General features: G+C 36.1%; 45 protein-coding genes and 1 tRNA gene. 16 read left to right on the top strand and 30 right to left on the bottom strand.

Features of this window, described 5'->3' with window-relative positions; all coding sequences use genetic code 11:
- Positions 1–83: 83 nt before the first annotated feature.
- Positions 84–2,540, bottom strand: coding sequence for a replication restart helicase PriA (priA, locus tag HMPREF2660_RS00760; protein WP_070485220.1), 2,457 nt, complete (start codon positions 2,538–2,540; stop codon positions 84–86).
- A 360-nt stretch (positions 2,541–2,900) separates the two neighbouring features.
- Here priA and HMPREF2660_RS00755 point away from each other — a divergent pair, with 360 nt between their 5' ends.
- The gene (locus HMPREF2660_RS00755; RefSeq protein WP_070485217.1) at positions 2,901–3,209 is read left to right on the top strand and encodes a hypothetical protein; all 309 of its coding nucleotides are present in this window, start codon (positions 2,901–2,903) and stop codon (positions 3,207–3,209) included.
- Between the two features lie 50 nt (positions 3,210–3,259).
- On the opposite strand, the gene HMPREF2660_RS00750 is transcribed toward HMPREF2660_RS00755, so the two are convergent.
- The gene (locus HMPREF2660_RS00750) at positions 3,260–4,435 is read right to left on the bottom strand and encodes a proline dehydrogenase family protein (protein ID WP_070485215.1); all 1,176 of its coding nucleotides are present in this window, start codon (positions 4,433–4,435) and stop codon (positions 3,260–3,262) included.
- 137 nt (positions 4,436–4,572) lie between these two features.
- Positions 4,573–4,830, bottom strand: coding sequence for a type B 50S ribosomal protein L31 (locus HMPREF2660_RS00745; protein WP_013597505.1), 258 nt, complete (start codon positions 4,828–4,830; stop codon positions 4,573–4,575).
- 119 nt (positions 4,831–4,949) lie between these two features.
- On the opposite strand from HMPREF2660_RS00745, the gene HMPREF2660_RS00740 reads away from it, so the two are divergent.
- Positions 4,950–6,323: a hypothetical protein gene (locus tag HMPREF2660_RS00740; protein WP_070485213.1), complete on the top strand. Its 1,374-nt coding sequence runs from the start codon at positions 4,950–4,952 to the stop codon at positions 6,321–6,323.
- Between the two features lie 120 nt (positions 6,324–6,443).
- Here the strand turns inward: HMPREF2660_RS00740 and HMPREF2660_RS00735 are convergent, their stop codons facing one another.
- The 6 genes from HMPREF2660_RS00735 to HMPREF2660_RS00710 all read right to left on the bottom strand — a co-directional run bounded on the left by HMPREF2660_RS00735 (position 6,444) and on the right by HMPREF2660_RS00710 (position 14,458).
- The gene (locus tag HMPREF2660_RS00735) at positions 6,444–7,580 is read right to left on the bottom strand and encodes a M20/M25/M40 family metallo-hydrolase (RefSeq protein ID WP_070485212.1); all 1,137 of its coding nucleotides are present in this window, start codon (positions 7,578–7,580) and stop codon (positions 6,444–6,446) included.
- Positions 7,581–7,595: 15 nt separating this feature from the next.
- A complete protein-coding gene (locus HMPREF2660_RS00730; protein ID WP_013597508.1) occupies positions 7,596–8,264 on the bottom strand; it encodes an SIR2 family NAD-dependent protein deacylase in 669 nt (222 codons plus the stop codon).
- Positions 8,265–8,507: 243 nt separating this feature from the next.
- Entirely contained in the window at positions 8,508–10,310 is a 1,803-nt protein-coding gene (locus HMPREF2660_RS00725; RefSeq protein ID WP_013597509.1) for an acyl-CoA dehydrogenase family protein, read from the bottom strand.
- A gap of 76 nt (positions 10,311–10,386) precedes the next feature.
- Positions 10,387–11,568, bottom strand: a complete 1,182-nt coding sequence (locus tag HMPREF2660_RS00720; RefSeq protein ID WP_070485210.1) for an acetyl-CoA C-acyltransferase — start codon at positions 11,566–11,568, stop codon at positions 10,387–10,389.
- 24 nt (positions 11,569–11,592) lie between these two features.
- On the bottom strand, positions 11,593–13,992 hold the full coding sequence (locus HMPREF2660_RS00715) for a 3-hydroxyacyl-CoA dehydrogenase/enoyl-CoA hydratase family protein (RefSeq protein ID WP_070485208.1): 2,400 nt from the start codon (positions 13,990–13,992) through the stop codon (positions 11,593–11,595).
- Complete coding sequence (locus HMPREF2660_RS00710) at positions 13,976–14,458, bottom strand: MarR family winged helix-turn-helix transcriptional regulator (RefSeq protein ID WP_070485206.1); 483 nt, start codon at positions 14,456–14,458, stop codon at positions 13,976–13,978. The genes HMPREF2660_RS00715 and HMPREF2660_RS00710 overlap by 17 nt, the downstream gene beginning before the upstream one ends.
- Before the next feature lie 423 nt (positions 14,459–14,881).
- Here HMPREF2660_RS00710 and HMPREF2660_RS00705 point away from each other — a divergent pair, with 423 nt between their 5' ends.
- The gene (locus HMPREF2660_RS00705; protein WP_013597513.1) at positions 14,882–15,211 is read left to right on the top strand and encodes a YegP family protein; all 330 of its coding nucleotides are present in this window, start codon (positions 14,882–14,884) and stop codon (positions 15,209–15,211) included.
- Positions 15,212–15,285: 74 nt separating this feature from the next.
- On the opposite strand, the gene HMPREF2660_RS00700 is transcribed toward HMPREF2660_RS00705, so the two are convergent.
- The 3 genes from HMPREF2660_RS00700 to HMPREF2660_RS00690 all read right to left on the bottom strand — a co-directional run bounded on the left by HMPREF2660_RS00700 (position 15,286) and on the right by HMPREF2660_RS00690 (position 20,350).
- On the bottom strand, positions 15,286–15,741 hold the full coding sequence (locus HMPREF2660_RS00700; RefSeq protein WP_013597514.1) for a Dps family protein: 456 nt from the start codon (positions 15,739–15,741) through the stop codon (positions 15,286–15,288).
- Positions 15,742–16,287: 546 nt separating this feature from the next.
- Complete coding sequence (gene uvrA / locus HMPREF2660_RS00695; RefSeq protein ID WP_070485204.1) at positions 16,288–19,110, bottom strand: excinuclease ABC subunit UvrA; 2,823 nt, start codon at positions 19,108–19,110, stop codon at positions 16,288–16,290.
- 193 nt (positions 19,111–19,303) lie between these two features.
- Positions 19,304–20,350, bottom strand: coding sequence for a GyrI-like domain-containing protein (locus HMPREF2660_RS00690; protein ID WP_070485202.1), 1,047 nt, complete (start codon positions 20,348–20,350; stop codon positions 19,304–19,306).
- Positions 20,351–20,440: 90 nt separating this feature from the next.
- On the opposite strand from HMPREF2660_RS00690, the gene HMPREF2660_RS00685 reads away from it, so the two are divergent.
- Entirely contained in the window at positions 20,441–21,031 is a 591-nt protein-coding gene (locus HMPREF2660_RS00685) for a DUF937 domain-containing protein (protein ID WP_013597517.1), read from the top strand.
- 125 nt (positions 21,032–21,156) lie between these two features.
- Here the strand turns inward: HMPREF2660_RS00685 and HMPREF2660_RS00680 are convergent, their stop codons facing one another.
- Genes HMPREF2660_RS00680 through HMPREF2660_RS00665 form a run of 4 tightly spaced genes read right to left on the bottom strand, consistent with a single transcriptional unit; the run spans position 21,157 to position 25,719 of the window.
- A complete protein-coding gene (locus HMPREF2660_RS00680; protein ID WP_070485200.1) occupies positions 21,157–21,915 on the bottom strand; it encodes an SDR family NAD(P)-dependent oxidoreductase in 759 nt (252 codons plus the stop codon).
- Between the two features lie 10 nt (positions 21,916–21,925).
- Positions 21,926–24,772 carry a hypothetical protein gene (locus HMPREF2660_RS00675; RefSeq protein WP_070485198.1) on the bottom strand — a complete coding sequence of 949 codons (2,847 nt, stop codon included), beginning with the start codon at positions 24,770–24,772 and terminating at the stop codon, positions 21,926–21,928.
- 28 nt (positions 24,773–24,800) lie between these two features.
- Positions 24,801–25,433 carry a carbonic anhydrase gene (locus tag HMPREF2660_RS00670; RefSeq protein WP_070485196.1) on the bottom strand — a complete coding sequence of 211 codons (633 nt, stop codon included), beginning with the start codon at positions 25,431–25,433 and terminating at the stop codon, positions 24,801–24,803.
- A gap of 4 nt (positions 25,434–25,437) precedes the next feature.
- Positions 25,438–25,719: a GNAT family N-acetyltransferase gene (locus HMPREF2660_RS00665; protein ID WP_013597521.1), complete on the bottom strand. Its 282-nt coding sequence runs from the start codon at positions 25,717–25,719 to the stop codon at positions 25,438–25,440.
- 235 nt (positions 25,720–25,954) lie between these two features.
- On the opposite strand from HMPREF2660_RS00665, the gene dnaN reads away from it, so the two are divergent.
- Genes dnaN through HMPREF2660_RS00650 form a run of 3 tightly spaced genes read left to right on the top strand, consistent with a single transcriptional unit; the run spans position 25,955 to position 29,963 of the window.
- Positions 25,955–27,073 carry a DNA polymerase III subunit beta gene (gene dnaN, locus HMPREF2660_RS00660; protein ID WP_013597522.1) on the top strand — a complete coding sequence of 373 codons (1,119 nt, stop codon included), beginning with the start codon at positions 25,955–25,957 and terminating at the stop codon, positions 27,071–27,073.
- 22 nt (positions 27,074–27,095) lie between these two features.
- Positions 27,096–29,522 carry a phenylalanine--tRNA ligase subunit beta gene (gene pheT / locus HMPREF2660_RS00655; RefSeq protein ID WP_070485194.1) on the top strand — a complete coding sequence of 809 codons (2,427 nt, stop codon included), beginning with the start codon at positions 27,096–27,098 and terminating at the stop codon, positions 29,520–29,522.
- 12 nt (positions 29,523–29,534) lie between these two features.
- Positions 29,535–29,963: an META domain-containing protein gene (locus HMPREF2660_RS00650; protein WP_013597524.1), complete on the top strand. Its 429-nt coding sequence runs from the start codon at positions 29,535–29,537 to the stop codon at positions 29,961–29,963.
- Positions 29,964–30,072: 109 nt separating this feature from the next.
- On the opposite strand, the gene HMPREF2660_RS00645 is transcribed toward HMPREF2660_RS00650, so the two are convergent.
- The 7 genes from HMPREF2660_RS00645 to HMPREF2660_RS00615 all read right to left on the bottom strand — a co-directional run bounded on the left by HMPREF2660_RS00645 (position 30,073) and on the right by HMPREF2660_RS00615 (position 37,860).
- Positions 30,073–30,714: a YggS family pyridoxal phosphate-dependent enzyme gene (locus tag HMPREF2660_RS00645; RefSeq protein ID WP_013597525.1), complete on the bottom strand. Its 642-nt coding sequence runs from the start codon at positions 30,712–30,714 to the stop codon at positions 30,073–30,075.
- Positions 30,711–31,958, bottom strand: coding sequence for a DUF1015 domain-containing protein (locus HMPREF2660_RS00640; RefSeq protein WP_070485192.1), 1,248 nt, complete (start codon positions 31,956–31,958; stop codon positions 30,711–30,713). The genes HMPREF2660_RS00645 and HMPREF2660_RS00640 overlap by 4 nt, the downstream gene beginning before the upstream one ends.
- A complete protein-coding gene (locus HMPREF2660_RS00635) occupies positions 31,951–32,910 on the bottom strand; it encodes a D-2-hydroxyacid dehydrogenase (RefSeq protein ID WP_013597527.1) in 960 nt (319 codons plus the stop codon). The genes HMPREF2660_RS00640 and HMPREF2660_RS00635 overlap by 8 nt, the downstream gene beginning before the upstream one ends.
- A 70-nt stretch (positions 32,911–32,980) precedes the next feature.
- Positions 32,981–34,051 (bottom strand): 3-phosphoserine/phosphohydroxythreonine transaminase, encoded by a 1,071-nt coding sequence (gene serC / locus HMPREF2660_RS00630; protein ID WP_070485190.1) that lies wholly within the window; start codon positions 34,049–34,051, stop codon positions 32,981–32,983.
- A gap of 134 nt (positions 34,052–34,185) precedes the next feature.
- Complete coding sequence (locus HMPREF2660_RS00625; RefSeq protein ID WP_013597529.1) at positions 34,186–35,445, bottom strand: aminotransferase class I/II-fold pyridoxal phosphate-dependent enzyme; 1,260 nt, start codon at positions 35,443–35,445, stop codon at positions 34,186–34,188.
- 93 nt (positions 35,446–35,538) lie between these two features.
- Entirely contained in the window at positions 35,539–36,576 is a 1,038-nt protein-coding gene (locus tag HMPREF2660_RS00620) for a PLP-dependent cysteine synthase family protein (RefSeq protein WP_070485188.1), read from the bottom strand.
- 132 nt (positions 36,577–36,708) lie between these two features.
- Complete coding sequence (locus tag HMPREF2660_RS00615; RefSeq protein WP_013597531.1) at positions 36,709–37,860, bottom strand: putative sugar nucleotidyl transferase; 1,152 nt, start codon at positions 37,858–37,860, stop codon at positions 36,709–36,711.
- A gap of 269 nt (positions 37,861–38,129) precedes the next feature.
- Between HMPREF2660_RS00615 and aroB the strand changes: the two genes are divergently transcribed.
- Both aroB and msrB read left to right on the top strand, forming a co-directional pair.
- On the top strand, positions 38,130–39,182 hold the full coding sequence (aroB, locus tag HMPREF2660_RS00610; protein ID WP_013597532.1) for a 3-dehydroquinate synthase: 1,053 nt from the start codon (positions 38,130–38,132) through the stop codon (positions 39,180–39,182).
- A 30-nt stretch (positions 39,183–39,212) separates the two neighbouring features.
- The gene (gene msrB / locus HMPREF2660_RS00605) at positions 39,213–39,626 is read left to right on the top strand and encodes a peptide-methionine (R)-S-oxide reductase MsrB (protein ID WP_013597533.1); all 414 of its coding nucleotides are present in this window, start codon (positions 39,213–39,215) and stop codon (positions 39,624–39,626) included.
- 83 nt (positions 39,627–39,709) lie between these two features.
- Here msrB and HMPREF2660_RS00600 read toward each other — a convergent pair whose 3' ends face one another.
- From HMPREF2660_RS00600 to hemH, 3 genes are read right to left on the bottom strand one after another with little or no spacing between them, the layout of a single operon-like run.
- Entirely contained in the window at positions 39,710–40,747 is a 1,038-nt protein-coding gene (locus HMPREF2660_RS00600) for a DUF3078 domain-containing protein (RefSeq protein WP_070485186.1), read from the bottom strand.
- A 41-nt stretch (positions 40,748–40,788) separates the two neighbouring features.
- Positions 40,789–41,892 carry a DUF3078 domain-containing protein gene (locus HMPREF2660_RS00595; RefSeq protein WP_013597535.1) on the bottom strand — a complete coding sequence of 368 codons (1,104 nt, stop codon included), beginning with the start codon at positions 41,890–41,892 and terminating at the stop codon, positions 40,789–40,791.
- Between the two features lie 44 nt (positions 41,893–41,936).
- Entirely contained in the window at positions 41,937–42,923 is a 987-nt protein-coding gene (gene hemH / locus HMPREF2660_RS00590; RefSeq protein ID WP_070485184.1) for a ferrochelatase, read from the bottom strand.
- 96 nt (positions 42,924–43,019) lie between these two features.
- Here hemH and ruvB point away from each other — a divergent pair, with 96 nt between their 5' ends.
- Both ruvB and queG read left to right on the top strand, forming a co-directional pair.
- On the top strand, positions 43,020–44,054 hold the full coding sequence (ruvB, locus tag HMPREF2660_RS00585) for a Holliday junction branch migration DNA helicase RuvB (protein WP_013597537.1): 1,035 nt from the start codon (positions 43,020–43,022) through the stop codon (positions 44,052–44,054).
- A 26-nt stretch (positions 44,055–44,080) separates the two neighbouring features.
- Positions 44,081–45,025: a tRNA epoxyqueuosine(34) reductase QueG gene (gene queG / locus HMPREF2660_RS00580; RefSeq protein ID WP_013597538.1), complete on the top strand. Its 945-nt coding sequence runs from the start codon at positions 44,081–44,083 to the stop codon at positions 45,023–45,025.
- 163 nt (positions 45,026–45,188) lie between these two features.
- Here queG and HMPREF2660_RS00575 read toward each other — a convergent pair whose 3' ends face one another.
- The gene (locus tag HMPREF2660_RS00575) at positions 45,189–46,061 is read right to left on the bottom strand and encodes a helix-turn-helix transcriptional regulator (RefSeq protein WP_255356386.1); all 873 of its coding nucleotides are present in this window, start codon (positions 46,059–46,061) and stop codon (positions 45,189–45,191) included.
- A 204-nt stretch (positions 46,062–46,265) separates the two neighbouring features.
- Here HMPREF2660_RS00575 and hemA point away from each other — a divergent pair, with 204 nt between their 5' ends.
- Genes hemA through hemE form a run of 4 tightly spaced genes read left to right on the top strand, consistent with a single transcriptional unit; the run spans position 46,266 to position 50,120 of the window.
- The gene (hemA, locus tag HMPREF2660_RS00570; protein WP_013597540.1) at positions 46,266–47,513 is read left to right on the top strand and encodes a glutamyl-tRNA reductase; all 1,248 of its coding nucleotides are present in this window, start codon (positions 46,266–46,268) and stop codon (positions 47,511–47,513) included.
- A 6-nt stretch (positions 47,514–47,519) separates the two neighbouring features.
- Entirely contained in the window at positions 47,520–48,440 is a 921-nt protein-coding gene (hemC, locus tag HMPREF2660_RS00565; protein ID WP_013597541.1) for a hydroxymethylbilane synthase, read from the top strand.
- Positions 48,437–49,102 carry a uroporphyrinogen-III synthase gene (locus HMPREF2660_RS00560; protein ID WP_070485180.1) on the top strand — a complete coding sequence of 222 codons (666 nt, stop codon included), beginning with the start codon at positions 48,437–48,439 and terminating at the stop codon, positions 49,100–49,102. Before hemC ends, HMPREF2660_RS00560 begins: the two co-directional genes overlap by 4 nt.
- Complete coding sequence (gene hemE, locus HMPREF2660_RS00555) at positions 49,095–50,120, top strand: uroporphyrinogen decarboxylase (RefSeq protein WP_070485178.1); 1,026 nt, start codon at positions 49,095–49,097, stop codon at positions 50,118–50,120. The genes HMPREF2660_RS00560 and hemE overlap by 8 nt, the downstream gene beginning before the upstream one ends.
- Before the next feature lie 58 nt (positions 50,121–50,178).
- Here hemE and HMPREF2660_RS00550 read toward each other — a convergent pair whose 3' ends face one another.
- Positions 50,179–50,775 (bottom strand): thioredoxin domain-containing protein, encoded by a 597-nt coding sequence (locus HMPREF2660_RS00550; protein ID WP_070485176.1) that lies wholly within the window; start codon positions 50,773–50,775, stop codon positions 50,179–50,181.
- Between the two features lie 390 nt (positions 50,776–51,165).
- On the opposite strand from HMPREF2660_RS00550, the gene HMPREF2660_RS00545 reads away from it, so the two are divergent.
- Positions 51,166–51,951 (top strand): superoxide dismutase, encoded by a 786-nt coding sequence (locus tag HMPREF2660_RS00545; RefSeq protein WP_070485174.1) that lies wholly within the window; start codon positions 51,166–51,168, stop codon positions 51,949–51,951.
- A 105-nt stretch (positions 51,952–52,056) separates the two neighbouring features.
- Here HMPREF2660_RS00545 and HMPREF2660_RS00540 read toward each other — a convergent pair whose 3' ends face one another.
- Positions 52,057–53,715: a dipeptidyl-peptidase 3 family protein gene (locus HMPREF2660_RS00540; protein ID WP_070485173.1), complete on the bottom strand. Its 1,659-nt coding sequence runs from the start codon at positions 53,713–53,715 to the stop codon at positions 52,057–52,059.
- Between the two features lie 186 nt (positions 53,716–53,901).
- Positions 53,902–53,975: transfer RNA gene (locus HMPREF2660_RS00535), tRNA-His, on the bottom strand.
- Between the last annotated feature and the right edge of the window lie 70 nt (positions 53,976–54,045).

The raw sequence follows: 54,045 nt of genomic DNA, 5'->3' as shown, positions 1-54,045 counted from the left end.
GTTTTGTTGCTATCTTTTGGGAAAGCTTTGTGGTTCATCCTACCGAAATAATGTATTTGTTATTGGCTATAAAAAATATATTTTTATTGTGGGTCGACATCAATCTCTAGTCGAACAGACCGATAAACCGATATGGTATGGAGTTTTTCTATCTGGTTTTGCACAAAACGTTTGATTTTTGAGGGTGATTGTCCTTCGTCTATTTTGAGCATCACTTGCATAATATAGAGATTGTTGATGCGCGCAACAGAAGGCTCCTCTGGCCCAAGCAACAAATGAGGCTGAAAATGCGGACGTAATAATTCAACAAATTGTTCGGCAGTTTTGCGAACACGTTCTTGGTTTTTATGTTTAAATCTGAACTGAATTAGGCGAGTAAATGGTGGATAATGGAAACTTTTGCGTTCATATAATATATCTTTCATGGTTTGAGGATAATTATACGTCGTTACGTTTTGCAAAACTTGATGTTCTGGATTATAAGCTTGGATCAATACTTTCCCTTGTTCTTCTCGTCTTCCGGCACGGCCTGCAACTTGCGTTAGCAATTGAAACGCTTTTTCGTGTGCACGAAAATCAGGAAAATTGAGCAAAGAGTCGGCCCGAATAACCCCAACCAGAGTTACATCACCAAAATCGAGTCCTTTTGTTATCATTTGCGTTCCGACTAAAATATCTATTTCTTTATTTTGAAATTCTTCGATTAGTTTTTCGTAGGCAAATTTCTTACGCATTGCATCTACATCCATTCTTTTGATGATTGCTGCAGGAAATAATTTTTCTAATTGAAGCTGAATCTGTTCGGTTCCGATTCCTTTCGTTACCAAAGAATTGCTCCCACAAGAAGGACAGCGAACAGGCTTGCTTTGCGCATGTCCACAATAATGACATTTGAGCTGATTGAGTAATTTATGATAAGTAAGACTCACATCGCAATTCGGACATTCGGGGGTGTATCCACAAGTTTCGCATTCGGTAATTGGCGCAAAACCACGACGATTCTGAAAAATAATGACTTGTTTTTTTCGGTCTAATTCTTCCTGTATCGCATCGCGCAAGACATGCGAAATGTCTTCTGTTATTTCTTTTTCTTTTTGAGCTTTACGCAGATCGACAAGATTTATGCTCGGCAATGGTACTTTGCCAAAACGTTCTGTGAGCGAAATATATTTATATACTCCTTTTTGGGCATAGTAATATGTTTCTAAAGAAGGAGTTGCTGAACCTAAAACTACTTTTGCTGAAAATTTTTTTGCCAAAACCAAAGCTGTATCTCGTGCGTTATAATAAGGCTTCGCATCTATTTGTTTGTACGATGACTCGTGTTCCTCATCGATAATTACCAAGCCAAGGTTCTTTAATGGTAAAAAAACAGCCGATCGAGAGCCTATGATTATGTCGTATTTTTGATGCAAAGTATTTTGCCAAAGTTCTACCTTTTCGTTCTGATTGTATTTTGAGTGATAAACCCCCACTCTCTCCCCGAAGTGTTTTTTCACCCGCTGAACGATTTGTGTTGTTACTCCAATTTCTGGTAAAAGATAGAGCACTGTTTTTTTTTCTGCCAAATAATTTTGCATCAATTGGAGATACAATTCTGTTTTACCACTAGAAGTTACGCCATGCAACAAGGCAATAGAATGAGTGAGAAACCCTGATTTTAATTCTTGCAGTGCATATTGTTGGGCTTTTGTAAGGAGTGAAATACTCTCCTTATCGGATTCCTCTTTGTCTACGCGTGATGACTGAAGCTGATATACTTGCAAGATATTTTTCTCGACCATTGCGTTTATTGCTGCGTTAGACGAACCTTGCTTCACCAATTCGGGAACTTTTATCGGTTTTGTAGTTTGTGTTTCTAAGGCAATTAATCGAAGTAGAGTTTCTCTTTGTTTGGGTGCTTTGTCTAATTGCTGAATTGCTTTTCTGAACTCTGATTCATTCTTTTTTAGATCGGGTAGAATTCGTACATAATTCTCTATTTTTGGTGTATATTTTTCATGCAGTTTTTCATCTACCCGAACGACTCCTTTTTCCCACAAAGATTTGAGTACTTGAATTGCAGAAAAATCTTCTATAATCAAAGCAATTTCGTTTACCGAAAGCATTGTTGTATTTTGCAGTGCTTTCACGACCAATATTTCGGGTTCTGTTAATATTTCGATTGCATCGAAATTAGGATCGACCAAACGAACGTAGGTTAAACTTTCTAATTTCAGGGCAGATGGTAACGCATTGCGGTAAACATCACCTAATGAACACATATAATAAGAAGCTATCCACTCCCATAGCTCTATTTGTTTTTGGGTTACCAAAGGTTCTTGATCGAGGAAAGCATGGATGCCTTTTGTTTTATATAATTCTGGCTTATTTTGATGCAATGAGTGTACTATTCCTGTATACAGTTTTTGCGTTCCGAATGGTACCGAAACACGCTGACCGACTTTTATTTGCTGTAAATCATACTTGGAAAGATGATACGTAAACGTACCATTTAACGAAAGTGGTAAAATAATTTCGGCAAAATAATTCGTTGTCATTTTATGAGTTTAGGTTCACAAGTTAATAAGATTCTGATAAGAATTGAAAGGTAAATTTTAGAAATATTTTTTGCATTTATCATCTATAATAATACTTTATTTTTTTTCCAACATCCATCTTTCATTTGATTGAAAATAAAAGTATAAACTCTTCTAATGTTACAAAATAGATGATATAATAGATATTGCCATTATATAAATGCCAATTTTTTCGATTGTTATTTTTTTATAGTCGCTTTATTACTAATATTTACAACGCTATCGCTCAATAAATATAGAAGTTAAAAGAATAGTTAAATTTACATTGCTTACATATATATATTATATCTTTATACTTAAAATGAATTAATTTATTATAATATGAAACTATTTTTCACATTAACCACTTTTTTCACCTTGGCTCTATTTTCTTGTAGCACAAGTATCAAACAAAACCAATTACTATCAGGAACAATTGTAAGAGATTGTACAGGAACTTATATTCGTGTTAATAATATGGAGGACTATTTGGTTTGTAACAATGAGCTGCTTTCGGACAAAAAAGATGGTGAAACTGTAAGTGTTATTTATAATTTTGAGAAAAATTGTAAAGAGCCAGCAGATAAAGCAACTTGTCTGATGTATCATGAACATAAAGGCAAGATTACAATCAAGAAAAAAAATAGTTAAACAAAAAAATCCACTCAGTTCGGGTGGATTTTATCATAACACAGAACAGGTTATTTTATTTTTTTACGACGCTCTAATTCTTTTTCGATCAGCATCAGCTCGCGCCCTGTCTGTCCTGCAACAGAAGTGTTTTCTTGTGCACGACGAATCAAATAAGGCATTACTTCCTTTATTGGGCCATAAGGTAAATATTTTGCAATATTGTATCCTAAATGCGCAAGATTAAATGAAATATTATCGCTCATCCCAAATAATTGTCCAAACCAGAAGTTTGGATTATTTTTCTCGATTCCGTTTTCGTTCATTAGTTTAGCGAGCAATTCACAACTACCTTCATTGTGCGTACCTGCAAATAAACCAAAACGCTCGTGGTGAGAGGCAATAAATTCTAATGCCAAGTCGTAATCTCTATCCGATGCTTCTTTGTTTGGCTGTATTGGCGACGGGTAAGCTTCTGCTTGTGCACGTTCACGCTCTTTCTCCATGTATGCACCACGCACAATTTTATATCCTAGAAAGTAGTTGTCTTTTTGTGCTTTTTCATACATGGTTTTCAGATATGCTAAACGATCGTGCCGATACATTTGTAGTGTATTCCAAATTACGGGACGTTTTTGGTTGTATTTCATCATCATCTCGTCGCACAAATCGTCTGCGGCATCTTGCATCCAAGTTTCCTCGGCATCGATCATGATATTAACATCTAATTGATAACCTTTCTCACAAACATCTTCGAAGCGTTTTCTTGTATTTTCCCAAGCTTTGGTTTCTTCTGGATTGAGTTGAGTTTTTTTACCAACTTTTTCCCACAATTCTATTCGACCAAAGGCCGTTGGTTTGAAAACCACAAACGGGATCGAAGGGTTGTTTTTACTTATATCAATAAGTTCGAGCATTACGTCGCGCACGTGATCGAAATCACTTTCTTCTGTTTGCCCTTCTACCGAATAATCTAAGATAGAACTTACGTGATAGCGATACAATTCATTGGCAACCTTGATGGCTTCTTGCGGTGTTTCTCCACCTACGAATTGAGAATAAATAGTTTTTCTGATGAGAGGCTTCACCATCGGAAAACTCACCAAAAATGGTGCAATATTAAAAATTTTACCTCCTAATTTAGTCAACCCTTCATTTCCGATGAGTTTGAAAAGAAGATGAGCCTTTTTCAACTCTTGATCAGACTTTACTTGAAAAGCATATTCAGTATTATCGAACAAAGACATGCGCTATAAAATTTAGTATAATCAATTAACTTTTTACAAATTTACATATAAAAAAAACCTACAAGCAAACAACTTATAGGTTTTTGTTTATGATAACAATAGAAATTAATAGTTCGAAGTAAAACAACTTCTATTTTCTATTGTTTAGCAGCTCTTTTCGCGTACTTACTTCTAAACTTATCAATACGTCCTGCGGTATCTACTAATTTTTGTTTACCTGTATAAAAAGGGTGTGAGGTAGAAGAAATCTCCATTTTCACTAACGGATACTCTACTCCATCAACCTCTATGGTGTCTTTTGTTTCAGCACATGAACGCGTAATAAACACTTCTTCGTTTGACATATCTTTGAATGCCACTAAACGATAATTACTTGGGTGGATATCTTTTTTCATAAAACTATGATTACTTATTCAACTTTACTAACGGAGTGCAAAGATAACAAAATATCTATACTAAACAATAAAAATAAAGTAAATTTATTCTTTATATTTGTTTGATAATTTAAAACCAAATGAAATTACGCAACATCTTATTGGGCACTACTCTTTTGGGTGGTATTGTGTTACAATCTTGCCGGGATGATTTTGATTATGATCCTATTAGCACAGGGATTTCATTCAATCGTGACACCCTTAGTGTTGATACGGTTTTCAATCATCGAAAATCTGAAACTTATGTCCTAAAAATCTACAATAACGACAAAGACAACAAAGTTATTCCTAAAATTTACCTCAACAAAGGTAATAATTCTTACTTTCAAATCAATGTCGATGGACGCGCTGGGAAAGATTTTGAGAATGTAGCTATCCGTGGACGCGATAGTATATTTGTCTTTGTAGAAATCCATGCAAAAGACGCCCCAAACAATCCATTGTATGATGACGAACTAGTTGTAGAAACTACTAGCGAAAAGAAGCAAGTGAAATTATTATCATGGATCGAAAATGCAAATTTCTTGCAAGACCAAACTATCAGTTCTACATCGTGGGATGCCAATACTTCCCAAGTAATTAGCGGAAACGTCGTAGTGCAACAATCCTTAAATATTAGTGCTGGATCGAAAGTCTATTTTGAGAAAGATGCAAAACTTACCATTAATGACGATGCGCAGTTTACGGTAGAAGGAAATGTAAACAATTATGTAAAGTTTCGCTCGGCAAGACATGATTCTCGGTATGATTCTTTACCAAATCAGTGGAACAAAATAGAGCTGAAACCTCGATCAACTTCGATAATCAACTATGCAAAAATCATCGGTGGACAAATCGGGTTAGAAGTCAATCAAGCCAATTTAGACATCAGAAATAGCTATATTGTAAACCATCAAAACTTTGGAATTTTGGCTAATAATGCCGAAATTCTCGGGGTAAATCTTTTGTTAAATAATGCTAACAGTGCCGCACTTGCCTTAACCAATGGTGGAAAATACGCTTTCTATCATTCTACTTTTGCAAATTATTTTAGCATGATTGGTACTGCAGGACCAGCCTACTCATTATATTTGAGCAATACAGATCTGGATGAACAACAAAGTAATCCACTAACCCAAGCTATTTTTGCCAACTCTATTTTCTATAGTGATCGTTCGGCAAACGCCGTCGCATTTCATAAAAATAATTCGGTTGCCTTTAATTATTTATTCGACACGAATTTGCTAAAAAACCTAGATACTTCTACGCTAGACACGACTTCAACACCAGGATTTTCGGCAAGTATAATAGGAGATCCGCTCTTTATCAATCCATTTTATACGGGTAATAATTTACGTTTAAAAGAAGATTCTCCAGCTATCGGCAAGGGCAAATCTAGTTATGCTACGCAGTATCCACTTGATATTTATGGAATGAATCGTACTGTTTCTCCGAATTTGGGAGCCATCCAATAAAAATATTTCTAGTATAAATATTAGCTACATTCAAAGAAAATAGCTGTTTTTATAATTATAAAAACAGCTATTTTCTTTTCACTAATACGATAGAACTCATCCTACCGAACTATTATTATATTATTCTTTGATTAGTTTTGCTGTGAATCTTCCTTTTTCGGTCATCAAAACCAACTGATAAATCCCTTTTTCTAGATTCTGCAACGACAATTCATTTGTATTGGTTATCCCTTTGCTCCGTAGCTGTCCTTCTATGTTATAAAGCTCATAAGCTTTTGCTTTGATATGCTTATTCCATTTCACTGTATTTTGGGTAGGATTTGGGGTAAGCACAAGAAGATTTTCTGTATAATCTGCCACTCCCATAGAAGCCGATGCACCTGCAAAATGCATGGTCGATGCTACAGCACCTTTGATTACTTGAACCAGGTAATCTTTGTCTAAATTGGCGATTGTATCTCGACTAGTGTGTGGATAAGGCGAATGGTTACCTTCGAACAAACCTGTGATTACAAAACCAGCATTCTGAAAAGGCATATAGTCTGAGGAATATGCATAGCTTTGTTCGGTTGCTAATGAGGTGTATAAACCAAAAATATTTGCCATTTGTTGGGTAACTACTCGAGATGCTTGATTGTTGTGTTGTGGTGAAGAGTTGTCGTATTCACAGATAACTTTATTATTTACTTTACCGTTTACACCTCCGATTTCATCGATATTGAACACCAATTTTATGTTGATGTTTTCTGGTATCACTTTTTGTTCTACATAAGCTTTACTGCCCAATAGACCTATTTCTTCAGCAGTAAAATGGATAAATTTAATAGAATATTCGGTTTCGACATCTTTTAGTAAACGAGCTATTTCTAGAAGAGCGGTTGTCCCCGAGCCATTATCATTTGCGCCTGGTCCATTGATTGTATCATAATGACCATCGACTATAATATACTCATCGGGGTATTTAGTACCTTTTTTGGTAACAATAATATTATAGGTCGTTTTACCATTGAGCGTGAAAGCATGTAATTCGATATCCGAATAACCCATTTCTTGATAGAGACCGAGTAGCCATTTTCGTGCTTTTTCGTGCGCAAGACTTCCGTCGCGTTTCTCACCAAAACTTACAAAGTTTTCGAGGTTTGTATAAATTGACTCTGCATTAACTTTATCAACTACTGATTGTATGTGCGATTGATATGTTTGTGCGTTGCTCCACTGAGCAACGATTAATCCAAGAACGATAAAAATTTTTCTCATGTGTTTATTAAAATCCTACAAATTTAAACATTTCACCCCTTCTGTTGCTGTTTTTCTTATCGTATTAATTTTGGAAGAATAATTTATTTCATCTGCTTTTGGGTCGATATAATAGATCGGACAGTTGTTGGGCACAAAATCTAGTAAAGATGCTGCTGGATACACTTGTAGAGATGTGCCGATTACCAAAAACAAATCAGCCTGCAGAACGAGCTCTATTGCTTTTTCCATCATCGGTACGGCTTCTCCAAACCATACAATATAAGGTCTGAGTTGTGCACCATCTTCGGCCAAATCTCCAAGTACGATATCATCCCACCAATCTACTGCCAACGATTTATTCTTTTCGCTGCATGCTTTTGTTAGTTCACCATGCAAATGGATAACTTGTGTAGAACCTGCTTTTTCGTGTAAATTATCTACATTCTGTGTAATGATATTTACGTGATATTTTTCTTCTAATTTTGCCAAATACTCATGTGCGGCATTGGGCATTACGTTTTTTAATTGTCTTCTTCTTTGGTTATAAAACTCCAACACCAAAGCTGGGTTTCTATGCCAACCGTCGATCGAGGCTACTTCCATGATATCATGATTTTCCCACAAGCCGTTACTATCTCGAAATGTAGAAATTCCACTTTCTGCACTGATACCGGCTCCCGTTAGAACAACAATATTTTTCATCTTTCTATTTTTTGTAGAGGGTAAGATAAGCTTTTCTCTTTTATTGGCTGAAAAATGATATACAAAAAAGCCTCGATTAATCAAAACCGAGACCTTTTCTATAAAATCTAAAATGCCAATCTACGAAATAGAGACTATGAATTTGGCTTTATTAGTGTTTTGTAAAAACGTTCTATCGATACCTCATCAACAATATCCTAGTTATATTAACTTATAGTTTTGATAGGATGATAGTAGATTGTTTTAGTAAACATATTCGTTTTTCTCAATAATCAGTTGAGCTATATCATTTTTCAAGTTAACAACGTTTGGATATTCATTGTAACGAGTGAAACGACGTAGACCAGACAACATCATTCGTTGTTCATCACCTTCTGCAAACGAAACAATTCCTCTTGTAGCTTCTGTTTTGATGATTTCTACTGATTTAAATAATTGTAACTGCACCAATTTCACAGCATTTGCTGCTACATCATTTCCTTTTACAGCTGCAATTTTCTCTGCACGCAACATGGCAGATTCTACCATATAAATTTCTTGCATTATACGAGATGCGGCCAAAATCAATTGTTGGTGTTTTTCTAAATCAGCTCCAAATTTTTGCAAAGCTGCACCGGCAACCATGAAGAAAGCTTTTTTCAGGTTGATGATGATTTCTTTTTCTTGTGCAAAAAGTTCGGTATAATCAGGTATATCGAATGAAGGTATGCTCATCAACTCATTAGCCACATCCATAGCAGGCGTCATCAAGTCTATTCGTCCTTGAAAAGCTCTTTTCACCAACATAGAGATACAAAGCAACGAGTTGATTTCGTTGGTACCTTCGTAGATACGAGAGATACGAGCATCGCGCCAAGCAGCTTCCATTGGCATTTCTTTAGAGTAACCCATTCCTCCGTAAATTTGGATTCCTTCGTCTGATGCTTTTTGTGCAGCTTCTGATATCCATACTTTTAGTATAGATGCTTCTATTGCATACTCTTCGATTCCTTTCAGTTCGGCTTCGTTATGCGGCATTCCTTTTGCGATGTTATCTTCAATTGCATCTTGAATATCTTTTGCTGCGCGGTAAGCACCTGCTTCGGATGTAAAAGTTGCAACTGCCATATCGGCTAATTTTTCTTGGATTGCTCCAAAAGTATTGATCGATACGTTGAATTGTTTTCGCTCAGATGCGTATTGTAGAGAATTGTTTAATACGCGGCGTTGTGCATCTAAACATGCTGCACCTAATTTGATACGTCCAACATTTAGAGCATTCATAGCTATTTTGAATCCTCCATTACGTTCTCCTAATAAGTTTTCTACTGGTACACGTACTTCGTTGAAGAATACTTGACGAGTCGATGAAGAAACGATTCCTAATTTATCTTCTTCTTCACCTAAAGAAAAGCCTTCACCTGCTTTATCTTTTTCTACGATGAAAGCTGTAATATTTTTGTCATCATCGATACGTGCGAACACGATGAAAATATCAGCAAATCCTGCGTTGGTGATCCACATTTTTTGTCCTGTGATGATATATTCTTTTCCATCTTCAGACAAAACAGCTTTTGTTTTACCTGAGTTTGCATCTGATCCTGCTTCGGGTTCTGTTAAGCAATAAGAAGAAAACCATTCACCGGTTGCTAATTTTGGTAAATATTTTTGTTTTTGCTCTTCTGTCCCGTACAATAAGATAGGCATAGTTCCGATTCCGGTGTGTGCTCCAAAAGCTGTAGCAAGTGATCCGGTAGCACCTGAGATGTAATCACACACCAACATTGTAGTAACGAATCCCATGCCCAATCCTCCATATTCTTCTGGGATAGATATTCCTAATAATCCTAATTCTCCTATTTTACGCATCAATTCTTCGATAAGTGCGTAATCTTTCTTTTCTATTTGATGTTTTTTTGGAACAACTTCTTTGTCGATAAATTCTTTTGCAGACTCGATAATCATTCGTTGTTCTTCTGAGAAATCTTCATAAGTGAAGATATCGTTATAAGTGGCATTTTTAACTAAATACTCACCTCCGATTAATCTATTTGGTTGTGTTGACATAATTTTTATTCTTGATGTTTTATTTGTTATCTTCTGGAATCATCTTCGGATTGGAAACCATCCGAAGATGATTTTTTTATCTTAGGTATTCGAATACAGAAGCTGCGCCTTGCCCTGTTCCTACACACATGGTTACTACTCCATATTTTGCTTTCTGAGCCTCCATCTCGTGCAATAGTTGAACAGTAAGTTTTGTTCCTGTGCATCCTAGCGGATGACCTAAGGCTATTGCTCCACCGTTGACATTTACTTTTGCAGGATCTAATCCTAATTCTCGTACAACTGCTACCGATTGAGAAGCAAAGGCTTCGTTGAGTTCGAACAAATCGATATCTTCTACTTTCAGACCTGCTTGTTGTAAGGCTTTTGGCACAGCATACAGTGGTCCAATCCCCATGATACGTGGAGGTACACCTACCGTAGAATAAGCCATTAGACGAGCAACTGGTTCTAAGCCTAGTTCTTTGACCATATCTTCTGACATAACCATTACAAAAGCTGCACCGTCTGACATTTGTGATGAGTTACCTGCTGTTACAGATCCGCCTTGTGCAAAAACTGGACGTAATCTTGCTAAACCCTCTAAAGAAGTATCTGCTCGTGGACCTTCGTCAACTTTGAATTCTATTCTCTTGGTTTGCATTTTTTCGTTTGCATCCAAAAAATTATAATCAACTTCTATCGGAACGATTTGCGAAGCAAATTTTCCTTCTGCATTAGCTTTTAATGCTTTTTGGTGAGACTGAAAAGAGAATTCATCTTGTTCTTCTCTAGAAACTTTATACTCTTTAGCAACTTCTTCAGCCGTCAGCCCCATTCCCCAATAATAATCTGGGTGTTTGCTAGATAAATTGGTATCGGGCATAGGTTTGAAACCTCCCATAGGGATATACGACATAGATTCTGCACCACCTGCGATGATGCACTCTGCCATTCCTGTTCTAATTTTTGCAGCTGCTAGTGCAATGGCTTCAGAACCTGAAGCACAATAGCGATTTACGGTAACTCCTGGGACTTTGTCTGTATCTAACCCCATTAAAGAGATAAGACGAGCCATATTGAGTCCTTGTTCTGCTTCTGGCATGGCACAACCTACGATAAGGTCGTCGATTCTTGCAGGATCTAAATTCGGAAGGTCTTGCATAAGTCTTTTTATCACCACTGCCGACATATCATCTGGGCGAGTGAAACGTAATGTTCCTTTTGGTGCTTTACCAACAGCCGTTCTATATCCTGTTACTATATATGCTTGTTTCATTTTTATTATAATTTTAGACGATTACTAGTTACGTAATGGTTTTCCGGTTTTCAACATATGTTGGATACGCTCTAAGGTTTTTCTTTCTCCACATAGTGATAAGAAAGCTTCACGCTCTAAGTCTAGTAAATATTGTTCGCTTACTTCTGTGGATTCTGACAAGTTTCCTCCAGTCATTACATAACCTAATTTATTAGCAATCAAACGATCGTGATCAGTAGCAAAATTACCTGCCACCATAGAATCTGTTCCTACGTAGAACATCCCCATAGCTTCGCGTCCTAACACTCTAATTTTTTCACGTACAGGTTGGGTATAACCGGCTTCGGCTAAAAGGATTGCTTGTTTTTTTGCTTCAGCAATCTGGCGATCTGTATTGACTACAATAACGTCTTGATCGCGAACGATTCCCATATTCTTAGCTTCGTAGGCAGAAGTTGCTACTTTAGCTGTTGCGATATTCATAAAGTAATCGCGTAAGTGGTTCACTTTCACATCATCTTTTAGAAGATTCATCATTGCACGGCGTGTGAATTCTTTAGAACCTCCTCCTCCTGGAATAAGACCAACGCCAACTTCTACCAAACCAATATATGTTTCAGCAGCCGCTACCATTTTGTCTGCATGGATAGAGACTTCGCATCCGCCACCTAAAGCCATTCCGTGTGGTGCAGAAATTACTGGTATTGATGAGTAGCGTACGCGCATCATCGTATCTTGGAACATTTTTATTGCCATATTCAGCTCCCACCAGTCTTGTTCTGCAGCCATCATCATAATCATGGCTAGATTTGCTCCTACAGAGAAGTTATCGGCTTGGTTTCCTATTACAACCCCTCGGTATTCTTTTTCGGCAAGATCGATTCCTTTGTTGATTCCCTGGAGAACACCTCCTCCAAGAGAGTTCATTTTCGAACGGAACTCGATATTGATGATCCCATCTCCTAAATCTTGGATAGAACATTCTTTATTCGACCAAATTTCGTTGGTTTTTCGTATATTATCTAAGATGATAAATGCGTCTTGACCTGGAATTGGATCGAAAGTTTTGGTATTTTGATTGTAGAATAACTTTTTACCATTTTCTATTTTATAAAAACTATCCGCTCCAGTTTTGGCCAATTCTTTTACCCAATCTGCAACTTGATAACCTTCGACTTCTACTAATTCGATCCCTTTTTGTAATCCTACCAAATCCCAAGTTTCGAAAGGTCCGATTTTCCATGCATATCCCGTTCGGATTGCGTCATCGATAGGATAGAAAACATCGGTAATTTCGGGAACTCTTTGCGATACATAAGCAAACAATGATGCAAAATGTTTTCGGATTAATTCTCCTGCTTTACCTGAATCTTTGAGCAAAACAGTTAATTTATTTTTCGTAGACCCTGCTTGTTTTGCAGCTTCTACTGCAGCAACTTTTGCTCTTACCATTGGACGGTAGGTCAGTGAATCGAGGTCTAATGCGAAACGATTCCAGCTTCCGTCTTCGGCTTTTTCTTTGTAATAAAATCCTTTCCCGGTTTTATCTCCTAAGAATTTATTATTAATCAAGAAGTCTAAGAATTTAGATTCTTTTAGTTCTTGAATCATTTGATCCTGAGTGGCGTTTTGTTGTAATCCTTTGGTTACATTGTAAGCTGTATCTAATCCTACCAAATCACCTAACTTGAAGGTTCCAGTTTTCGGACGACCTAGGATAGATCCTGTCAAGGTATCTACTTCTTCAATTGTCAGTCCGATTTCTTGGGTCAACTCCATGATTTTTGCCATCGAATAAACGCCTACTCTATTCCCGATAAATCCTGGAGTATCCTTACACAACACTGGTGTTTTCCCTAGATATAGGGAAGCGTAGTTTTGGAAGAATTCGACAACTTTGTGATCGGTTTTTGGTCCAGGAATAATTTCGAAAAGCTTTAGATACCGTGGTGGATTGAAGAAGTGGGTACCACAGAAGTGTTTTTGGAAATCTTCTGTACGACCTTCGGCCATTAAATGAATAGGAATTCCGGAAGTGTTCGTGGTAATAAATGTACCGGGTGTACGAAGTGCATCTACTTTTTCGAACATAGATTTTTTGATATCCAAACGTTCGATGATTACTTCTATCACCCAATCAGAGTTTTTGATTTTATCTAAATCATCATCAAAATTTCCTACCGTAATGCGCGAAGCAAAAGCTTTGTCATAGATCGGTGAAGGATTGCTTTTTAGAGCAGCATCTAAATGTGATTGTGCAGTACGGTTGCGTACTATTTTGCTCTCTAAGGTAAGACCTTTGGCTTGTTCTTGCGGAGTGAGCTCGCGCGGAACCATATCCAGCATCAAGACTTCGAGTCCGATATTGGCTAGATGACAAGCAATACCAGACCCCATTACACCTGATCCTAAAACGGTTACGTGTTTAATGTGTCTTCTCATAATTGTTTTTAAATATTTTTTTATCGGAAATTAATCGGTTTATATCATACATCACTTCAAGAAAAACCTTCAATCGTTCGGGAGAAATATTGTTTGTAATCACCTCATTGAACTGAAATACGGTTTGTCTTGAAATATCTCGCATACGTAAGCCTTCCTTGGTTAGTGTTACCAAAACACTGCGCCCATCTTCTGGATTTGGTATGCGCTCGATGAAATTTCTTGCTTCTAATTTATTGAGTGTTCGAGATAAACTCGTTGGCTCGATTCCCATTTTCGGACCAAGAGATGTGCTTGGCGTTCCATTTTTGGGATCAATAGATAATAAAGTAAAAGCATAAACCATTGTAGATTCGTACTTGCTTGCTTGTTCGTTGTACATTTTTTGCACCGCAAGCCAAGTTGTCCTTAATAAATAATCGATGGTTAAATCTTCTCTTACCATATTATAATATAAATATTGCATATATGTTAGAAACAAATATATAAAAAATTATTATGCAAGCATAGTAAATAAAATATTTTTACATTTTCGTAAATTTATCTATTCTTTGCTACTTCAATGTTTCCTAATTATGAAATTTAATCGAATAAGAAACTCTACATTACATATTTTTCGTATGAAAATCATTCGAAAATTGCTTGTACATTCGTAATATCTTAATAACCATAGCCCTTATACAGAAAGTAATATATGAAAAATATTGCGAATTCTAAAGTAACCTTTGCTGCGCTACTAATTATCTTCGGGATAATTAGTAGCAATTCTTGAGACTTCTCTGAGCTTTGATTGAAATTCTTTTAATTCTTCTTCATGTGATCACGAAACACTTTCATAGAAAAAAATAATTATTTATTTTAGTATAACTAAATCAAAAACACATGGAATATGTTTGAAATTTATCAAGACAAAAAAGAAGAATTTCGATTTCGATTGAAAGCTAAGAACGGTCAAAATATTTTAGCCAGTGAAGGTTATGTGAGCAAACAAGCCTGTTTGAAAGGAATAGAATCGGTGAAAAAAAATGCTAGTGATGACAGCAAATTCAAACTAAAAGAAACAAGCAACAGTAAATGGCATTTTAATTTGGTTGCCGGAAACGGACAAGTTATTGGGACAAGCCAATTGTACGAATCAGAAAATGGAGCGAAAAAAGGCATAGAATCTGTGAAAAACAATGCGCCAGAAGCTGATATCATCGAACTTGAGAATGAATAGAAAAAAGTATAGCCTTGCAAAAAACATGCAAGGCTATATCTAATTAACACAATATGAAAAAAACTTACTACTTTCTATTTTAAATGTGAGCGCAACATCCAAGCTGTTTTTTGGTGTTGCTCTAATAAGCCCGTTAGATAATCTGATGTCGCTACATCTGGATACTCTTCGATTTCTTGGATAGCTTTATTCAACGATTCGCAAATGGTTTCGTGATCTTTGAGTAGCTCTTCAATAAAAGTTAAACTATCGTATTTTTCTTTACGTTCTTCTTTTAACTGTGTCAACTCTAAATACTCACTCATAGTAGCAGGCGCATAGTATTGTTTGGTTCTGATTTTTTCTGCAACATCATCAATAACCACTTGTAGTTCGGTATACAACTCTTCGAAATATACGTGAACGGTTTTGAAATCTGGTCCCTCTACATTCCAATGTGCGTTACGAGTTTTTAGATATAAAATGCTTTCGTCCGCTAATAGTTGACTTAGAATTTCTGCTACTTTTTTATTTTGTTCTTTTGTTAACATAGTTCCTTATTTTTGGTTATAGAGCAAATATCCGATTTTTTACCCAATTTCTATATTAATTTTCAATGATATTAGCAATACTATGATAGGATTTTCTTATACTTACTTAATAAGAAATTATTTTTTTTATGATTAATCTCCTACCTTTCTACTAACTTTTCGTGCATCACTTGTTTTTCGAAAGTAAACTCAGCGTACCTCAAACGTTCTTCTCGATAACGGACTGCAAAATAAAGGAGAAAAACCCAGTTACACATCAAGAACTAATAAAAATCATTAAATTTACTCTTGAAAATAATATAGTATGGAATTGGTTTTTGGCATGACTTGTTATCGTTATTTGCAACCCTTTCATTTAGTTAACCTTATAGCAAACAAGCCGAAAGTCAACATTCCAACAGTTCATACTGATACGTAAACAAAGGGCATAAAAACAAAGCTTTTTCTTTCTGAGGTCTTGTATGAATTGTTCTCCGACACAAAAACTTCTCTTGCTTGTATTTTTTTTATTTGTATAAATATTTCGGTCTTTATGGTAGAACAATACTATAATTCGTTTTGCAAAAACTTACCGGTTACACTCTTCTTTTGTTTCACAATTTCTTCTGGTGTTCCAGTAGCGATTATTTTTCCGCCATTTCGTCCTCCTTCTGGCCCCACATCTATTATATAATCCGCTAATTTTATCACATCTAAATTATGCTCGATAATGATAACGGTATTGCCCAAATTTACGATCTGATCGATAACTTGCATCAAAACTTTTATATCCTCAAAATGTAGTCCTGTAGTTGGTTCATCGAGGATATATAAAGTTTTACCGGTTTGTTTCTTCGCTAATTCGGTCGCTAATTTTACGCGTTGTGCTTCTCCACCGCTTAGGGTTGTCGATTGTTGCCCCAAAGTGATATATCCCAGACCAACATCCTGTAACATTTTAGTGTATTGATAGATTTTTGGGATAGGCTCGAAAAACTCTACTGCTTCATTCACGGTCATATCAAGCACATCAGCAATTGATTTTCCTTTGTACCGAACTTCTAGCGTTTCCCTATTAAATCTCTTTCCGTGACAGGTTTCGCATTTTACATGAATATCGGGCAGAAAATTCATTTCGATTACGCGCATTCCTGCTCCTTGGCAAGTTTCACATCGACCTCCCTTCACATTAAACGAAAATCGACCAGGCTTATATCCTCTAATTTTAGACTCGGGCAAATTGGCAAATAAATTCCGAATATCCGTAAAAATACCGGTATAGGTTGCAGGATTAGAGCGAGGTGTACGCCCGATAGGTGATTGATCAACATCGATCACTTTATCTAGATGTTCTAGACCTTCTATTTTTTTGTACGGCATCGGTTCTTTCTCTGCACGGAAAAAATGATGATTGAGGATTCTGTACAGTGTTTCATTAATCAAGGTAGATTTTCCACTTCCCGAAACGCCTGTCACTACCACCAGTTTTCCTAGAGGAATTCTAACATCTACATTTTTTAGATTGTTTCCAGTTGCACCATTCAAAACTAATTCTAAACCATTTCCTTCTCGCCTTTTTTTTGGAATTTCTATTCTTTCTTCTCCGTTGAGGTATTCTGCTGTTAGCGTATGCGTTTTCATCATTTCGGTAGGAGAGCCCAACCAAACAATTTCACCTCCTTTTCTTCCAGCTTTTGGCCCGACCTCTATTACATAATCCGATTCGAGTATCATATCTTTATCATGCTCCACAACCAGAACAGAGTTGCCTATATCGCGTAATTTTTTCAAAGATTCTATTAAGCGAACATTGTCGCGTTGATGCAGTCCTATACTGGGTTCATCGAGGATATATAATACATTTACCAATTGAGATCCAATTTGTGTAGCCAACCGTATTCGTTGTGCTTCTCCTCCCGAGAGTGTTCCTGATGGTCTATTGAGTGATAAATAATCCAAGCCGACATCTAACAAAAATTGCAAACGTGTTGCGATTTCTTTTAGTATTTCTTGTGCAATTATATTGGTTGTTTTATCCAAGATTTTCGGGACTTGCTCTATCCAGGTGGCAAGTGCACTAAGATCCAATGAGGCTACTTCGGCAATATTTTTATTATCGATTCTGAATTGTAACGATTCGGGTTGTAGTCGTGTTCCGTGACATGTCGGGCAGGTTACTTTTCTAGAAAAGCGTTTGGTAAATGTATGATTTGATGGGTGAGTTTTATCGCTAATGATGGTTTGAAAAAAACTTTCGAGCCCCTCGAAATCTAGTTTATATACTTTTTTTACATCGGCAAATTTCAGTTGAACATCCAGCGTTTCGTTTACTCCGTTTTTCAGGTCGTCTCGAAAAGCTTGTGGTAATTTACCGTAAGGGGTTTTTTCGTCCACGTTATGTTTTACAAAAATTCCTTCGAGTTGTGTTTTCAGTCGAGTTGTGTTTTTCAACACCTCAAAAACAGGCGCCAAATTATCTTTTAATGATTTTTTTGGATCATCAAATATCAAATCAAAATTAGGTTCTTTTAACTCTCCTAATCCTGCACAAGTTGTACATGCACCTTTGGGTGAATTGAATGAAAAGGTGTTCGGTTCTGGCAAATCATACGATAATCCTGTTGTAGGACACATCAGGTTCTTACTGAAGAATTTTGTTCCTCCCGATTCATAATCGTAGACCATCATCACTCCATCTCCTTGCTGAAAAGCTTGTAGAATACTCGAACGCAATCTTTCGTCTGTAATAGAATCCTTGAGGATTAATCGATCGATGATAAGTTCTACGTCGTGTGCTTTATAACGGTCTAGCATCATCCCAGGCTCTATATCTCGTATTTCACCATCGACCCGAACCTTATCGAATCCTTTTTTTGCAAGCAATACAAAGAGTTCTCTGTAATGTCCTTTTCTATATTTAACCAAAGGTGTCATCAGAGCAATTTTACGCTCATGGTATTCTTGCCTTACCAAATCGATAATTTGATCTTCGGTATATGCTACCATTGGCTCATTTGTCTCGGACGAAAAGGGTGTAGCAACACGTGCATATAACAAGCGCAAGTAGTCATATATTTCGGTAATTGTCCCGACAGTAGAGCGAGGATTTTTAGAAGTTGTTTTTTGCTCAATAGCAATCACTGGAGAAAGTCCTTCTATTTTATCTACATCGGGTCTTTCTAATCCTCCTAAAAACTGACGGGCATAAGCATTAAAGGTTTCTATGTAACGACGCTGACCTTCTGCATATATTGTATCAAATGCAAGTGAAGATTTTCCACTCCCACTTAAGCCTGTAATTACCACCAATTCATTTCGCGGAATCTTTACATCAATATTTTTAAGGTTATGTTCGCGCGCTCCATAAACTTCTATAAACTCCTGACTCATAATCTAAGAAACAATGTGCAAAAATACGACCAATTACTGAGATTTACAGAGGTTTCTTTAGCTAAAATATCTCTTCGTTTGCAAAAGAAGAATATTCTGTCGAGAAATAGAATTAGAGTTTATTTTAGATGGTTGATAAATGTATCGATGTACATTCAACCAGTAGACCAATCTCTTTTCTTGGGAAAAGGTATTATTTTATTTTTTTTGGCTCTCGAATTTCGTAATATATACGTGATTGCAACAACAAACTATCGGTTTCTTTTGGGTCGTTGAGAAATACTTCCCAATATTTTTCACCCAATTTTAGTTGTTGCGATTCTGCATATTTTCTCATCAATGTCATGGTTGTCGCTTTCTTGCTTCGTGGTCCGATATGCAAGGTGAGCAAATATTTTCCTTTTGGGATGATGACCTTCTGTAGTTTTTTATTCATCGGGAAATTCTCATTGAATGGGATACCACTATAAAAAGTTGTATGTTTTTTTATCGTATCCCATGTAGAATAATAAATCGTTGGAAAACCTAAATCCATATGCCATTCTTCTTCCTTATTCACCAAGACATCATAAATTGCTTCGAATGACTCATCTATTTTACTTAAAATTTTCTTTTCATTCAGATTGCTTTCGCTTTTCATAGCAATCAACGACTTGTCTGGCATATCGTAAATTTGATATTCTCCTACAATTAGTTTTCCTTCTTTTCGCTGTTTCTTAAGGTCGGTTTTGACGTATTCGTCTAACTGATTCAGGCTTTTTTCTATCTTATTGTCTTCTCTCTGGAATAAATTATACCATCGATATAGATAGGGCATTTTCTGGCTTTCGTATCGGACTTTTATAAGGGTTTTCGAGTTATTTGTAGCTTCGAAAGTTACGAGAAGTGTTCCATTTTCTGTCCACCCACTATTATCCACTTCATACAAAACAAATTCATTAATCGAGTTGTCTACAATTTTCAGTTCTCCATTTCCTATATCCGACTTTTCACTTTGCCATCGTAAATATGCATTTATATCGCGCGGGTTTGGTGAAATTTCTTTTTTCACCTCTTCATCATCGGCCATAAAATCTTCCCACTGTGAAAAATTTTGCAAGTTATTAAACTCCTCATACACAAGCCCTACAGGAGCATCGAGCTCTAATTCGTATTCACCTATTTCGGTTTTTGGCAGAAAAATTGGCAGAACCAAAATCAGGGCAATAAAAATTGCAAGCAGTAAACTTAATTGTTTCATAACGATAAATGTCGAGCACAAAAATAAGATTATTCTTAACTTTTATTTATGCATAAAAACAATTACTTTTGATATTCTAATTTATCGACTATGGATTTAACATCTTTATTGCAAGGCCCGATGGGAAATCAGCTGTTACAAACCGTAACAAATCAATTGGGTATAAACGAGAACCAAGCTCAATCGGCAATTTCATCTGCCTTACCAATCTTATTAACGGCACTTAACCAAAATGCTGTTAAAGGTGATGCACAAAATATCAACCAAGCTCTAGAAAAACACAACGGTAGTATTTTCGATAATTTTGCCAGCTTTTTAAGCAGTGGTGTTAATCAGCAAGATAGCTTAGGAATTTTGGGACATATTTTAGGCAGCAACCAAACAAAAGTAGAGAAATCTATTAGCGATTCATCTGGCTTGAGTTCTGCACAAGTATTGAGTGTCTTGACTATTTTGGCGCCAATTGTAATGAATTTTTTGGGCAAACAAAAACAACAAAACGGTTTAGATGCACAGGGAATTACAGGTCTTTTGGGCTCTTTGATAGGCGGAAAAAATTCTCCAGGTGGAGCTAATCTTTCTGGTTTCGAAAAACTTCTGGACCAGAATGGTGATGGGAAAATTACGGATGATTTAATGGATTTAGGGAGTAAGTTTTTGGGAGGTTTTTTCAAAAAATAACGAAACTTTACTTTCTGCAAAAGCAATTTCTTACTATTGATTTTACATTTAGATTGCTGTTTTTTTCCATAAAAAAAACGTTCTTGTATTTGTATGAACGTTTTTTTTCTTTTTACTTTTTTAGTTTAGTTATTTTCTACCTTATAAATTACCGTACCCCCAGCTTGTGCTTTCGGAAAAACTGTTAGATCTGCAATCTGTACATGTTCAGGTTGTTCTAATAAATATAAAATTGCATTTGCGATATCTTCTGCGAAAAGCGGATGATAGCCTTCGTAAACTTTCTTTGCACGTTCTACATCACCCTTGAATCGAACCAAAGAGAATTCGGTTTCCACTGCTCCAGGTGCCACATTAGAGACTTTTATCCCGTAAGGTAACAAATCGTATCTCATTCCTTTACTCAGAGATTCTACAGCTGCTTTCGATGCACAATACGTTGCCCCAAGCGGGTAAACTTCTTTTCCGGCAATAGAGGAAAGGTTTACGATATGAGCATTTTTTGATTCTTTGAGAAATGGCAAAACTGCTTTGGTTACAAATATTAATCCTTTTATATTAATATCTATCATTGCTTCTAAATCATCTAGATCTGCCTCATCAAAAGTAGACAAACCATGAGCGTTTCCTGCATTGTTGACCAAAACATCAATTGTTTGCCAATTTTTATCCAAGTGATCAAGAGCCTTAAAAACCGACTTTCTATCGCGAACATCAAATTGCAATGTAGTTATTTCTGTTTTGTGCTCGAGTTCTTTTTTCACTTCATCGAGACGCTCTTCACGTCGTCCACACAAAATTAGTCGGTAATTATCGGCTAATATCTCAGCTGTTGCGCGTCCTATTCCAGAGGTCGCACCAGTTATAAAAGCGGTTCTTTTCATGATTCTTATTTTATACGATAAGCAAAGTTTGCTTTAGACCGTCTAAGATACATGCGAGGAAGAAATTAAAAAAGGATTTGTCTTGTTTTCGTTCGATGTTTTCTACTTTTTTATTTTTCATTTCTCCGCGCGAATCTTTTTTCACTGCTATATTTCCGATAGCGGACAAAAATTTTCTTTTAGATCCATCATCTCTCAGTAAACTAACTTTTAGGTTCTGATAATAAACACCAAAATCTCCGTTGGCAACTTTATCATTTCCATCAAAATTAAAGGTTATTTTATTGAATTTTCCTTCGGCCGAAGCTTTGAGATAAGGCACTAAAAACGGGTCTAATTTTTTTGCAGGCAATTGGCTTATCGTGCCTTGAATATTGAATTTTTCTGAACGATCCATCGGATTGAAAGTCCATTTCGCTTTCAAATCCCCATTCATAAACTGCGATTGCCAATTGACAACAACGTCGGGTAATGATCTTTTTTTATAGCCAGAATTCACGTTATTGATAGTAGTTTGGATATTAGAAAATGTCAACTTACCTGTCCCTATACTTTTAGCAGTTTCTTCTTCATACTCCAAAACAGAATTTGCTATTTGTAGCTTTTTTATTCCTAAACCGAATTTCATCTCTCGAAGTTTTTGCGAGAACATTGTTTTTTTACGCAAATCATCAGGCGGAACCAAACTTCTATAAATATTGGCATGCATGCGATCGAGCTTCATGTATGTGCTTGTGAGAAAGAAATCATTCTGTTGACTGATTCCCCATTTTATACCATTCCCACTAATTTTTTCCACGCTCACCGTATACAAGTCGGATTGTACTTTCAGTTGGGCATTGAAGTTTTTACGGGACAATTTCGGTTTCAGAGACAGTTTATTCATTAACAAATTACCGTTATTAAACTCTATATTCCCGGTTGTCATATAATAAATGGAATTTACATCATAATTTAAGCTCGAAGAGCGTAGCAAAACATTTTTATAAGCGAACGGGATAGGATCTTTTATGGTTTTTGGGTCTATTTCTATATCATCAAAACGCAACCAAATATCCTTTAACTTCAGATTAGGTTCTTTCTTTCTATATGGTATCAACGACAATTCTCCGTTGAGCAACGAGAGTTTTTTCACCCTAATGTAATCGTTGAATTGTTGATTGGTTTGCCCTTGTCTTTGTGCAACTCTTCTTGGTTGCCCGAAAATGGTGAAAACAGGTTTATTGAAAATTACATGGTCAACACCCAATTGTTTTCCGTAATCATTCTTCAATCCGAAGACCCTCAAATTCACTCGATCAAAATCAAACTTTCCTTCTGATGTAAAACGAGAATGATCGACTGCAATCGTGTCTACTTGAAGATTGAAGTTGATTAAAAATTTTTGAGTTGTTTCATCCAATTTTCGTGCTATTGCTTGCTGATTTTTCTGATCAATGATCCGCACTTTTACCTCATCGAGTTTGATTGACTGTGTTTTGAAAAAAAATTGATCTTGCAGAAATCCCCAACGATTGTTATTCAACCTAAGAATTGGCGCTTCTATATCGAGCAAGGTATTGGCTAGAGTTTGGTTTTTATTGAACTGATTTTTAGAAATCAAGGGTTTCATCTTAAAATTCTTGAGCACCAGATTTCTATTCGTCAAATCTAAATCAGACGCGCGAATCGTATGCATTTCATTCAATCGATAATACATAGAATCGAGTTTTATTTTGAAGGTATTATAATCGATCGGAATTTGGTTTGTCCTGGTCAATTCATTCATTTTTATTCCCTCTATACTAAGATCTACATTGCTTATCGAATATTTTACTGTTTCTGCATTGGATAAAAGCGATTGTATTTTTCCTCTTTCTATCTGTAGTTGATGGATGGTGATTAGTTCGGTTTCATTTGCTTGCCTTTTTACATTTTCGATATTTTTTGTATTGTCTTTTTTGGGTTTTTCATCGGCCATTAAAATTGTGATTTTAGGCTGTGTAAATTTTATTAAATCAGTCTTAAAATACAGTTTATCTTCATTCGTAAAACCCCAATCCATCTTAGTTAACTGCAAAAGTGGAGATTCTAAGTCGAGTAAATCGTTGTTTGAATGGTTTGGATAAAACTTGTTACCTTTCATCCTCAACGGTTTCATTGTAAATTCATTCAACTCGAATTCACGAGGGTTTAATTTCACCTTCTTAGAGCGGATTATCTGATTATTTTTAACTATAAAAAATAGATCATTGACTTTGATTTGAAAGTCTGAAAAACGAAAAGGTATTTTTTTGTCCACTGTTCGTTCGCTGAACTTCACACCCTGAAAACCAATGTCAATTCCCTGCACTTGAGCCAAATGTAGTTTCCCATCAGTCGAAAACAAATTAAACTCTCCTTTTCTCACGTTGATTTTAGAGATTTTCAGGCTTTTCCCGACCTGCGCTTCGGTGGTATCTTTTGGTTCTTTGTTGCGATCGGGCAGGTAGTAATTGACAATTGGTTCGTGTATATTGATCGAATAAGCTGAGACTTCTTTCTGTGCAAGAAGCTTGATGAAGTTAATACCGACTACATCTATTTTCGCTACTTTTCCGGTCGCCTGGATAGAATCTTTTATTTGAGTAGAATCTTTTGGTGAAACAGAAACATCGCGCAAGGAAAGTGAAGACCTCAACAAAGAAAAGCGTAAATTTTCATAAGTTAGGTGATAAGGCGTATCGTTTTTCTCTTCGATAATTTCGGGTAATTTGCTATTGATAAGATAGGTAATGAGTTGGCTTAGAATAAAAAGTACCGCAACAATACTTATTCCTGCGATACTTAGTCTTTTCGCCCATTTACGCTTCCAAAGTTGCTGAAAAAAATTTTTCATGAGCTAGTAGGATGTTAAAAAGTTGGTGTCATGCATTTGGTTTAATATCGTAAATTTCTTTAATATTTTCTAGGATTTTATCAAAATCAAGCGCCAAATCTATTAATTTTCCGGTAAACAAATCAAAAACCCAACCATGCACGCGAAGACCATTGGCCATAGCGCGTTGTACAAAAGGATTTTTCACGACGTTGATGCATTGTTCTTGTACATTAAGTTCTACTAATCGATTGTAGCGCATCGCTTCATTTTCGATCGAGTTGAGCTCATCAGCATGTAAACGATAGACATCTCGTATGTTGCGCAACCAAGGATTCATAATCCCTAAATCTTTTGGTATCATAGCAGATTTTATGCCGCCACAATTATAATGTCCGCATACAACAATATGTTTCACTTGCAAATGTTCTACAGCATAGGCAAGTACTGAAGTTGTGTTGAGGTCTAAACCGATAACCATATTGGCTATGTTTCGATGTACAAAGACCTCTCCGGGTTTTGCTCCCAATAGCTCTTCTGCAGTTACACGACTATCCGAGCAACCGATATAGAGAAACTCGGGGTTTTGACCAGCGCTTAACTCATCAAAAAAATTAGGATTACTATCGATATGCTCTTTGATCCATTCTTGGTTATGAGCAAATATTTTTTCTATATCCATGCGATTATAAAATATCTTGGTATTCGGGGTGTTTCATCATATAATTGCTAACATACGAGCAGTATGGTCTGATTTTTAGATTGTTTTCTTTGGCATAATCTATTCCTTTGAGGACTAATTTTTCTGCCAACCCCTGTCCTCGATATTCTACATTTACCCCTGTGTGATTGATGATCATGTAGCCATCTTTCACCGAAAAGGTGAGCTCCCCTATTTTCTTATCACCGTCGTACAAAAAAAATTCTTTTTGTTGATCGTTCTCTTGTAATTCTATTCTTATCTCCATAAACTCATTATTTTTCTATAAATGTAAGTTGAACCAAAGATAATACCAAAACTAGAAAAACTTTACTGAAAAGGTTTTGTCAATTCATTTTCAGCCCATTAAGAAGTATCGCACTCTTAATATAATTTTTTATTTCTTAAGTGTTAACAAATAGACTATATTTTTTTGTATAAGTAGTTATATATTAGTTGTTAATTCTTATTTTTGTTAGATATTTTTAAGGAAAATTCACGCTATGAAATTTATTGTATCAAGTAATACACTCTTAAAGAATGTTAATACGATTGGTGGTGTTATCAACAATAACAATACCTTACCGATTTTAGACAACTTTCTTTTCGAGTTGAAGGGAAACGAATTAACCATCACAGGATCGGATTTAGAAACAACAATTTCAACCACATTCGAAGTAGAATCTGAAGATGAAGGTAAGATTGCAGTACCGTCTAAAATTTTAACCGATACCCTAAAAACATTTCCTGCACAGCCTTTAACATTCATACAAAAAGATGGCAATACACTAGAAATCGTATCCGAACAAGGGAACTACCAATTGGCTTATGAAGATGCATCAGAATACCCTCAGACCCCCGATGTAGAAGAAGCCCATCTTACCAAATTACCTGCAAGTGTAATTTCAGAAGCTATTTTAAAAACAATTTTTGCAACTGGAAATGATGAGCTTCGCCCGATAATGACCGGAGTTTTATTCCAAGCACAGCCAGATGTTTTTAATTTTGTGGCCACCGATGCACATCGCTTGGTAAAATATTCTCGTACTGGATTACAATCTGTTGAAGCAGCTGAATATATTATGCCTAAAAAACCATTGAACCTGCTAAAAAATATATTAGGAGGTAACAATGACGAAGTAACCATCGAATACAACCAAACCAACACTCGTTTTACATTCCAGAACATTGTACTAACATGTCGTTTGATCGATGGAAAATATCCGAACTACGACGCAGTTATCCCAAAAGAAAACCCAAACGTTCTAACTATCAATCGAAATCTTTTCTTGAGTTCGCTAAAACGTGTTGCTATTTTCTCAAACAAAACAACCAATCAGATTCGCCTCAAACTCATCGGTAACTCTTTGACGATTTCTGCAGAAGACGTAGATTTTGCAAACAAAGCAGAAGAACGTTTACCATGCGAATACAACGGGACTGATTTGCAAATTGGCTTCAACTCGAAGTTTTTAATCGAAATGCTCAACAATTTACAATCAGACGACATCACATTAGAAATGTCCGAACCAAACCGTGCAGGAATCATTAAACCTGTCGACGGATTAGAAGAAGGTGAAGAAATCCTAATGCTGGTGATGCCTGTAATGTTGAACGCTTAATGAACGAATGATAAAATAACCCATGAACATTTCATACAATTGGCTAAGAAAATACATCAACACCCCAATCAGTGTCGATGAACTTTCTGCCATTCTCACCAATATCGGCCTAGAAGTAGAAGGCGTGGAAAAAATTGGTGGAAATAAAGATTATTTAGATAAAGTTATTATAGGCGAAGTAGTCAGTGTAGAAAAACACAACAATGCCGATAAACTAAAAGTTACTCAAATAAATTTCGGGAATGGGGAACCTGTACAAATTGTATGCGGCGCACCCAATGTAGCTATCGGACAGAAAGTTGCAGTTGCTACCGAAGGGACTCAACTCCCCACGAAAGAAGGTGAAAGCTTCACCATAAAAAAAACAAAAATCAGAGGTGAAGAATCCAATGGGATGATTTGCTCTGAGGTAGAATTAGGAATAGGTGAAGACAATAGCGGAATTCTCGTATTACCCAAAAACTACCAAATCGGGAAATCCATTCTAGAATACATTTCGATCGATGAAGATTATTTAATAGAGATCGGACTCACGCCAAACCGTGCAGATGCAATGTCGCATTACGGTGTAGCACGTGATTTATTTGCTGCCCTAAAAGTTCGCGGTTACGAAGCAGAATTCACGCCGTACGACTTATCTCAATATCCTACCGAAAATTTTGGTAAAAACCCGATAAAAAGCAACATAAAAAATACAGAAGCAGCCCCTAGGTATGCAAGCGTTTACCTTAAAAATATACATGTTCAGCCCTCACCAGAATGGTTGCAAACTGCACTACGCACAATCGGACTTACACCTGTAAACAATGTTGTAGATATTGCCAATTTCGTGATGCATGACCTTGGCCAACCACTACATACCTTTGATGCAGACAAAATTTCGGGACAAGAGGTGGTTGTAGAAATTGCCAATAAAGATACAAAATTCACAACCCTTGATGGAATCGAGCGCACATTAAAAGGACACGAGTTGATGATTTCTGATACTGAAAAACCTATGTGTATCGCTGGAGTTTTTGGTGGTAAAAACTCTGGTGTAACCAACGAAACTACGTCCTTATTTGTAGAGAGTGCCTATTTCGATCCAGTAACTATTCGTAAAGGTGCTAAAGCTCACGCTCTAAATACAGATGCATCTTTCCGTTTCGAGCGCGGAATAGATCCTACCCTAACGATAGATGCACTAAAAAAAGCCGTACTTTTATTAGTAGAATATGCCAATGCTGAAATCGCCTCGGATATAGATGATTTTTATCCTAAAGTTATAGAAGATTTTCCGATTACTTTACGGTATAAGAAAATAAATCAGTTGCTTGGGATGGAAATTCCGAAAGAGAAAATTAAGGAAATATTCACCTATTTAGAAATCAAAACGATAAAAGAAAACGACGAAGAAGTAGAAGTTTTGATTCCGGCATATCGTGTAGATGTACATCGTGAAGTGGATTTAATTGAAGAAATTTTACGTTTATATGGGTATGATAATATCACAGAACCAGAAAAAGTAAGTTTTTCGATTATACCATCCAACAAAACAAATCCAGAAAAAGTTGAAGATTTTGTTGCACGAGAACTCAATGCTTTTGGCTTTCATGAGGCGATGAACAACTCGTTGATAAAAAAAGAGTACGAAGAATTATTCCATTTCCCAGATGGTGAATTTGTAGAAATGCTAAACCCTCTAAGTGCCGATCTAGCAGTGATGAGAAGAAGCTTAATTACGGGATTACTCGAAAATGTAATTTTCAATGTCAATCGAAAGAATAAAAACATCAAGCTTTATGAATTCGGAAAAATTTACACTAAACTAAATAATACTTATCAAGAAAGTAAACAATTGTCTTTGGTTGTCAGCGGAGATATTGGTGGAGAAAATTGGACCAAGAATCAGCGCAAAGCAAGTTTCTATGATTTAAAAGGAGTGATAAACCAGCTATTCGAACGCTTAGGATTACGAATAGATTCGGAGTCACCAACAGAAGATGCAAACTTACAAGAAGGTATCCGACTCATTACTAACGGAAAAGTTCTGGGGTATGCTGGAATTGTTAACCAAAAGTTATTGAAGAAAATCGACCTCAACCAAGCAGTTTACTATGCACAACTAGATTGGGATGTTCTTCTGTCGATGGTGAACCAACAACCGCTTAAATATAAAGAAATTCCGAAATTCCCAGGCTCTCGACGAGATTTGGCTCTATTATTGCCGCAGACAACAACGTACCAAGAGTTGTACAATGCAGCTTTTGGTCTTAAAAATGAGCTTTTAAAAGACGTTCATCTTTTCGATGTATACGAAGGAGATAAATTACCGGTTGGTAAAAAATCGTATGCACTGAGTTTCTTTTTCAGAGACAATCAGAAAACCCTAAGCGACGATGAAGTTGATAGGGTAATGAAAAAATTAATCCACTTGTACGAAAAGAGTTTTGGTGCGAGTTTACGATAAAAAAATTATAGTATGCAAAAAATTAGACTAACCCTTGTTTTGATGATTGGATTTTTTATGAATTCTTGTCAGACAGCAGCTCCTGTGACAGATTTCTCGAAAATAAAACAAATCTTGGAAACCAATAAATGGGTTCTACAAGACAATACCGGAAATGTAAAAGGACTCGACCAACAAGATGTCGTGTTAAACTTTCGGTACGAAGATGGTCTGACGGTGAATGGTTTTGCAGGCTGTAATTCTTACCAAGGTAAAGCTACTTTGAACTCAACGACAATTCGTTTTTCTGAGATAGGCTCTACCAAAGTTTACTGTCCACAAATGAACCAAGAAAAAGCGTATCTTGATATGTTGAGAGAAGTTAACCGATACGAAATCAATGGGAAAAATCTTTCTTTATTCAAAGATAATTTAGTGTTGATTCGTTTCAAAGCATTATAACAATCAAATTATAACAATCAATCGTATAGATTATACAAAAAGCCTTGCACTTGCAAGGCTTTTTGTATCTATAAATCAGCTATACATTGGGAAATTAGCCATAATTTCGTTACCCGAAAATCGCACTTCCTATTCGCACCATGGTACTTCCCTCTTCTATTGCAATAGGATAATCACCACTCATTCCCATTGATAAAATGGTGAGTTTTGGATAGTTTTTCGACAAACGATCAAAGGTTTTCTTTAGGGTACGAAATTCTTCACGAACAATTTCGTATTGGTCAGTAAAGCTTGCCATCCCCATCAAGCCAACAATTTCTACATTGCTCAACTCTTGTGCATGATTACTAAGAATTTCCTCGATTTCTTCTGCATCCATCCCAAATTTACTTTCTTCTTCAGCTATATATTTTTGTAATAAAACCTTGATGATACGGTTATTTTTTTGAGCTTGTTTATTGATTTCTACCAAAAGTCTCAAACTATCTACTCCATGGATTAATGAAACAAAAGGTGCCAAATATTTCACTTTGTTGCGTTGTAGGTGACCAATCATATGCCATTCGATATCTTTGGGTAGAAGTTCTTGTTTTTGGGTAAGTTCTTGTACTTTATTTTCTCCAAAAACTCGTTGTCCTGCAGAATAAGCTTCTAAAATTTCTTCAATAGAATGAGTTTTAGAAACAGCCACCAGGGTTACATTTTCGGGTAAAGTTTTCTTAATTGTTTGTAGGTTTTTTGCTATTGTCATTCTTCTTCTTTTAAATCAAAAATCGCAAAACCACTTAAAGGTTTTGGCTCTATATAGGTACTTTTTGGTGGCATAGTAAGACCAAGATCAGCAATCAGTTGCAAGTCGTTTACATTAATTGGATAAAATGCAAATCCAGCTACAGCCTTGCCTTGATCTACATTATTTTTTATTTCTTCTAAACTTCTACTATCGCTACTGCCTTTCAGGTAACGAATGCGTTGATCATTTCTATAATCGGTAATCCCCAAAATCGGCCGTAAAATTGTTTGTTCGAAAATATAGGTATCCAATTCTTTTAGACCTTCTGTATCTACAATATCATCTTTTACATATAGATTGTAATACTCCCCATCGATATAGAGGACGATGTGATGTTTTTTGGTAGGCATGGACATTTCATTGCCTTTTGCAACCACATCATAACTTGTACTCAAAGCATCTATAAATTCTTGAGCAGTTAACCCATTAAGATTGGTAATCAAACGATTATAATCATGTATTATCAAATCATCATTAGAAACTAACATGGCTAAAGTATAATGAAAAGTTTCTGTACCGTATATTTCTTCTGTGTGTTGTTCTTGATGGGTTGTGTATTTTTCTGAGCTTGCCATACGGTGATGTCCATCTGCAATGTATAAACTTTCTAATCTAGAAATCGATTCTTTGATTTGTCCTAAAACCAAGCGATTATCTATGCGCCACAACAAATGTTCGTTTCCGTTTTCTTCTTTTACTCTTAACGTTGGTTGTTTTTTTAGCTCATTGCCGATTAACAAGTCAATTCGTTGATTGGGTTTATAAGTTAACAAAACAGGTTCGGCATGGAAATGAGTGTTGATGAGATAATTTGTAAACATATCGACCCTATCTTGCAAAACTTCTTCGTGTTTTTTTATTTTATTGTCACGATAATCTTGTATACTTACCAATCCCATAATTCCATGCGTTTGCAACCCATTTGGTTTACTGAGCTGATAAATATAAATAGAAGAGCGATCTTGTGAAATGATTTTACCTTGTATATCTTTTTCTAGATTCTCTCGAACATTTTTATAACGCGTTTCAAAATCTAAGCTTCCGTCCCATGTTGGTTGAATGATATGCAGAAAAGAGTGTGGTCTTGTTTTGACATAATGCTCTATTTCTTCTCGCGAGTAATGATCTACATTGAGCGTTACAAAGTCTTGAGCGGTTTCTTGATTCGGACGCAAACCCTGAAAAGGTAAAAACTTAGGCATGAGATAAATTATATATTTGGATAATTTGTTCTGCTAATTCGGCTCCGATACGGTCTTGTGCCTCTATAGTAGAGCCTGCAATGTGTGGACTAAGCGATAAACTCTCGTTCATCAACAACCCCATTTCTGGTAGTGGCTCATTCTCGAAAACATCCAAAGCAGCCCCCAATACTTTACCTGTTTCTATGGCATCGACCAAAGCGCGTTCGTCTAAAACTCCGCCACGGGCTGTGTTGATAATAACGACTCCTTCTTTCATTTTTTCAATTTCTTTTCTCCCGATTACATATCCTTTTTGAGATGGAACATGAATGCTGATAAAGTCTGCTGTAGAAAGCAATTGATCCATTGAGGAAGTTTCAAGATTAAAAGTGTGGGATTGTCCATCAAAAAACTGAAGTTTTACTGCTTTGTTTTTTTCTTTTTTATCGTATATCACAACTTTCATTCCCATGCCTATAGCAATTCTTGCAACCTCAACTCCTATCCTACCAAAACCGATAATTCCTATCGTTTTTCCTCTTAATTCATAGGCTTTCCCATATGCTTTCTTTAGTCCATTGAAGTTAGAGTCTCCTTCTAACGGCATCGTTCGGTTCGCTTGATGAAGATTGCGTACGATCCCGAAAAGGTGAGCAAAGACAAATTCGGCTACAGAAATAGAAGATGAGGCTGGTGTATTGATAACTTCTATTCCCTTGCTTTTGGCATAATCTACATCTATATTATCTAATCCAACTCCACCTCTGCCGATAATTTTCAGTTGTGTAGCGTCGATTAAATCTTGTCGTACTTTGGTTGCAGAACGTACCAAAAGTACCTCTATATTATTCTTATTCAAGTAATTAGCTAATTGCTCTTGTGCTACATGTGTGGTATCTACCGTGAAACCTTTATCTTCTAAGGCAAGTTTTCCTGATTTAGAAATTCCGTCGTTGGCTAATATTTTCATTTCAGATAAATCGTTTTATGATGTTATTTTTCTTCTTTCCTACGGTATAGAATATAGTGATTGTCTGGATTTATCCAAACTTTTGTTCGAAATTTTTCATTACTTCTACCAATACTTGCACAGATTCTAGCGGTAATGCATTATACATAGAAGCTCGATAACCTCCTACATCTCGATGGCCGGCTAATGATGCAATACCAGCTTCTTTTAATAAAGCGTCGAAATCTGTTTTCAAGTTCTCTTGTTTCAGTACAAAAGTAGCATTCATTTGCGAACGATCTTCTGCTACAGCCGTACCTTCGAACATAGAGTTTCTATCAATTTCGGCATATATAGTTTCGGCTTTCTGTGTGTTTATTTTCGCTATGGCTGCTACTCCACCTTGTTCTTTTAGCCATTGTAAATTTAGCATTACGCCATAAATCGCAATAACGGGCCATGTATTGAAAGAAGATTCTTTGGCTATGTGCGTTGCGTAATTTAAATAATCTGGAATATTACGTCCTGTTTTCCCCAACAAATCTTTTTGAACGATAGCCACAGCAGAGCCAGCTGGCCCCATATTTTTTTGTGCACCTGCATAGATCAAACCAAAACGGTCTACCTCTATTTCTCTTGATAAAATATCCGATGACATATCACATACAATCGGCACTTCTACCGAAGGGAACTCTTTCATTTGGGTTCCATAAATCGTATTGTTCGAGGTACAGTGAAAATAGTCTACATCATTGAATACTGTATATTTCTTTGGAATATAGGAATAGTTTTTATCTTTTGATGAAGCAATAATTTCTATCACTCCAAATCTTTTAGCTTCTTTAATTGCATTCTCTGCCCATTTGCCTGTTTGTAGGTAAGATGCTTTTCCGCCTTCTCGCAACAAATTATAGGCTACCACAGGGAATTGTAAAGAAGCTCCTCCTTGCATAAAAACAACCTCGTGACTATCGGGAACCTGCATCAGTTCTTTGACCAAAGCTCTTGCAGTATCGATTACTTCTACAGCGTCTTTTCTTCGGTGAGATATTTCTAATATAGACGAGCCAGAGTGATTGAAGTTTATGCAAGCTTCTGCCATTTTATCAAACACTACCTGGGGTAAAATGCATGGACCGGCACTAAAATTATGAATTTTCATGGTGGGATATTTTCTAATTGTTAGAGTAGTATCAAAGATACAAATTCTTATCGCTCTATTACTACGGTTTTGGACTAAAAAAGTTTGGATATAAAAAAAAGCCTTCAAAAAATTGAAGACTTTTTTATTTTTTTTTAGTATTGAATGAAATCTATATTCAATTCTTCTGCTTTTCGTTTATAATAGCCACCTTCTAGTTTACCCCTGATTTCTGCAAACGAGTTTAAAGTATATTCTATATGTTCGTCTTCGTGTGCGGCGGTTGGAATTATTCTGAAAATAATCATTCCTTTCGGGATAACAGGATAAACCACTACCGAAACAAAAATTCCGTACTCTTCACGCATTTCTTTTGCCAAAAGTGTCGCTTCGATTGGTGAACCATTCAAAACAATTGGTGTAACACACGTATTAGATCCTCCGATATCAAAGCCTCTTTCTACTAATCCTTTCTGGATTTTGTTTACATTATGCCATAATTTGTCTTTCAGTTCTGGTTTAGACCGTAATAATTCTAATCTTTTCAACCCTCCTATTACCATTGGCATAGTCAATGACTTGGCAAAGATTTGTGATCGTAAGTTATATTTCAAGATTCGGATAATTTCTTTGTCACCTGCGATAAAAGCTCCAAATCCTGCCATCGATTTTGCAAAAGTAGAGAAGTAAATATCAATTTTATCTTGACAACCTTGCTCTTCTCCTGCTCCAGCTCCTGTTTTACCAAGTGTACCGAAACCGTGTGCATCATCGACTAATAGACGGAAATTGTAGGTATCTTTCAAATCACAAATTTCTTTCAGAATCCCTTGTTTTCCTGTCATACCAAACACTCCTTCTGTAATTACCAATACTCCTCCACCTTGTTTATCGGCTAATGTACGAGCACGTTTGATGATTTTCTCGAAACTTTCTATGTTGTTGTGTTGAAAGATAAATCGTTTTCCAAAATGTAGCCGTACACCATCTACAATACAGGCATGACATTCTGCATCGTACACGATTACGTCATTTTTCGATACCAAAGCATCTATTGTCGACAACATTCCTTGGTAACCAAAGTTCATTAGATATGCTGCCTCTTTTTGCACAAATTCTGCTAATTCATCTTCTAATTGTGCATGGAAATCGGTTTGTCCTGACATTGCACGAGCTCCCATAGGATAAGCCATTCCATACTCTGCTGCTGCATCTGCGTCAACTTTTCTTACCTCGGGATGATTAGCAAGACCTAAGTAGTTATTGATAGACCAAGTTATCACTTTTTTTCCCTGAAACTCCATTACAGGCCCAATCTCTCCTTTTAGTTGCGGGAAAACATAGTAGCCTTCACCATAGTCTGCGAATTGTCCTAAAGGACCAGGGTTTTGTCTTAATCGTTCAAAAATATCCATTTTAAGTTTGTTTTTATTTTTAACGGAAAGAAGTAGATAAAATTTCTTTCACCTACTTCTGTTATATTGTTCCTTATCTTAACGTATTTTTCATTACTTAATATAATCGATGGTAGCTCGGGATTCTAATCCATTTAGTTTGCTATTTGTAAATCCTTGCTCCGCCATCCATTCGTCGCTATAAACCTTTGTGATATATCGAGATCCATGATCAGGAAATAGAATAACCACCTTAGAATTTTCATTAAACTCACCTTCTTCTGCCAAAATTTTATAGGCTTGTGTAGCAGCTCCTGATGTATAGCCAGGCATGATTCCTTCTTTCAGAGCAATTTCACGTGTGCGATATGCTGCATCTTCATCCGTTACTTTAATAAAACGGTCTACTGTAGAGAAATCCAATGCGTCTGGAATCAAGTTTTTACCCATACCTTCTATTCTATAAGAGTAAATTTCGTTAGGATCTATCTCTCCCGTTTCATGGTATTTTTTCAAAACAGAACCATAAGCATCTACCCCTATTATTTTCACCCCTGGATTTTGTTCTTTAATGTAACGTGCAGAACCAGATAACGTACCACCTGTTCCACAACATCCAATCAGATGAGTAATTTTACCTTCTGTTTGTTCCCAAATTTCGGGTCCTGTAGTGAGGTAATGCGCCTCTGTATTGCCTAAATTAAAGTATTGATTGATATATAAAGAGTTAGGGGTTTCTGCGGCAATTCTTTTTGCAACTTCATAATACGAACGCGGATCATCTGCTGGCACATTGGCTGGGCAAACGAACACCTTAGCACCTAAAGCTTTTAGGTAGGCAATTTTTTCTGCTTTCGTCTTATCAGAAACGGCTAAAATACATTTATATCCTTTTACAATACTGACCATTGCTACACTAAATCCTGTGTTACCAGATGTAGTTTCAACTATGGTAGAACCTGGTTTTAATAAACCTTTTTTCTCTGCTTCTTCTATTATGTGTAAAGCTATCCTATCTTTTGTTGAATGGCCCGGATTATAACATTCGAGCTTGGCATAGACCTCACCAGGAATGTTTTGGTTAATTCTGTTTAGTCGAACCAACGGGGTATTCCCTATTAGTTCCAAAACATTGTTATACTTACCAGTCATTTCAATTTATTGTTTTATACAAGCTACAAAATTAAGAATTTTTAACCATTTATCGGTATTTTTTTTTAACCGATTCGATTTAGTTGTATTCAAAATTCTTATTTTTCACTATATTAATAATTAAAGATTAATTTATTGTAAATATTCCATAAATAAATGCTTCAAAATCATCTTATCCGCATCACTTAACTGCTTTTCACGTCTATTCATCATTCTATCTGCCGCCTCATACGCTTTATCTAAAGCAAAGATTGGCGAATTTTTGGCTCCTCCCCAACTGAATGACGAAATTAGAGTTGGTGGAAACCCTGATTGGAAAATATTGGAACATATACCAACGGTAGTCCCCGTATTAAACTGTGTATTAATAGCTGATTTCGAATGATCTCCCATAATCAAACCACAAAACTGAAGGCCTGTATCCAGGTATTGTTCCTTTTGGTAATTCCAGATTTTCACAGTGCCATAATTATTTTTTAGGTTAGAGTTATTGGTGTCGGCACCTAAATTACACCATTCACCGATCACAGAATTCCCCAAAAACCCGTCATGTCCTTTGTTCGAGTACGCCATGAGTATAGAGTTATTTACTTCACCACCAACTTTGCAATGTGGCCCAACGGTCGTACCTGGGTAGATTTTTGCACCCATGTTCAGTTTTGCGTAATCGCAAAGTGCTAGACTTCCTCTGACCATACATCCTTCCATGATTTCGGCTTTTCTCCCTACGTAAATCGGCCCTTGCTCTGCATTGAGAATCGAAAACTCTACCTTTGCTCCTTCTTCTATAAAAATATTTTCTGGTGCAAGAAATCGATTGGTTTCAGAAATTTTTTGCGAAACTCGTCCGGATGTTAACAATTCAAAATCAGACCGAATAGCATAATCATTATTAAGGAACAAGTCCCAAGTGTGGGCAATATAAAGCACCTCGTTAGGATAAGAAATTGTTTTATTGTAATCAGTTTTGTTTTCTCCGTTGACTGCGATTATTTTTTCTCCATATACAAGCGCTTCTCTATTTTGCAAAACAAGTACGGCATCTACCAAGTCTTGTGTAGCAAAAAAAGAAGGGTTAACCCAAAGAGTGTTTTTCTCTGACACAAAAGGGTATTTTACTTGTAAATATTCGCGCGTACAATAATCAACAGGTAAGTTTGATCGCTTTTCCCAACGTTCTTTAAACGTCAAAATCCCCATACGCAGTTCTCCTATAGGTTTGGTAAACGTCAGTGGTAAAAGTTGCTCAAATTCTTCTGAGTCAAACAGTGTTATTTTCTTCAAAATAAAAAAAATTTAGACAAAAATACAGCTTTTCAGAGATATTCATGCTAATAAAAACCGAATAAAATAACTGATATATAGCACAATATAATGATAATTTTTCACATAATATTAGTTTTTTATTAAGAATTCATCAACTATTTTACATTAAAATCCTAGTATGTTCCCGATACAATTGATTTGTGCTATCCAATCGTAAAGTACATTAGCTGAGAAAATTTGGTATCTTTGAATAAGTATATTCTTTAAGATACAAAACTTACTTGATTGTGAAAAATGCATCCATAATTTTCCGTTCACCTTTATTAAAAATTCAGAACTATTTTTCTCAGAACCCAACTAAAAATTGTTTTGTTTTGGTAGATGAAAATACTCGTATTCATTGCCTGAAACAATTACGACTGACCTTACCTGATTTACACTTGAAAATCATTGAAATCCCTTCGGGTGAAGAAAATAAATCCCTAAAAACTACAAATTTGGTTTGGAGTTTCCTTAGTGAAAATAAAGCCGATCGACAATCGGTATTAATCAATTTGGGTGGTGGAGTACTTACCGACTTGGGCGGTTTTGCTGCCTCTACTTACAAGAGAGGAATTCCGTTTATCAATATTCCGACTACTCTCTTGGCGATGGTTGACGCTTCGGCAGGAGGAAAAAACGGTATTGATTTTCAAGGGCTTAAAAATCAGATTGGGACTTTTACTCAGCCTGAAATGGTCATCATCTTGCCTAAATTTTTAAAAACCTTAGATCAAAGACAACTCTATTCTGGTTTAGCAGAAATGCTGAAACACGGTTTGATTGCCGACGAAGATCATTGGAAAAAATTAATTTCTTTAACCGAACATAATGCAAAAACTCTAAAAGGTTTGATAGAAGATTCGATCAACATAAAACTAAAAATTGTAAAAGAAGATCCTTATGAAAAAGGTTTGAGAAAAATCCTTAATTTCGGACATACCTTTGGGCATGCAATAGAAAGCGAATTTTTATCAACTGATAAACCATTGTTACATGGTGAAGCTATCGTGATAGGTATGATTCTTGAGAGCATTCTTAGTTGGCAACTAGGCATATTACACGAGCAAGATTTAGAAACTATTCTTGCAGGTTTTGCTTCGATATACGGTAAGCCACAAAACATAGATTTTTGCTTGCATCCTGCTATTTTACAATGGTTACAACACGACAAGAAGAACAAAGGACATCAATTGCAATTTAGTTTAATAGAAAAAATAGGTAAAGCAAATTATAATCAAACCTGCACAGAATCCCAAGTTTTAGATGCTCTAGAAGAGTATAATAAGCGTTTCGGATGAAAAATTGAAGTCTACAAAAAAAATGAAAAAATGAAAACAAATAAAGAAGATTTCCCTATCAAAAAAACAGAGCAAGAATGGAGAAAACAATTGACTACCAATCAGTTTACCATTTTGAGAGAAGCCGCTACAGAAAGACCTTTTAGTGGTGAATACAATTTGCATTTTGAGAAAGGAACTTACTTGTGTGCAGGTTGTGGTACAGAATTATTTTCGTCTGACTCGAAATTTGATGCTCATTGTGGCTGGCCAAGTTTTGACAAAGCCATTGCCGATGAAAATATAGTCGAGCGCATCGATCATTCGCATGGCATGATCAGAACCGAAATTCTCTGTGCCAATTGCGGTGGACATTTAGGACATGTTTTTGATGACGGCCCTACAGATACCGGTTTACGCTATTGTGTAAATTCTCTTTCGCTAGATTTTACCGCAGATAAATAACCAACAATATTAGGATTGTCTATCACCACAAAAGGTTGCCAGAGGCAACCTTTTGTGATTTTTTATTCTTCTGTAAAAATAATTTATAGAAGGTTTATTTTAGATTCTAGATTTTTTATTTCAACTGTTTCTTTGGCTAGCTCTATCGTTGCTATTTCCTCTACAAAAATTGGTGCTTCTTGCAAAAATGCTGTTTCTACAACTTCTTTGGGTTGATTATCGAATTTGTAATTAAACCCAATTCCTAAGGTTTGTTTCACTTGCGTTTTTTTCACTTGATCTTCATCATACAATAAATTAATAGCTACTTGAGCCGAAATCCATTTATTTACTTTCAGATCTAAAATCCCCGAATATGCCACATCCATATTTTGTGGTTTATCGAGATAATCTGTAAAAATTCCGATTCGGTTGTCGTACGTAATTCCTTCCATAATATTCAGTTTGTATCGTGCACCAAGATAAGCACCAAACTCGAACACAGAAGAATCACCGTCTTTTTCTAAACCAAAGTTGCCTTCTTTTTGTAACGCTTTATCGGTAACGAAAGTCCAACGTGCAGTTGCAGGATGAATATTGACTTGGAAATTTTCTGTCGGCTTATAATCTACTCCAAGCCCTATAGAAAGGTATGCTGGCGCCATGAAGTTAGAGATTTTTTCTTTTGGATTTTGAGTATAATCGTATCCTGTGGAGAATTGCGTCTTGAAATTCATCATACCCGCAAAATACCAATGATTGCCTATACTATAACCATATGCAGAAGTAAGGTCGATGATATCATTTGTTTTACGAGAATCTTCCCCGTCATTTGCCTGTATACCATATCCCAAAATAATTCGGTTATCCCAGATATGTCTGCCTTGTGTGAGATTAAATTCATAATCCATTGCTGCATTCAACGAGAAAGAGTTTACACCGCCAGCTATCCAATTATCGAAAGCACTTTGGCTGAAAAGCAACGAATTGTTTCCGCTGATAAACCACCCTTGGGTTCTACCATCAAAGGTTTGATCTTTGAGATAACGCTTACTATCGGTAACTACACCATTGTTTTTTACGGTTTGTGCAAATGAAAAAGAGGCTGCTAAAACACTCAAAATAGTAAAGATTTTTTTCATGTTCTTATTACTGGTTATATTTATTTTGTTTGATTAATTTCTTAGTTGAAAATTGTTTCTGATTTGATATTATGCTCAGAAACTCTTCTTTGGATAAAAACAGAATCGTACCGACTTCTGTTATAATAACTCCTGCGGAATTGTAAGTTCTTTGGTTCTATTTCTATCGGTAACACTACGCGATCTGCTCGTTTCTTTTTTCTTTTTTCTTTCGGTACTTGGTTGGTAAACTTATAAACCAGTCCAACGCCCAAAGCTTGTTTCAATTGTGTTTTTTTTATCTGATCTTCATCATATATAAGATTGACCGAAAGTTGGGTAGACAAGAAATTGTTAATTTTCATGTCTAAGTTACCGGTATAAACCACATCAATATTCAGGGGCTTGTCGGAGTAATTAGAGAACAGAGCAATATTATTATCGTAGTGGACATTTTCGAAAAGTTTGAATTTATATCGAGCTCCTACATATGCTCCCATCTCGAAGTACGCTACATCGCCTTCTTCCTTCAATCCAAAATTATCTTTCTTTTGTAATGTTTTATCCAATACAAAAGTTGTTCTCGAGGTAATCGGGTGAATGCTAATCTGGAAATTAGGCTTTGGGATATAATTCGCTCCAACCCCAACCGTCAGATAGCCTGGCGCCATAAAGTTAGAAAGCTTTTTTTTGGGTGTTGCATTGTAATCATACCCTTCTGTAAACTGCGAACGCAAATTTACCGATGCAATGAGATACCAATCGTCCTTAAAAAGATAACCATAAGACGAAGTAATGTTTATATTATCTGCAGTTTTTCTTGTTCCGTTGGTTTTATTGTCTATAAAACCATACTCGAGTAGAATACGATTGTCCCACAAATGTTTGTGTTTACGATAACTGAGCTCGTAATCTATTTTGGCAGCAGCAGAAACAGAGTTCTCACCACCAGGCATCCAATTAGAAAAAGTATTTTGATTAATTTGCAACGAATTGGTTCCATTAATCACCCAACCGGTTTTTCTACCAGTAGTATCTACTTTTGATTTCAGATATTTCCGTCCATCCAAAATCAAATTGCCGTTCGTATCCAAAAACTGACCAAACGAAAAAATGCTTTGTAGGAAAAGCAAAACCCAACACCATTTTCTAATCGAACCCGACACTTTTGCCTATTATTTTCAATCGTTACAATTGGTAAAGATATTAATTATCGATTACTCAACCAACCATTTATCCATTTGATTAACACTTGCGCCCAATCATCTCGATCATTCAAACATGGAATATAAGTGAATTCTTCTCCTCCTGCGGCAAGAAAATCTTCTCTTCCTTCCATAGAAATTTCTTCTAAAGTTTCTAAACAATCCGCTACAAATGCAGGTGTGCAAACCGCTATTTTCTTGACCCCTTCTTTCGGGAAGTTCTCTAAAATAACATCTGTATAAGGTTGAATCCACGGATCTCTCCCTAATCTAGACTGAAAAGATGTGGTTACTTTATCTTCTGGTAATTGCAAATATTCACTAACCAAACGGGTTGTTTCGTAGCATTGTTCTCGATAAGCGACAATCGGTATTTTGGCACGTTTCCCAAATGCCAACGCTTTGCGATCGTGTCTCTCTGGTATCCCGTGATAAGATAACAACAATTGATCGAAATCTGCAGGTAAATTTTCTTTGATCGAATCTCCTAAAACTTTTACATAATCTGGATGATTGTAAAACGCTTTTAAGAACTTTACCTCCATATCCTTAAACTTCATTTTCTGCAACTGCACTACCTTTTCTGCAACTGTTTCGGTCGTACTCATGGTGTATTGTGGATACAATGGTATTACCAAAACCTCACTTACACCTTTGTTATACAATTGTTGTAAACCAAATTCTATAGAAGGATTTTTATAACGCATCGCCAATTCTACTGGCACATCAATCGCATGTTGTACTTTGGTTTGTAGTTTTTTCGAGTAAATGATTAGCGGTGAACCATCTTGGGTCCAAATTTTCTCATAAGCTTTTGCCGATTCTATTGGTCTTTTTGGAAGAATAGCCAACTCGACAACAAATTTTCTTATTAGCCAAGGAGAGTCGATTACTTTTGGGTCCATCAAAAATTCACGCAGATACGTTCTCACATCTTCCACCTCTGTAGAATCGGGTGATCCTAAGTTCACCAAAAGTATTCCTTTACTCATTTCTCTTAATCTAAAAAATTATTACGAACTTTGTACTGCAAAAATACAGCGTATAATCCAAACAATACGCTCTTCTTATTATAATTTATATCAACCATGTCAGACCTCTTGCATCCAGAACGTGATTTCTACCCAGAAGATGACCTACGAAATGAAGATAGCGTGCGTCCTCAACAATTCGATGACTTTGCAGGACAAGCTCATATTCTAGAGAATTTAGAAATTTTCGTAAAAGCTTCTAAGTTACGTAACGAGGCGCTTGATCATGTTTTACTGCACGGTCCTCCTGGACTTGGAAAAACAACTCTTGCTAATATTATCGCCAATGAATTGGGGGTTGGCATAAAAATCACTTCAGGGCCCGTGTTGGATAAGCCTGGTGATTTAGCAGGTTTACTCACCAATCTAGAGCCAAATGATGTTCTTTTTATTGATGAAATTCACCGAATGTCGCCCGTAATCGAAGAATATTTGTATTCGGCAATGGAAGATTTCAAAATTGACATCATGATCGAATCAGGCCCTAACGCTCGTTCGGTACAAATCGGGCTGAACCCTTTTACATTAATCGGTGCGACAACTCGCTCGGGTTTATTAACCGCTCCTTTACGTGCACGTTTTGGTATAAATTTTCGGTTCGAGTATTACTCTGTCGAATTATTAAGCTCTATTATCGAACGTTCTTCTAGAATTTTACACACGCCAATAGACGAAGAAGCAGCCATAGAAATTGCCAGCAGAAGTCGAGGAACTCCTCGTATTGCCAATGCTCTATTGCGCAGGACGCGGGATTTTGCTCAAATAAAAGGAGATGGAAAAATTACTAAAAAAATTGCCAACTATAGTTTAAGTGCCCTCAAAGTTGACCAAAACGGATTGGATGAGATGGATAATCGAATTCTAACTACCCTCATCAAAAAGTTTAACGGTGGACCAGTTGGGATTACAACCATTGCAACGGCTGTAGGTGAAAATGGCGGAACACTGGAAGAAGTGTACGAGCCCTACCTTATCCAAGAAGGCTATCTGATGAGAACCGCACGCGGACGGGTTGCAACCGAAAAAGCATACCGACATCTAGGAATAAAATTCCGAGGAAATTCTACAAATCAGCAAGATCTTTTCGACTAGTTTTACATCCTACCGAAAACAAAATAATGATTTTAGCCGAAAAACTTTCTACGCTCGAGATGCGTTCCCAACTCATTAAAAATAAAGCCAAAGAATTGGGTTTTCTAAGTTGTGGAATTGCCAAAGCTGAGTTTCTCGAACAAGAGGCACCTCGCTTAGAGGCGTGGTTGAAAAATAACTACCATGGCGATATGTCGTATATGGAAAATAATTTCGATATGCGCTTGGACCCTCGTTTACTGGTAGATGGTGCCAAAACAGTGATTTCTTTGGCCTATAATTATTATCAACCTATCGACCGAAATCCCGATTCCTACAAAATTGCTATGTATGCACAGGGAGAAGATTATCATTTTGTTGTGAAAGAAAAAGTGCGCGACTTGCTGCATTATATTCAAGAAGAAATTGGCAACGTAAACGGAAGAGCTTTCACCGATTCTGCTCCAATTCTAGAGCATGCTTGGGCACAAAAAGCAGGTATCGGTTGGATCGGGAAAAATTCTCTTTTGCTGAGCAAACAAAAAGGATCTTTTTTCTTTTTAGCCGAATTGATTGTCGATTTGGAAATGTCCTACGACAATGCAATAGAAACCGATCATTGCGGGAACTGCACTCGATGCATCGATGCGTGTCCGACAGAAGCTATTTTACCTAACAAAACCGTGAACGGAAGCCAATGTATTTCATACTTCACCATTGAATTGAAAGGCGAAATTCCGACCGAAATGAAAGGAAAGTTCGACGACTGGATTTTTGGTTGCGATATCTGCCAAGAAGTTTGTCCCTGGAATCGCTTCTCACTTCCTACCCAAGAGAAAAAATTTATCGGGCACGAAAAAATCAATAACTTCAGCAAAACAGATTGGGAAGAAATCACCGAAGAAGTTTTTAAAGAGATGTTTAGGAAATCGCCCGTCAAACGAACAAAATTTACAGGTCTGAAAAGAAATATAGATTTTCTGAAAAAGTAATTTCTTTCTTAATACTCTTGTGTTGGATTGTAGAAAACTGTATACTACTTTTAAACTAATCGATAACGGAAACGAATTTCGCAGCACACTAAAAAAACAATAAAATTGTTAGTTTTTCAGTACTCTACAACGAAGATTGTTAGATCCATTTACCAAAAATCTTTTAGCCAAGTTCTTTGGTAAATTGTTTCGGGGTGATGCCGTATTTCTTTTTGAAGGCTGCAATAAAATGTGATGGATTTTCATACCCAATCTCAAAAGCAATATCTTTTACTTTTTGGTTACTAGTGATTAATTTCTCTCGTGCCATCTCTAGTTTTTTATCCAAAACAAAACCGTAAACGGTATTGCCATATATTTTCTTGAATCCCTCTTTTAGGTAATATTCAGACAATTGCACCTCATCGGCAAGATCTTTTATATGCGGAGGATTTTGCAAATTACTCATCAGTATTTCTTTGGCCATTTTTAGTTTTTTGGCCTGCATCTCATTATCCAAATACGGGCAGTATTCTCGTTTCCCTTCTATATCAGCAAAATATAGAGTAAAAATTTCGTACACCTTTGCCATCAAAAACATTTTCTCAAAAGGTGTATCGAGATTTATGGTTTCTATTTGATGAAAAATGGAACGCATACTGTGCGGAAATTTCTTTTGTTGATAATAATCGTCAAATTGAGTTTCCTCTAAAAAATTATTATCAATCGAATATTCCGAAAAAATAGCATGCATGGTTTTGATTGATAAAGCAACGATAAATACTTTGCTTTGTGCAGAAACATTGAGGTCGAGAGGCATTTCGAGCGTCGGATTGTAAAACAAAAAACTATTACCGTCCTTCAGATTAAACTTATACAAGCCGTTATTAAAATTAAAAGTAAGATTGCCTTTACTACAAAAATAAAACTGGATAAACCGCTTATCAATTCCCTTGAGAATGGTATCGGTAGAATCGGTAAAATTATCAATATGAGCTACATAAATCTCTCGCCCGAGGTTGTGTTCTTTTATTTTACTTTTATGGGTATTTTTCAAACTTTGCTGCATAACTGATCAATGTCATATATTTTCCTAAAACATCCTGTAACCATCTACTAAAAAAGGAATAGAGTACAAATCTACTACATAATTTAGAATAATTCTAAAAATATTGATTTTACTTTTTAGCGTTACTTTTTCATTTTTAAAGCTATTTTTCGGTATTATTCGCAGTATTTTTGTACAAGTTTTAATGAACAGATGACGATTAGAGGAGATAAAAAAGACCAAAACTTCTATGTAATCGGCCTAAGTTACGAAAAAGCCGATGCCGAAACTAGAGGTAAATTTACATTTTTTCCAGATAAAGTTAGCGATTTTGTGAAAGATGCAAAACAAAACGGATTAGCTAATTTCTTTGTGGTATCTACTTGCAACCGAACAGAGATGTATGGTTTTGCACCATCTGCTGAATGCATGATAGAACAGTATTGCCGCTTTACCGAAGGTGATATCGAAGAATTCAGAAATTTTGTTAATATACAAGAAGGTAAAAAAGCAGTAGAACATCTTTTCCGTGTATCTTCGGGTCTAGAAAGTCAAATATTGGGTGATTTTGATATCATCGGTCAAATAAAAATTTGGTTTACACGTTTCAAAAAAGAAGGCACTACCAATGCTTTTTTAGAACGACTTATCAATACCTCCATCCAAATTAGTAAACGAATCAAGAACGAAACTTTGCTTAGTAATGGCTCTGCTTCTGTTGCTTTCTCTGCGGTGAATTTTATTTTAGATTCTCAGAAAGATTTAGCTTCTAAAAACATTTTACTTTACGGAGTAGGAAAAATCGGGCGAAACACTTGCGAAAACTTAGTGAAGCACTCAGAAGGTTCGCAAATTACCTTGATAAATAGAACGCGAGAAAAAGCAGAAATTTTGGGTAATAAATACGAAGTGATAGTAAAAGATCATGCCGATTTATTAGAAGAACTCCAAAAAACAGATATACTTATCGTTGCCACTGGAGCAAGTAAACATACGATTACCGAGGAAATGATTCCGATGGACAAATCGATGACCATTATCGACATGTCGGTACCAGAAAACGTAGTGCACACCTTAGGATCTCGCGACAACATTCATTTGGTTAACGTAGATGGATTATCGAAGATGGTAGATGAAACCCTCAACACTAGAAAAGAAGCTATTCCTTTAGCAGAGAGTATTATCAGCGAATTGATGGACGAATTTGCAGAGTGGCTAAAAACAAGAGAATTTGTACCTTATATACAATCATTCAAATCTCGCTTACAGTTCATTCAAGACAATGAGATTCATAACCTAAGAAAAGACAATCTCTCGGTGGATGAAAACGAGTTACTTTTGACCAAAAAAATGATCCAACGAATCACTAATCAATTTGCATCCTATTTGTTAGAGAACAGAGACCATGCAGAAGACACCTACGAATTGATGCAAAAAATGTTTCGATTAAAAGAAGCTTAACATTCCATGAAAAAAATAAGAATCGGCACCCGTCAAAGTCCTTTAGCTTTGTGGCAAGCCAATAAAGTAGCTGCTTTATTATCAAAAAAAGGTTGCGAAATAGAAATTATCCCTATTAAATCTGAAGGAGATTTGAATCTAAAACAGCCAATTTATTCGTTGGGTATAACTGGGGTTTTTACCAAATCTTTGGACATTGCTTTACTAAACAATAAGATTGACATCGCCGTCCACTCTCTAAAAGATGTACCCACGGTTTTACCAGAAGGCTTAGCGCTAAAAGCTTTTCCCGAAAGAGCCAATTCATCGGATATATTGGTCTATAAATCCAACGATATTTTCACCAAAACACACCGAACCATCGCAACGGGAAGTTTACGTAGAAGAGCTTTTTGGTTGCATCGATACCCCGAAGACACCTTGGTAGATTTGCGTGGAAATGTACAATTACGTTTGCAAAAACTACAAGATAATGACTGGGACGGAGCTATTTTTGCTATGGCCGGATTGGATAGATCAGAAATTATTGCAGACCTAGAAAACAGAAAACTTCATTATTCTACAATCGATTGGATGTTGGCAGCGCCTTCACAAGGTATTTTGGGCGTTGTAGCAAGAGAAGATTTCGATTTCCCATCGATCAACAATGAAGAATGTGAACTCTATGCAACGGTCGAAAGACAATTCCTCAACGTTCTAGAAGGTGGGTGTACTGCTCCTATCGGTGCTTTGGTAAGCCCTTTATCGGCCGACATGTATCGGTTTCAAGGAACAATTTTATCCTTGGACGGAAAAGAAAAAATCGAAGTTGTTGACCAATTTAATCGGAGCGAGTACAAAGAATTTGGTCGGAAAATGGCCGAAAAATGTTTAGAGCAAGGAGCAAAACAATTAATCGATACGATTAAACAAAATTTGCGTGCGTGATTCGATCTGTTTTGTTTACCAAAGAAATACCTACTCAACTCATCGAGCAATTTTTGCCCGATATGGATTACCGTATTCTACCTTCGCTAAACATTGTGATTACCGATCGGCAAACGATAGAAAATAAAATAAATCCTACCGAAAAAATAAATCTAATTACGAGTCAGAACAGCGTAAAGGCGATAGAAAATATCGAACTCACAGGAGATTTTTATGTAGTAGGAAAAAAAACAGCTCAAAAATTACAAGCTCAGAATCGCTCGGTCGTTGCAGTAGAAAATTACGCAGCCGAATTGTTTGCTCGTCATTTATCGGAGCTGAAACAAACCACAATTCAGTTTTTTTGTGGCAACAATCGCCGTGATTATTTGGTAGAAAACTTGACGAACAACAATAATCAAGTCAACCAAATCATTAGCTATCAATCAATTCCTATCGAAAATCATGTAGAAAAAATGTACGATGCTTACGCATTTTTCAGTCCGTTAAGTTTCACCACTTTCCTACAAAAAAATAAAATACCGACCGAAGCCTTAATCTTTTCGGTTGGCACTACCACCACCGAAGCCATTAAAGAAAGAATTACAAATCCTATCTATACCGCCGATGAACCATTAGTTGAAGCGGTTTTGAAAAAAATAAAAAAACATCGAAATGATTAAAAATGACTTGTTTTTAAAAGCCTTACGAGGCGAAGAAGTAGACCGACCACCGGTTTGGATGATGCGTCAAGCAGGTAGATATTTACCCGAATTTATCAAACTACGCGATCAATATGATTTCTTTACTCGTTGCCGAACGCCCGAATTAGCTGCCGAAATTACCTTGCAACCCATTCGTCGTTTTCCTTTGGATGCTGCGATTATCTTCTCTGATATTTTGGTACTTCCGCAGGCAATGGGAATGGATTTTGAGATGAAAAACGGAATAGGTCCTTGGTTAGAAAATCCTATCAAAACCCTACAAGATGTCGAAAATTTAATCGATCCAGATATCGAGGAAACTTTAGGCTATGTGATGGATGCTTTGGATATAACCAAAAAAGAATTGGACAATAAAATTCCTTTGATTGGATTTGCCGGTTCTCCTTGGACAATCTTATGCTACGCCGTAGAAGGAAGAGGATCTAAAGCTTTTGATAAAGCAAAATCATTTTGTTATCAGAACCCTAAAGCTGCTCACTTATTGCTCGAAAAAATCACGAAAGTAACTATCGACTACCTAAAGAAAAAAGTAGAACATGGAGTAAACGCCGTGCAGATTTTCGATTCGTGGGGCGGAATGCTTTCTCCGCAAGATTACGATGAGTTTTCTTGGCCATATATCGAGCAAATTACCAATGCTTTAGCACCTCATGCGCCGGTAATTGTTTTCGGGAAAGGATGTTGGTTTGCATTGGATAAAATGAGCCGATCTAAAGCTTCTGCCTTAGGGGTAGATTGGACGGTAACGCCACAAACTGCTCGCGAATTAACCGGAAACCGCATCACGTTACAAGGAAACTTCGATCCATCGAGATTGATGTCGCCACCAGAAGTGATACAACAAATGGTAAAAGAAATGATCGATGGTTTCGGGACAACAAAATATGTTGCCAATCTTGGTCATGGAATCCTACCAACTATTCCGGTAGAAAATGCACAAACATTTATTGAAGCCGTGGTGAATTACAAAAAATAAAACGATATTTTTACGGTACATCAAAAACTCCAAATTCGATTATGATTTTGGAGTTTTTTTAATTATTTGAAATAAAAGAGTTTAGTTTGGAGAAGATTGAGTCTGTTGTTTCTATTTCAGTTAATGAAGCATACAAAACTTCAGAAGTTTTATTATCAATTAATAAATTAAGACTTAAACCAGTTCCGTAGTCTGAATGTCCAGGTACAATTGTTTGAATAAAGTTGTGAAATTTCTTTTTACTTTTTATTGAAATTTCATCAGAAATATTAAATGTTGGGAATAAAATATTGTATTTAGTATTGAATTCTTTATTAGTCATATAAAGATATTTACTTGGGTTTTTCTCACCTGTTAAAATAAGTAATTCTACTTTGTTTTGATGTTTATTTTTAAATTCTAAAACCTGTGGTAGTTTTTTTCGACAAGGACCACACCACCAAGCATATGTATATACCAATGTAAATGGTTTTGTTGATTTAGATACGAGTTGCTTAAAATCATTAATATTTAGATTGTATATTTCATTTTGGTTTTCTGAATCAAGCTTTTTTAGAATACTGTCGTAATTGGTAATAGTAAGAGCCTCGTATTTAGTTTGAGCAGATACGGTAGTGAATATAAGTAATGTGAAAAATAGAAAAAGTTTTTTCATAGGTTATTTTATTGAATATAGGGTGTGAATTTCACACCCTAAAATATTAATAATTAATTACAATTCAAAATAAGGTAATTTGTAACCACCATATAAACCGATAGTAGAATCTAAATTATAAACACCTGCCTTGATTTTATAGTTACCATTATTATAATACCAATAATATAACTTCCACAGCAAAAATCGAAGAGTTATACAAAGAAATCATCAAATGGTAGAATGAGCAAATTCTACAATTACAAGAACAACTATTAAGTTTGAAAAATGAGCTAGGTTTGTTGAGAGAAAGTCAACTTGTTTTAATTTAACAAAACATTAAGGGTCATTTTCATAAGATTAGCATACTATTTGCTATCTTTTATGTCAAAATAATAAACAACTCAAAAAATGAAAAAAGGCTTGATTTTAGGTGCTTCGTTGGTGATGTTTTTGACTTTCTCTTGTAAAGAAAGTACAAATTCTACCGCAGGTCAAGATGCAAATGATACGATAGCAAAAACAGATACCAAACCAGAAAAAGAAGTTTTAGGTAACCCGATTGATGTAAAAGCAGATCCAGGAACCTTCCAGATAAAACCTTTGAAATATGGGTATGATGAGGTAAGCGAATACATCGATGGCAAAACGATGGAAACGCACTTTTCTAAACATTATTTAGGGTACACGAACAAATTGAATGCTGCCCTAAAAGATGCTGGCATTAAAAGCAACGATATCGTCGAAATCCTTACAAATATGGATATGAATAATGCGGCATTGCGCAACAATGCTGGCGGATATTATAATCACCAAATGTATTTTGATTTGATTTCTCCTAATCCTACAGCTGCTCCGACTGGAGATTTATTAGAAAAAATCATAGCCGATTTTGGTAGTGTAAACGAGTTGGTAAATCAATTGAAAGATGCAGGTTCTAAACAGTTTGGTTCTGGATGGTCTTGGCTAGTTGTTCTGCCAGATGGTAACTTAGCAGTTACTGCTACACCAAATCAAGATAACCCTTTGATGCCAGGAGCAAAAGTTGCAGGGAAACCGATTTTAGGTATCGATGTTTGGGAACATGCTTATTATTTGAAATATATGAATAAACGTGATGATTATTTAACTAATTTCTTTAAAGTTTTGGATTGGAAACAAGTAGAAACCAATTATGCTAACGCTTTAAAGAAATAAAAAAATCATTACTATTTACCCATAATAAGAAAGCGGAAACTCCAGTTCTGGAATTTCCGCTTTTTATTTATATGTTTCTAAAGCTAAACTAACTCACCAAAAATATTACAAACCAAGGACAGAAACACCTTGTTCGAAAACAATATCTACCGGGATGTTTTTTGCTTTCAGACGATCTAAATCTTTTTGTAAATCGGCACTGATTTTTCCTTTCTCTTGATTGAGCTTCACAACACCATCGTAATCTCCATCACCTTGCAATTTCAGAATCAAAGCAGATAAACCATGCATTGCTTTCTCCATTTTAGGTACATCTACCCTATAATGATTATTGGCCGTTTTCACGAAAGCACCTTGCTCTTGGAAATAATTAAAACAAACCATATTCGCTTGGCCATGGGCAGAACTTGCTCCAAAACGAACAGAACGTAGAATACCAGCCAAGAACGTAACAAAATAATCTTCTTGCGTCCCTTCTAATTCTTGTTTGGCCAAAAGCTGATTCACCATATAGAGCCCCAAAATATCTGCCTTTCCTTCTTCTAAAGAAGATTGTGTTTCTTGCAAAGCCTCTCTAACAGTTCCTTTGCCATTGATAGTGTTTTTAATTCCTAAACCGTGCGCCACTTCATGGAACATAACATTGGCAAAAAACGCATCGAATTTTACGTTCTTTTGCTGAGAAGGATCTATCAACTCTTCGGCAATCGGTAATAAGATTTTATCGAATTTTGCTTGCATTGCATTTTTCAATTGCAAGCGACGCGTTCCTTTTTCTAACTGTACCCGTTCATCATTGGGTAAATTAATCGCAATGGTTTTTCCTCCAGCATTACAATCACCTGCATAGTAAACAACATCATACGCATTTAGGTCCGAATCGGTTCCTGGCTTTTCGGTTTTGTATTTTGCATCAACCGGCAAATTCGCTTGCAATTCGGGTAAATATTGTACAAATTTTGCTAATTTCTTAGACCACTCCATATCTTTTACCAAAACATAGGCTTCATAAGAAGCTTTATACCCAAATAACTGATCTTCGTAGGTTTCTATCGGACCGATAACCAAATCCAAACGATTATTTTTCATGTCCATCCAAGCTAAATCACTGGTGTAAAAATCATCGTTCAACAAAGATGTAGCACGTAAAAATAAATAATTTTTCAGCTCTTTATCTTTAGTAAGCTCTGCAGCTTTTACCAGTAGTTCTGCTGCCTTTTGTAATTGATTCTTATACAATACGTGGTACGGAATCGTGTATAATTTCCCTGCTCGATCGCGACGCACAACAGTATAATTTGATTTTCCATCTACAAGATTTGCTGCCTCAAACTCGGCCTTCGTCATATCGGTAGGATAAAATGTAGACCCCAAGGGTTTCGGCCCAATCCCCTCTACAAACGACGCATCATTATTCATCCTATCCCAAGGACCATAATTTATTTTCGCATAGTTTTTTTGCTCTCCTTTGGTGGCATCCATCAAATCGACTTTTGCACCATACGCTTGTTGCCAAAATAAATCGTCCATAATTTCAGAGGCCTTGATCATCAACTTCAACACTTCTTTTTCGTTGGTCGATAATGTAGAAATATCCATCGTCAACGGAACACTTGCATAATATTCGTACGGATAGGATGGAGCTTTTTGTGTGTGTTTGGTCGTGTTTTGACTTGTTTTCATCGTATGATTTGTTTGTGTAGAACAAGAAGAAAGCAAAGCCGAAACAGCTAGTAAACTTACAACAAATGTGTTTTTCTTCATGATACAATTATTTTAGTACAAGGTACAACGAAGATTTTACATGAATAATAGATAAAGAAACAGAATTACAAGAATTTCTGGTTAGGATAATCTTTTGGCTAGGAAAAATTTAATTTGAAGGATACATAAAACTAAAAAAGCCTCTCAATAAAATTGAAAGGCTTTTGTTTACTAAGCTATGTTTTGGGTGGATGATGGGTCTCGAACCCACGACCTTCGGAACCACAATCCGACGCTCTAACCAACTGAGCTACAACCACCATGTTGAATTTTAGTTGAAAACGAAATTCTAAACGTTTCTTGGGTGGATGATGGGTCTCGAACCCACGA

The organism is Weeksella sp. HMSC059D05 (assembly GCF_001809725.1).
Taxonomy (GTDB): domain Bacteria; phylum Bacteroidota; class Bacteroidia; order Flavobacteriales; family Weeksellaceae; genus Weeksella; species Weeksella virosa.
This window is presented reverse-complemented; position numbering and strand designations above follow the sequence as displayed.

What these genes read in the sequence shown, in the direction of transcription:
- priA (WP_070485220.1), bottom strand. Translation starts at nt 2,540, where the DNA reads ATGACAACGAATTATTTTGCCGAAATTATTTTACCACTTTCGTTAAAT.
- HMPREF2660_RS00755 (WP_070485217.1), top strand. Translation starts at nt 2,901, where the DNA reads ATGAAACTATTTTTCACATTAACCACTTTTTTCACCTTGGCTCTATTT.
- HMPREF2660_RS00750 (WP_070485215.1), bottom strand. Translation starts at nt 4,435, where the DNA reads ATGTCTTTGTTCGATAATACTGAATATGCTTTTCAAGTAAAGTCTGAT.
- HMPREF2660_RS00745 (WP_013597505.1), bottom strand. Translation starts at nt 4,830, where the DNA reads ATGAAAAAAGATATCCACCCAAGTAATTATCGTTTAGTGGCATTCAAA.
- HMPREF2660_RS00740 (WP_070485213.1), top strand. Translation starts at nt 4,950, where the DNA reads ATGAAATTACGCAACATCTTATTGGGCACTACTCTTTTGGGTGGTATT.
- HMPREF2660_RS00735 (WP_070485212.1), bottom strand. Translation starts at nt 7,580, where the DNA reads ATGAGAAAAATTTTTATCGTTCTTGGATTAATCGTTGCTCAGTGGAGC.
- HMPREF2660_RS00730 (WP_013597508.1), bottom strand. Translation starts at nt 8,264, where the DNA reads ATGAAAAATATTGTTGTTCTAACGGGAGCCGGTATCAGTGCAGAAAGT.
- HMPREF2660_RS00725 (WP_013597509.1), bottom strand. Translation starts at nt 10,310, where the DNA reads ATGTCAACACAACCAAATAGATTAATCGGAGGTGAGTATTTAGTTAAA.
- HMPREF2660_RS00720 (WP_070485210.1), bottom strand. Translation starts at nt 11,568, where the DNA reads ATGAAACAAGCATATATAGTAACAGGATATAGAACGGCTGTTGGTAAA.
- HMPREF2660_RS00715 (WP_070485208.1), bottom strand. Translation starts at nt 13,992, where the DNA reads ATGAGAAGACACATTAAACACGTAACCGTTTTAGGATCAGGTGTAATG.
- HMPREF2660_RS00710 (WP_070485206.1), bottom strand. Translation starts at nt 14,458, where the DNA reads ATGCAATATTTATATTATAATATGGTAAGAGAAGATTTAACCATCGAT.
- HMPREF2660_RS00705 (WP_013597513.1), top strand. Translation starts at nt 14,882, where the DNA reads ATGTTTGAAATTTATCAAGACAAAAAAGAAGAATTTCGATTTCGATTG.
- HMPREF2660_RS00700 (WP_013597514.1), bottom strand. Translation starts at nt 15,741, where the DNA reads ATGTTAACAAAAGAACAAAATAAAAAAGTAGCAGAAATTCTAAGTCAA.
- uvrA (WP_070485204.1), bottom strand. Translation starts at nt 19,110, where the DNA reads ATGAGTCAGGAGTTTATAGAAGTTTATGGAGCGCGCGAACATAACCTT.
- HMPREF2660_RS00690 (WP_070485202.1), bottom strand. Translation starts at nt 20,350, where the DNA reads ATGAAACAATTAAGTTTACTGCTTGCAATTTTTATTGCCCTGATTTTG.
- HMPREF2660_RS00685 (WP_013597517.1), top strand. Translation starts at nt 20,441, where the DNA reads ATGGATTTAACATCTTTATTGCAAGGCCCGATGGGAAATCAGCTGTTA.
- HMPREF2660_RS00680 (WP_070485200.1), bottom strand. Translation starts at nt 21,915, where the DNA reads ATGAAAAGAACCGCTTTTATAACTGGTGCGACCTCTGGAATAGGACGC.
- HMPREF2660_RS00675 (WP_070485198.1), bottom strand. Translation starts at nt 24,772, where the DNA reads ATGAAAAATTTTTTTCAGCAACTTTGGAAGCGTAAATGGGCGAAAAGA.
- HMPREF2660_RS00670 (WP_070485196.1), bottom strand. Translation starts at nt 25,433, where the DNA reads ATGGATATAGAAAAAATATTTGCTCATAACCAAGAATGGATCAAAGAG.
- HMPREF2660_RS00665 (WP_013597521.1), bottom strand. Translation starts at nt 25,719, where the DNA reads ATGGAGATAAGAATAGAATTACAAGAGAACGATCAACAAAAAGAATTT.
- dnaN (WP_013597522.1), top strand. Translation starts at nt 25,955, where the DNA reads ATGAAATTTATTGTATCAAGTAATACACTCTTAAAGAATGTTAATACG.
- pheT (WP_070485194.1), top strand. Translation starts at nt 27,096, where the DNA reads ATGAACATTTCATACAATTGGCTAAGAAAATACATCAACACCCCAATC.
- HMPREF2660_RS00650 (WP_013597524.1), top strand. Translation starts at nt 29,535, where the DNA reads ATGCAAAAAATTAGACTAACCCTTGTTTTGATGATTGGATTTTTTATG.
- HMPREF2660_RS00645 (WP_013597525.1), bottom strand. Translation starts at nt 30,714, where the DNA reads ATGACAATAGCAAAAAACCTACAAACAATTAAGAAAACTTTACCCGAA.
- HMPREF2660_RS00640 (WP_070485192.1), bottom strand. Translation starts at nt 31,958, where the DNA reads ATGCCTAAGTTTTTACCTTTTCAGGGTTTGCGTCCGAATCAAGAAACC.
- HMPREF2660_RS00635 (WP_013597527.1), bottom strand. Translation starts at nt 32,910, where the DNA reads ATGAAAATATTAGCCAACGACGGAATTTCTAAATCAGGAAAACTTGCC.
- serC (WP_070485190.1), bottom strand. Translation starts at nt 34,051, where the DNA reads ATGAAAATTCATAATTTTAGTGCCGGTCCATGCATTTTACCCCAGGTA.
- HMPREF2660_RS00625 (WP_013597529.1), bottom strand. Translation starts at nt 35,445, where the DNA reads ATGGATATTTTTGAACGATTAAGACAAAACCCTGGTCCTTTAGGACAA.
- HMPREF2660_RS00620 (WP_070485188.1), bottom strand. Translation starts at nt 36,576, where the DNA reads ATGACTGGTAAGTATAACAATGTTTTGGAACTAATAGGGAATACCCCG.
- msrB (WP_013597533.1), top strand. Translation starts at nt 39,213, where the DNA reads ATGAAAACAAATAAAGAAGATTTCCCTATCAAAAAAACAGAGCAAGAA.
- HMPREF2660_RS00600 (WP_070485186.1), bottom strand. Translation starts at nt 40,747, where the DNA reads ATGAAAAAAATCTTTACTATTTTGAGTGTTTTAGCAGCCTCTTTTTCA.
- hemH (WP_070485184.1), bottom strand. Translation starts at nt 42,923, where the DNA reads ATGAGTAAAGGAATACTTTTGGTGAACTTAGGATCACCCGATTCTACA.
- ruvB (WP_013597537.1), top strand. Translation starts at nt 43,020, where the DNA reads ATGTCAGACCTCTTGCATCCAGAACGTGATTTCTACCCAGAAGATGAC.
- queG (WP_013597538.1), top strand. Translation starts at nt 44,081, where the DNA reads ATGATTTTAGCCGAAAAACTTTCTACGCTCGAGATGCGTTCCCAACTC.
- hemA (WP_013597540.1), top strand. Translation starts at nt 46,266, where the DNA reads ATGACGATTAGAGGAGATAAAAAAGACCAAAACTTCTATGTAATCGGC.
- hemC (WP_013597541.1), top strand. Translation starts at nt 47,520, where the DNA reads ATGAAAAAAATAAGAATCGGCACCCGTCAAAGTCCTTTAGCTTTGTGG.
- hemE (WP_070485178.1), top strand. Translation starts at nt 49,095, where the DNA reads ATGATTAAAAATGACTTGTTTTTAAAAGCCTTACGAGGCGAAGAAGTA.
- HMPREF2660_RS00550 (WP_070485176.1), bottom strand. Translation starts at nt 50,775, where the DNA reads ATGAAAAAACTTTTTCTATTTTTCACATTACTTATATTCACTACCGTA.
- HMPREF2660_RS00545 (WP_070485174.1), top strand. Translation starts at nt 51,166, where the DNA reads ATGAAAAAAGGCTTGATTTTAGGTGCTTCGTTGGTGATGTTTTTGACT.
- HMPREF2660_RS00540 (WP_070485173.1), bottom strand. Translation starts at nt 53,715, where the DNA reads ATGAAGAAAAACACATTTGTTGTAAGTTTACTAGCTGTTTCGGCTTTG.